Genomic DNA, 57,671 nt, shown 5'->3' with positions numbered 1-57,671 from the left:
GAGACAGGCCGGTGATGACTTCCGGCATGACCAGCGGCGCAAAAACCATGCCTGAGAACAGCACCCTGCCCTTGAAGCGCGTGTAACGGGTCAAGGCGAGTGCCGCCAGCGTGCCGAGCACCGTCGCCACAGTGGCCGAGATCAGGCCGACGCGCGCCGTCACCCAGGTCGCGTCCATGAGGCCCTGGTTGTGGAACAGCGAGACGTACCATTTGGTCGAGAAGCCGCCCCAGACGGTGACCAGCTTGGACTCGTTGAAGGAGAAGACGATGAGCAGGACGATCGGCAAATAGAGGAAGGCAAAGCCGAGCACGACCGAGGTGATGTTGAAGCGGCTCCAGGTGGTGTTCATGATGTCACCGGTCCATTTCCTGAGCGCGCGCCTGCGCTCGCTGGAAGAGCATGATCGGCACAATCAGCAGCAGCAGCAGGATGACGGCCACAGCCGACGACAGCGGCCAGTCGCGGTTGCCGAAAAATTCATTCCACAAGGTCTTGCCGATCATCAGTGTCTGCGAGCCGCCGAGCAGGTCGGGAATGACGAACTCGCCGACGGCTGGAATGAACACCAGCAAGCAGCCGGCGATGACGCCCGGCAGCGACAGCGGAAAGGTGATCTTCCAGAACGCGCTGGTCGGCGGACAGCCGAGATCCTTTGCCGCCTCGATCAGCGAATAATCCATCTTTTCCAGAGCGGAATAGAGCGGCAGCACCATGAACGGCAGGTAGGAATAGACGATGCCGATGAAGATCGCCGTATATGTGTTGAGGATGATCAGCGGCTGATGGATGACGCCGGTGGCGAGCAGCAGCTGATTGAGCAGTCCCTCGGGCTTGAGAATGCCGATCCAGGCGTAGACGCGGATCAGGAACGATGTCCAGAACGGCAGGATCACCAGCATCAGCAAGGTTGGACGGATCGTCGCTGGCGCGCGCGCCATGCCGTACGCGATCGGATAGCCGACGAGCAATGTCAGAACCGTCGAGATCGCGGCGATGATGACGCTGGTCACATAGGCATTGAAGTAGAGCGCGTCCTGCGTCAGCCAGGTGTAATTGTCGAGGTTGAGTTGTTTCAGCTGAGCAAGAAATCCGGAAAAGCCGCCGCTGATATCGAGCGCCGGCGTATAGGGCGGAATGGCGATCGCCGTCTGCGATAGCGAAATCTTGAAAACGATGACGAACGGAATGAGGAAGAAAAACAGCAGCCAGACATAGGGGATAATGATGACCAGGCGGCCAGAGAATGCAGCGCCCAACCTGGCGTGGACGGATTTGCCGGTACTGGTTGCCGGAGAGGCTGATGCGGTGGTGACGGCGGCGCTCGACATGGTCGCTCCTACCGTGTCAGCACGACGCCGGCGTCAGGCCGGAAGGAGACCCAGGCTCGGTCGTTCCAGCTCAACGGATCCTCGGTGATGCGGGCCGCGTTCATGGTGCTCGCGCGCACGACCTGTCCGTCGTCCAGCCTGACGTGAAAGACGGTCATGTCGCCGAGATAGGCGATGTCGTAGACCTCGCCCTCGATGGCGTTGATTGCCTCGGCCGGCTTCTTGGACGACACCTTGATCTTTTCCGGCCTGATGGCGAAGGTGACAGCCGTTCCGGCGCTGGCGGTGCCGGCATTGTCGGTGCGGATGGTGATGCCATTACCGGCATCGATGCTGGCAGCGCCAGCCTCGCCACGCGCGATCTTGCCCTCGAACATGTTCACATTGCCGACGAAACCGGCGACGAAGCGCGACCCCGGCGCCTCGTAGACTTCGGCCGGTGTTGCCACCTGCATCACCTCGCCCTTGTCGATGATGGCGATGCGATCGGCCATCGTCATCGCCTCTTCCTGGTCGTGGGTGACGACGACGAAGGTCAGACCGAGGTTCTGCTGCAGGTCCATCAGTTCGAACTGCGTTTCCTCGCGCAGCTTCTTGTCCAATGCGCCGAGCGGCTCGTCGAGCAAAAGCACCTTCGGCCGCTTGGCGACAGAGCGGGCGAGCGCAACGCGCTGGCGCTGGCCACCGGACAACTGGTGCGGCTTGCGCTTGGCGAACTGTTCGAGCTTGACCAGCCTGAGCATTTCGGCGACGCGGGCCGCGATTTCGGGCTTCGGCATGCCATCCTGCTTGAGGCCGAACGCGATGTTGTTCTCGACAGTCATATGCGGGAACAGCGCATAGGACTGGAACATCATGTTGACCGGCCGGCGATAGGGCGGGATGCCGCGCAAATCCTGGCCATCGAGCAGGATACGACCGGCCGTCGGCTCCTCGAAACCGGCGAGCATCCTGAGCAGCGTCGACTTTCCGCAGCCCGAGGCGCCGAGCAGAGCGAAGAACTCGCGCTCGAAGATGGTCAGCGACAGATTGTTGACGGCGGTGAAGTCGCCGAACTTCTTGGTGACGTTATCGAACTGGATGTATGGCTTGGCGTTCGGGTCGTTCCACGGCGTAAAATCCCTGCGGATGCTGCCAAGCGATTTCATGTCCCACTCCGTCCTGATTCTTGCTTCTTGCCCCAGAAAAGAATGGTCCCGGCAGGTGGCTGCCGGGACCATCTCAGATTGCTTACTGGCCAGTGACGATCTTGGTCCAGGTACGCGTGATGACGCGCTGGGTCTTGGGATCGTAAGGCGAGACGGTGTAAAGCTTCTTTATCGTCTCGGCATCCGGATAAACCGAAGGATCATCCAACAGCGCCTTGTCGACGAATTGCTGCGAAGCCTTGTTGCCATTCGCGTAGAGCACATAGTTGGACGACTTGGCGATAACTTCCGGCTTCATCATGTAGTTGATGAACTCGAGTGCTTCCGCGACATGCGGCGCATCGGCGGGGATAGCCATCTGGTCGAACCACATCTGAGCACCCTCCTTCGGCACGGAATAGCCGATCTCGACGCCTTGCTTGGCCTCGACCGCGCGGTTGCGGGCCTGGAACACGTCGCCCGACCAGCCGACCGCCAGGCAGATATCACCGTTGGCGAGCGCGTTGATGTATTCGGAGGAGTGGAACTTCCTGATATAGGGCCGGACCTTGAGCAAAGCCTCCTCGGCCTTGGCGATATCATCTGATGACGTGCTGTTCGGGTCGAGGCCGAGATATTTCAACGCCGCCGGAATGATGTCGGCCGGGGAGTCCAATACGTAGACGCCGCAGTCCTTCAATTTGGCCAGGCTGTCCGGATTGAAGAAAACATCCCAGCTGTCGATCTTGTCGGTGCCGAGTGCTGCTTGCACCTTCTTGATGTTGTAACCGATGCCAACCGTGCCCCACATGTAGTTGACCGAGTATTCGTTGCCGGGGTCATATTTGGCGGTGCGCTCTGAAACTGTGTCCCACATGTTGGAAATGTTCGGCAGCTTCGACTTGTCGAGCTTCTGGAACACACCGGCCTGGATTTGGCGCGCAAGAAAATTGCCGCTGGGTACGACGACGTCATAGCCGCTGCCGCCGGCAAGCAGCTTGGTTTCCAGGATTTCGTTGGAATCGAACGTGTCGTAGACGACCTTGATGCCCGTCTCCTTGGTGAAATCGTCGATAATCGAACTGTCGATATAATCCGACCAGTTGAAGACATTGAGGACGCGATCCTCGGCATGACCGCCGACGGTGAAAAGCGTCAGAAATACCGAAGTTGCCGAAAGCCAGAGCGCTTTGCGGATCATGCTATTCTCCTTTGATGAGTGTTCCTTCGCCGGCTCGTCGCGGTTCCAGCGCGGCCGGGCATTTGTTTCAGGCTATTGAGCTTTCCAAAAGGCGACAAGCGTGAACTGCCAGCGCTATGCAGGCAGTTCGATGAGAGGCAGGCGTTGCGTCGTCGCTGGGACTCGTGTGGCGTGCAAATGCCGTCATAGGCTTTCGCCGTGGCGCAGGCAGAGATACGACGATGTGGTCCGGTCTCGATCTGACCGGCAGGGAGACTTGGCAAGATAAGCCTGTCTTGTTGTTGCCGTAATCTCAGCCTGCCCGCGCGGCAGCGGCATTGTCAATGGCAAAGCTGCGCGCCACGTCAATTAGGCGATGGAACTCCGGTGACCCCTGCACGTTCGGGCCGCGTCTGGCGCTTGAATTCGAGCCCGATATGGACGAGCAGCGCCGTGACAACCACCGCGCCACCGACAATGGTGCGCCCCGACGGCACCTCGGAATGGACAAGCCAGACCCATATGGGCCCCAGGATCGGCTCGAACGTGCCGAGCAGTGCTGCTATTGCCGCGGGTATCAGCCGAGCGCCGGTGGCGAAGAAGGCGAGACCGAGGCCCAGATTGACCACGCCGAAGACAAAGAGAAAGCCCATGTCACTGGTCGATACAATGAATGTCGAGGTCTGAGATGCGGCAAAGCTTGCCGCAAGCATGGTGCCAAGGCAGGTTGCCGGCGTCATGCGGACACCGGCAAACCGCCGGGTAATGACGGTGGCGATCGAGAACATCACCGCGATCAACAGCGCCAGCCCGTCACCTATCGGCGAGACGGCGCCATCAAGCGATTCCGACACCATGATGGCGACGCCGGCGATGACGGCAGCGATCGCCAGCCAGGTCGCGACACCAACCCTTTCACGAAACAACGCCCAGGCGAACAGCGCCGCCAGCAACGGCACGCCGGCCTGCATCAACAGGATATTGGCCACGGTGGTGTAGGCAAGTGCCACGACAAAGGCGGTCGATGCCGTGGCGAAGCAGACGCCGACGGCAAGGCCGGGCAGACCCATGTCGCGGAACATTTTCGACATGCCGCGCCAGCCGTCGCGCCAGATCATGAAGCAGATCAGGAAAGCCGCTGCCCAGACAGAGCGCCAGAAAACAACCGTCCAGCTATCGCCGACAGTGATGAAGCGGGCGATGGTGCCGCCGAAACTCCACATCAGTGCCGACAGGAACACCAAAAGCATGCCGACGCGTTCGTCGCGCCGCGAGACGGTCGATGAAGCAAGGATCGGCGATGATGCAGTGTCGGTCATGGGCGCGACTGTCGGGCTTTTGTGGACGGGACGATGCGCAAGGGACGACGAAAAGATGGCCTGTTCGCGTAACGCAAAGATGCGCGCTGAGGCTGAGCCAGTTCGATTTGCCGTTTGGGGCACTGAGAAGCCGTCTTGGTCTCAGCCGGACGGCGAACCAGACCGTCGCAACAGAGTCTATGAGGTACTCTTGTTGCCGCGGATGAAGCGCCAGAGCCCGGCCAAAGGAACCAGCAGGATCAGACCGAACTTCTTCAACGCAACCAGAGCCACGATCAAAAAGCCTGCCTTCGCCGCCAACTTGCCGGCAATCAGCCCACCAACGCCTACCGCTGCAACCGTATCGACGCCTGGCACGAAATCGGCGTATGTCTTGCCGGCGCCGAAGTCCGCCAAATCTAGAACCTCATCCAGGCTCTGTTTTATTTCCGGCAATTGCTTCACGGTGGCGATGTAGCTCATCACAAAAACGCCTTCCCTGCCGAGAAAGCGGACGTCATAGTTGAGCGTGTGGACCGCGTCGCTGCCAAATTCCAATTCCTTGGCCCAGTGAAGCCGCTTGTTGACCGCATCATAGACAGGCGGTGAGGCCCAACCGACCAGCGTAACGGGCTGAAAGCCGTCCTTTACTCGCTGGTCATTGGCCGACGAGGTGTCCGCCTGCATGCTGCGCAGCAATTCGTCGTAGTCGATGGAGTTGGCGTCGCTATCGTCGACATATCCTATCTTCTCCCAGCGCAACTCTATCCCCCAATTGTTGTCGGCAATGGGATCGTTTGCCGCGGGAAAGATCATGCCGAGCGCATCGGCACCGGAGCCGGGCGGATTGCCCCAAGCTTCGGTCAGGACGGCTGCCGTGTCCTTCTTGTTCAGGAAGTAGAACTTGTCCTTGAGGTCAAGATGCACGCCCTCGGCGAGGTCTATCGCGCCGGTTTTCGGATCGATCTTGTCCAGGAATGCCTTGCCGGCGTCGTTGTACTGTTGGTAAGACTTGAAGAAGGCCGACGACTTTTCCGCTGCGGCAGGGCCAACCGAAAAGGCGAACGCCAAACTCAACCAGAAAACTGTCTTGCCCATCAATGATCCCCCGACCCATATGCAGCTTGCGTTTTGATATCCTGCCGGCAATGTTCGAGCAATATTGTAACTGTTACATCACGATCGACAGCTAGCATCTTTCACAAATACACACATTTCGTTGTATTGTTCTGCGACCAACAGTCATGACTTACTGGAAATCGAAAGCGCTCAGGCCCGTTACCATCTCGTCGAGGCCGAGCGGACGCGTCACCGGCGGCTCGGCGCGCGCCAGGCAGCCGACGCGCTCGCAAAGCCGGCAGGCGGGTCCGACCGGTGTCGCCGCGACGCGGCCGGCCTTTGCGGCGATTGCCGCACCGGGCAGCGCCGCGCCATAGACGATGTCGTCGCGAAAGCCGATGTCGCAACCGAGCAGCAGCGCGGTGCGGCGCGGGCGCTCCGAGAAGGCGCCTTGCGGTCCTTCAAGCGTGCGAGCAATGCACAGGAACTCGGCGCCGTCGGGCATTTCCACCGCCTCCACGAAGATCTGGCCGGGCTGGGTGAAAGCGACATGCACGGGCAGTTTGGGGCAGGCGCCGCCGAAGCGGCTTTGCGGAAAGCCCTGGCTCCCGGCCTTGCGGAAGCGGTTGCCGGCATTGTCGACCTCCAGCATAAAAAACGGCACACCCGAGGCACCCTGCCGCTGCAGCGTGGTCAACCGGTTCGCCGCCTGTTCGAAGGAGACACCGAAGCGCGAACGCAGGACATCGATATCATAACGGGCACGCACGGCAGCCGTGTGAAAGGCCTGGTAGGGCATCATCAAGGCATGCGCCGAATAACGGCCAAGTTCGAAGCGGGCGAGCCGGCGGGCCTCGTCGGTGGCCAGCTTGAGCGCCTGGATCTCGCCGGCGACCGCGACCGTCATGCGGATCAGACAGGCCTCCATCGCGACTTCGCGTAATTGGTCGAACGGCGACAGCCGCTCGGACAGGAACAGGCGCTGCGAGTGGCGGTCATAACGGCGACGCCAGTTCGGCATGGTGGCGACTGGCAGCACCTTGACCACGATGCCGTATTCGCGCTTCAGCCAAGCCTTCAGCGCGCCGAACAGATCGTCGCCGGGATCAAGCACCGAGGTGAACGCCGCGGCCTCCTCCTCGAGGGCTGCGAAATGGTTCGGCCGGCGCTCGAAAATCTCGTGCACCTCGTCGATCGGCAGGCGGGCACCGGAAACTGCGGTCGTCCGGCCCTCGCGCGCCAAAAGCTCGTTGAGGTCGGACAGGCGCTCGGCCTGTTCGCGATAGGCGCGAAACAGCTTTATCACCGCCGCGGACGCGTTGGGCGCCGCCTCGGCAAGTTCTATCAGCTCCTGATCGCCCGGCAGCTCGCCGACCAGCAGAGGATCGGTGAACACCTCCTTCAAAGCGGCGACTGACCCCCTTGCCTCGCCCTGCAACTCATGCGGATCGATCTTGTAGACGGACGCCAGCTTGAGGATCAGCTGCACGGTTAGCGGCCGCTGGTTGCGCTCAATCAGGTTGAGATAGGACGGGGAAATGCCAAGCCCCTCGGCCATCGCCGTCTGGGTCAGGCCCTTGGCGTTGCGGATGCGGCGGATGCGCGGCCCGGCAAATATCTTCTGGTCAGCCATCGACTGTCCTTGACAGGAATTTACACAAGGTTCGCGACAATCTCGATGCGCCGCTCTTTACAATCATGACAAATTTACAGCGTGCGCCTGTCAAACGCAACACAGGTTTTCCCTTATATTTCGCCGATTTTCTTGATTCTGCTGGCTCATCTCGCGCCGCAATGTAAATTCAGTCACACCCCGCGCTCGATGATCGATGCCCGGACACGGATGCAGTAATCCTTCGGAGTGACCAATGACTGATTTTTACAACCTCGTCCCATCGGCGCCGGAAGGTCGCTTCGACGGTATCGAACGGCCTTACTCCGCGGAAGACGTGAAGCGGCTGCGCGGCTCGGTGCAGATCCGCCAGAGCCTTGCCGAAATGGGCGCCAACCGGCTGTGGAAGCTCATCCACGAGGAGAACTTCGTCAATGCGCTCGGCGCCATGTCCGGCAACCAGGCGATGCAGCAGGTGCGCGCCGGGCTGAAGGCGATCTATCTGTCGGGCTGGCAGGTCGCCGCCGACGCCAACACCGCATCTGCGATGTATCCGGACCAGTCGCTCTATCCGGCCAATGCGGCGCCCGAGCTGGTCAAGCGCATCAACCGCACGCTGCAGCGCGCCGACCAGATCGAGACGTCCGAGGGCAACGGGCTTTCGGTCGAGACCTGGTTCGCGCCGATCGTCGCCGACGCGGAAGCCGGATTCGGCGGACCGCTCAACGCCTTCGAGATCATGAAGGCATTCATCGAGGCGGGCGCCGCTGGCGTCCACTATGAGGACCAGCTGGCGTCGGAAAAGAAGTGCGGCCATCTCGGTGGCAAGGTGCTGATCCCGACTGCGGCGCATATCCGCAATCTCAACGCAGCGCGCCTGGCAGCGGACGTGATGGGCACGCCGACCCTGGTCGTCGCGCGCACCGACGCGGAAGCCGCCAAGCTGCTCACCTCCGACATCGACGAGCGCGACCAGCCTTTCGTCGACTACGGCGCTGGGCGCACGGTGGAAGGCTTCTATCACGTCAGCAACGGCATCGAGCCCTGCATTGCGCGGGCCATCGCCTATGCGCCTTACGCGGATCTGATCTGGTGCGAGACCTCGAAGCCTGACCTGGCGCAGGCCAGGAAATTCGCCGAGGGCGTGCGCAAGCACCACCCCGACAAGCTGCTCGCCTACAATTGCTCGCCATCGTTCAACTGGAAGAAGAACCTCGACGACGCGACGATCGCCAGGTTCCAGAAGGAACTCGGCGCCATGGGCTACAAGTTCCAGTTCATCACGCTCGCCGGCTTTCACCAGCTCAACTACGGCATGTTCGAACTGGCTCGCGGCTACAAGGCACGGCAAATGGCGGCCTATTCCGAGTTGCAGGAAGCGGAGTTCGCGGCCGAGGCCAATGGCTACACCGCGACCAAGCACCAGCGCGAGGTCGGCACCGGCTATTTCGATGCCGTGTCGATGGCGATCACCGGCGGCCGGTCGTCGACCACCGCCATGCACGAGTCCACCGAGCACGCGCAGTTCAAACCGGCAGCGGAATAGCGAGCTGCAAAGTACAGAGGAAACGCCCAGCAGGGCTTGGGACACAAGGAGAAGACCAATGGCATCGATAAGCCGTGTCAAGGAACGCGCCGAGGAACAGTCCACGACGATGAGCGTCGACCAGCAAGCGACGATCCGCATGCTGGCCAACGATCTGCACCGCCTCAACCAATCGGTGATGAAGGCGGTCGAGGCGGGCGTCTCGGTGGAGCTCGTGCGCTCGGCACGCCATCACGGCGGCGACGGCAACTGGGGCGACCTGCTGATCCCGGTGATCGTCACGCAACAAAGCCACGGCTGATCGCAATCCGTGCAACCGCCCTTTCACCTGCGCGGTCGCCGTGCAGGTGAATTTTCTTTCATGACATCCCGGTGGACAGTCCAGTACAGTAGAGTTGCTTGAAATTCACTGCTCCCAGGCATGATCTCGGGGTCTTTTATTTCAACTTGACATAAGCCACGATCTCACGCCAATTGCACCCCAGATTCAACTCTGCATTGAAATAGGGGCGAGCTTCTTGGCCGACTTGTGTGCCCATTGAATCACGAAGGCGAGACTCCAAGACATCTGAATCGGGCGCCGCGCGACGCTAGCTCCGAGGCGATCCGCGATCCGTCGCAGGTGCTTGTCGTCGGCAAATCGCCCATCAATCGCGTGGTGATCTCGAAGATCGTCGAGCGATCCGGGCTCAAGCCAATCTCGGAATCTCCCGACACGGCAGCGAGGATCTTACGGTCCCTCATTCCCGGCGCAGTCGTTCTAGACGGCGGTGCCGACAACAAGGACTGCGACGACCTGATGTCCAGCATCGGCGCGTTGCGGCGGGCCTCGGGCAAATCGCTGCCACCGGTGATCCTGCTTTCGACAAAGAATGGCTCTCCGGAGAGCCTGAGCCTGTCTGATATCATCGATGTCGTGGTCGCCAAGCCGATCACGCCCGAACGGCTGCAGCCGGTGATCGACCGCCTGGTTGGCCGCTAGATTGCAGAAAGAGTTTGTAGGCGGTTTCCCCGCCCGTAAACGGAAAACAATGGCCGACTACTGCGATCAGCCCGCGTTCACGATGCTTTCAACCAGCCCGGGCAGTTGGCCGAGATCGGATATCTGGCGGAATCTCGATTCGGCCACCGGAGCCTCGACATGCTCCAGCACCCAGGTCAGTTCATGCGGCACATGGACACCCCAACCGCCGGCCTCGATGGCCGGCACCACGTCCGACTTCAGCGAATTGCCGACCATCATGCTTTTTGCCGGACCATCGCCATGCCGGCTGAAGATCCTGTCATAGGTGGCGGCATTCTTGTCGCTGACGATCTCGATCGCGTCGAACAATTCGCCCAGACCTGACCCGGCCAGCTTGCGCTCCTGATCGAAAAGGTCGCCCTTGGTGATCAGCACAAGGCGGAACGCGCCGGCAAGCTTTTCGACAGTCTCGCGCGCATGGGGCAAGACCTCGATCGGATGGCTCAGCATCTCGCGGCCGGTATCGAGAATCTCCGATATGACCGCCGCCGGCACGTGGCCCTGTGTAACCTCGATCGCTGTTTCGATCATCGACAGGGTAAATCCCTTGATACCGAAGCCATAGACGGCAAGGTTGCGCCTTTCGGCTTCCAGCAATCGCGCGGAGATGTGCCCCGCTTCGCCATGGTCGGCCAACATGGCGGCAAAGCGCTTCTCCGTCAGGCGGAAGAACTGCTCGTTCTGCCAGAGTGTGTCGTCGGCGTCGAAGCCGATCGTCGTCAGTTTGTCGTCGTGCCGCATGCAATTTCTCGATTAAGATTGGGGTCTCGATTGGGATCGGGATTGCGGAAACTAAGCCGATTGGCGCGATTTTCAACAGCGTCAGCCAATGCCCGGCGCGGCTCCCCTTCCCTTCCATTGGAGGGCACGGCTATACTCCACAATCCGCAACCCAATCTGGTGAATGATGCCGCCTGCAAAAAAGGAAGTCCGTCCGTCGAGCCGCGGAGGACGTGCCCGCACGCCTGCCTTCGTGAAAAACCAACGGGGCGTGAAGAACTGGAAGGAAGTCAGCGCCTGGCTGGAATGGCGCGGCATCGAAGACATCGAGTGCATCACGCCTGATCAGGCAGGCGTCGCCCGCGGCAAGATGATGCCATCGAAGAAATTCACCTCCAACACATCGCTGGCCCTGCCATCGGCGGTCTTCATGACGACGATTTCCGGCGGCTATCCCGAGGACGGCAACGGCTTCCATTACCCGGAAGACGACGGCGACCTCAAACTGATGCCGGACCTGTCGACGCTGACGGTGGTGCCCTGGGAAGAAGACCCGACGGCCGCGGTCATCTGCGATCTGGTCCATCAAGATGGCCGCTCGGTCGAGTTCACGCCACGCAATGTGTTGAAGCGCGTGGTTGCCGCCTATGACAAGCTCGGCCTGAGGCCGGTAGTGGCGCCTGAGATCGAATTCTATCTGGTGCGCAAGAATCCCGATCCGGATTATCCGCTGACACCGCCGGTCGGCCGTTCGGGACGTGCGATCGGCGGCGGCGCCGGCTATTCGATCGCCGGCGTCAACGAATTCGACGAACTGATCGACGACATCTACCATTTCTCCGAAAGCCAGGGCCTGGAGATCGATACGCTGATCCATGAAGAAGGTGCCGGCCAGCTTGAGATCAATTTGCGCCACGGAGACCCGATCGAACTGGCCGACCAGGTGTTCATGTTCAAGCGCACCATTCGCGAGGCGGCGCTGAAGCACGAGATCTATGCCACCTTCATGGCCAAGCCCATCCAAGGGCAGCCTGGCTCCGCCATGCATATCCATCAATCGATCATCGACAAGAAGACCGGACAGAACATCTTCTCGGCTGCCGACGGTTCGGAAACCGACGCCTTCTTCCATTTCATCGGTGGTATGCAGAAGCATGTGCCGAACGCGCTGGTGATGTTCGCGCCCTATGTTAATTCCTACCGGCGATTGACACAGGCGGCGTCGGCGCCGGTCAATAACAAATGGGGCTATGACAATCGCACCACGGCGTTTCGTGTGCCACGCTCGGATCCGGCGGCGCGGCGCGTCGAAAACCGCATCCCGTCCTCCGACGCCAACCCCTATCTGGCTTTGGCGGCATCGCTTGCCTGCGGGCTGATCGGCATCACCAGGAAGATCAAGGCCGAACCTCCCGTCCTGACGACCGCCAATGCCGACGAGATCGACCTGCCACGTGGCCTGCTCGAAGCCGTCGACCTGTTCGAGGGCGATAAGGAGCTCTGCGCTCATCTGGGCAAGTCCTTCGCCGCGACCTATGCGGCGATCAAGCGCGCGGAATTCGAGACGTTCATGGAAGTGATCAGCCCGTGGGAACGGGAGTATTTGTTGCTCAATGTTTAGCGAATAGCGAATAGCGAATAGCGAATAGCGAATAGCGAATAGAAATGATGAGACGGGCGATACAGTCTCGATTAACCCTCACTTTTCAATTCTTCCCTATTTGCTACTCGCTATTCGCTATTCGCTTCCCCTTCCAAATCTCCGAGTCTTCACCGCATCATGCCTTACCAATCCCCGATCTCCCCCGGCCGCTCCTGGTACGAAGACACAGCCGGACCGCGGCCTGAATACCCCGTGCTCGATGGCGACCGTACCTGCGATGTCGTCATCATCGGCGGCGGCTTTACCGGCCTGTCGGCGGCGGTGCATCTGGCCAAGGGAGGGACGAATGTCGTTTTGATCGAGGCGTACCGTTTCGGCGATGGCGCTTCCGGGCGCAATGGCGGGCAGCTCGGCACCGGCCAGCGTTCCTGGGCAGAGGAACTGGAGGCCGAGTATGGTTTTTCGCGCGCCAAGGCCCTGTTCGATCTCGCCGAAGAGGCGAAGAAGCATCTCCTCGAATTCGCTGCTGCCAACCGGATCGACATCGACTATCTGCCGGGCCAGCTCTCGGTGGCGCACAAGCCGCGCTACGTCGACGACTACAAGGCACATGCCGAGATCATGGCGAGCCGTTTTTCCTACCCGCATATCTCGTTCATGGATGCCAGGGAGACGGCGGAGCGGCTGGGATCGACAGCCTACTTTGGCGGGACGCGCGACACCGGCACTGGACACATCCACCCGATGAAACTGGTGATCGGGACGGCGCGGGTGGCAGCGCTTGCCGGCGCGCAGCTGTTCGAGGGGACGCCATCGACCCGCATCATTTCCAGTGGCGGCAAGGTCAAGGTTTCGACGCCGAGAGGCACGGTGACGGCGCAGAAATGCCTGATCGCGGTCAACGCCCACGGCGGCACGCTCGAGCCGGTGAGTGCAGCGCACATCATGCCGATCGGTTCATTCATCGGCGCAACCGTGCCTTTGGGAGCAGACTCGAACGTGTTGCCGGGCGGCGAGTCCGTCGATGATTCCCGCTTCGTCGTGCGCTATTTCCGCAGATCGAAAGACGGGCGGCTGCTGTTTGGCGGACGCGAGATTTACGGCGTCAACGATCCGAAGGATATTCACATCCACATCCGTCGCCAGATCGCGGAACTCTATCCGGCGCTCAGGGACGTCGAGATCACACATGGCTGGGGCGGCTATGTCGGCATCACAGTGCCGAGAATGCCTTTCGTGCGCGAAGTGATGCCCAATGTGATTTCGGCCGGCGGCTATTCCGGCCACGGCGTCATGCTGTCGAACTTCTTCGGCAAGCTCTATGCCGAATCCGTTGCCGGCAACCGCGACCGGCTGAAGCTGATCGAGGATCTGAAAATCCCGCCCTTCCCCGGCGGACGGCGCTTCCGTACGCCGCTGCTGTTCCTGGCGCTCAACTGGTTTGCTCTGCGGGACAGGATTTAGGGTTGTTCCCACTTTTCGGGATTGCGTTTCGGGCTGGACAGGATCGCGCTGAATTCATGTAATATTACTGTAATATTTGTTGCCGTAGCCGCACATTGCGGAATCCCCGTCAAAGGTGCAGAATCAGGTGGGAAGGCGTAGTGATGCCACAATCGCCGGCAAAAGATGCCGGTTGTGGGTGACTGATGGGGAATTTTGCGGGCTTGCCCGCTTTGGTTTCTTGGGACCGATGCAGATCTTTCGCCAGGTTCTTGGCATTCGATCGAAAGAACATTGGCCCACTTATGGAGGTGGCAAGAGTGAAAGAGCCCTTCAGTTTCGGTACGCCGGAACGTCGGCGCTTTGCCATGCAGTTCGGATACGATATGCGGCCGTCGTTCTGGCAGGAAGTCCGTTCGAACTCGCATCTGGTGATCGCCGCGATCGGCACCGCCGCACTGCTTGGCGTCGCCGCCGTGGCGCTATGGCTGGCATTGCCGGCCAGCGACAGGCAAGCGTCAGCAAGCCCTGAGCAGACAATTCCAGCCATTCCGGTGAAGACGACGAAAATAGCCCCGGTGGGGGCTGCAGTCGCCGCGACAGCCGTACCGCAGGCGCGCAAGCCCGACGCGGTTTCACCGACCGTGGCAGCAGCGGAAGCCATCCCCGCACTCAAGGCCAATGATCCGCGCTGGACTGGTCCGCAGCCGAAGGTCGCCTCCGATTCGACTGCTCCCAGCCAGATGGCGAACCAGGCTGAACAGGCGCCGGACAAACTGGCGGCGGCGTTCGCGCAGCCGGGAGCCGATACCGATGCCACCGCAGAACTTGCCAAGGTTGCCGCGCCTCCAGCGGCGGCGAGCAGCCATCCCGATGGCGCACAAACCGCCGCTATCCCCGCGGTGCAGCCGCAGGTGCCGCCACAGCAGCCAACGGCCGCTGACGACGGCAGCCAGACCAAGGCGAAGCCCGGGAAGGTCGCAGCCGCCGGAACAGGGCGTATCCTGAGACCCGTGACCATGCGGAGCGGCCCGAAGAAAAATGCCGCCGCCATCGCCACGGTGCCGGCCAGAACCTCGGTTCAGGTCATGAGCTGCAAGCAATGGTGCCAGATCATCTATAACGGCAAGACCGGCTGGGTCTACAAGACCTACATCAAGACCGGCGCCTGACTCCCACTGCTCGGCGTGGGCATGTTGGCGACAGACGCCAGGCTATCAGATGCAGCGGCCGCCATCGACCTCCAGCGCCACACCGGTGATGAAGGCGGCTTCGTCGGAGGCCAGCCAGAGTGCGGCATTGGCGATGTCGAGCGGCGTCGAAAGCCGGCCGAGCGGGATCGATGCGCGGAACTTCTCGCGGATTTCGGGTGTGTCGGCGCCCATGAATTTCTCCAGCATGCCGGTCTCGCCAGCAACCGGGCAGAGGCAGTTGACGCGGATGTTCTTCGGCGCCAGTTCCACCGCCATCGACTTGGTGGCGGAGATCGCCCAGCCTTTCGACGCATTGTACCAGGTGAGGCCGGGCCTCGGCCGCAGACCCGCGGTGGAGGCCGTGGTCAAAATGACGCCGCCGCCTTGCCGCTCCATGATCGGCACCACGGCAAGCGCTGCGTGATAGATCGCCTTCATGTTGACTGATGTGATCAGATCGAAGGTTTCCTCGTCGACATTGAGCATGTCGCCGTTGCGATGGGTGTAGCCGGCATTGTTGACCATAATGTCGATGCGGCCGAAGGCGCTCTTCGTGGCATACACCATCTCGTCGAATTCGGAGCGCAGCGAAACATCGGTCTGGGTCCAGATCGCCGCGTCACCGATCTCGCCGGCGACACGCTCCGCACCCTTGGCATTGAGATCGGCGACAACCACCCTGGCGCCCTCCTCGGCAAAGCGCCTGGCGATGCCCTCGCCAAAGCCCGATGCAGCACCGGTGATGACGGCAACCTTGTTTTCCAGACGCATGTTTTTCCCGCTCATGTTTGGTGACGATCGACCTTCACGCCGATCATACACATCCACGCAGTGCCGCGGCTGCCGAACTGGTTAGCTAAAAGATGTGCGGCCATCGCCGATTTCTCCTTTGGCTTTCGCCTCGATCCCGCTCTATGCTGCAACTGCGAAGGGCTTCCGGAGCCGCGCCTGTCGACAAGCCTCCAGGTCATTGGACTGTCAAGGGGCAGGCGCATACACCCAGATGTGACACCATGGCACTGGAAAATTTAAATCGATTAGATTATATCAGCCGCGTACTTGCGACCGGCGTCAGAGCGGATAGACCATGACCAGCCAGATCATCCCCGTCGACCCTTTCGACTTCATCATTTTCGGCGGCACCGGCGATCTGTCGGAGCGCAAGCTTTTGCCGTCGCTCTACTATCGCCAGCGCGACCATCAGTTCTCGGAGCCGACGCGCATCATCGGCACATCACGATCGAAAATGAGCGATGAGGAATTCCAGGCCTTCGCCAAGCAGGCGATCTCCGAGCACGTCAAACCGGCCGATATCGACGCCACGGAATTGAAGACCTTTCTGGCGCGGCTATCCTATGTCTCGGCCGATGCAACGACCGGCGCCGGCTTCGACAAATTGACAAAGGCGATCGGCGACAGCGACCGCATCCGTGCCTTCTACCTGGCGGTGGCGCCGGCGTTGTTCGGCGATATTTCGCACAAGCTGAAGGAGCACAATCTGATCACGCCGAACTCCCGCATCGTGCTGGAGAAGCCGATCGGCCGCGACCTTGCGTCGGCGCGAGCGCTCAACGATCTGGTCGGCGACAATTTCCACGAAAACCAGATCTTCCGCATCGACCACTATCTCGGCAAGGAGACGGTGCAGAACCTGATGGCGCTGCGCTTTGCCAACGCGCTCTATGAGCCGCTGTGGAATTCCGCCCATATCGACCATGTGCAGATCACGGTCGCCGAGACAGTGGGGTTGGAAGACCGCGTCACCTATTACGACAAGGCCGGCGCACTGCGCGACATGGTGCAGAACCATATGCTGCAGCTGCTGTGCCTGGTCGCCATGGAAGCGCCGTCTTCGATGGACGCCGACGCGGTGCGTGACGAGAAGCTGAAGGTGCTGCGGGCGCTGAAGCGCATCAACGGCAACGAGGCGCCGAAGCACACCGTGCGTGGCCAATACCGCGCCGGCGCCTCGGCCAGCGGAGCTGTAAAAGGCTATGTCGAGGAGCTTTCCCACGACAGCAACACCGAAACCTTCGTCGCCATCAAGGCCGAGATCGGCACCTGGCGCTGGGCGGGCGTTCCGTTCTACTTCAGGACCGGCAAGCGGCTGGCGACCCGGGTTTCGGAAATCGTCATCGAATTCAAGCCGATCCCGCATTCGATCTTCGGTGACAGCGCCGGTCCGATCTTCGCCAACCAACTGGTCATCCGGTTGCAGCCGGACGAAGGCGTCAAGCAGTTCATCATGATCAAGGATCCGGGTCCGGGCGGCATGCGGCTGCGCCAGATCTCGCTCGATATGAGCTTCGCGCAATCCTTCGATGGCCGCGCGCCGGATGCCTATGAGCGGCTGATCATGGACGTCATCCGTGGCAACCAGACCCTGTTCATGCGCCGCGACGAAGTCGAGGCTGCGTGGAAGTGGATCGACCCGATCCAGAACGCCTGGGAAAGCGCCAGACAAGAGGCGCAGGGCTATACGGCAGGCACCTGGGGACCCTCGGCCTCCATCGCACTGATCGAACGTGACGGGCGGACATGGCACGAGAGCAATTGAACAGCGCCGCCTACAGCTGGAACGGCTTCGCCGGGCGTCAGGAATTGGCGGCCGCCCTTGCCGGTCATGTCGCCGGCCGCCTGACCAAGGCAATCGCCGAGCGCGGCACGGGGCTGCTCGCCGTCTCCGGAGGCACCACGCCGGCAAAGTTCTTCGCCGCTCTTTCGGCGATACCGATCGCCTGGGACAAGGTGATCGTGACGCTGGTCGACGAGCGCTTCGTGCCGGCCTCCTCGCCACGTTCCAACGCCGGGCTGGTGGCCGCAAATCTCTTGCAGAACGCAGCCAAGGCGGCACGTTTCGTGCCTCTCTATCACGATGTCACCGACATCGAGGACGCGGCGGTGTCCGACAACGCAGCACTGCAGTCGCTGCCCTGGCCGCTCGATGTCGTCGTGCTCGGCATGGGGCCGGACGGCCACACCGCCTCGTTCTTTCCCGATGCTGACGACCTGGAAAAATTGCTCGATCCGTCCTGCGACAGGATCGTGCTGCCGGTTCATGCGTTGAGTGCGGGAGAGCCGCGGCTGACGTTGTCGCTGGCGCGCATTGTCGATGCCGGCTTCATTGCGCTGCACATCGAAGGCGAGGACAAGCGCACCGCCTTCGACAGCGCGGTGGCATCTGGACCGCGAAAGCCAATCCGCGCCGTACTCGACACTGCACAGAAGCCCGTAGAGGTTTTCTGGGCTCCCTGATTTGAACTTGCTGAGGGTCCCGGCGGATAGCCGGTTTGTGTTCCGGGACCTCGCCTGAAAGGACCGACACCATGACCGTCAGACGCGACATCGAAGCCATCACCGAACGCATCCGCGAGCGTTCAAAGCCAGGCCGCGAGCGCTATCTCAGCCGCATCGCCGAGGCGTCGAGCCACACCGCCAACCGGGCCGTGCTGTCGTGCGGCAATCTCGCCCACGGCTTTGCGGTGTGCAGCCCCTCGGAAAAGCAGGCGCTGGGCGCCGACAAGGTGCCGAATCTTGGCATCATCACCTCCTACAACGACATGCTGTCGGCGCATCAGCCGTTCGAGACCTTTCCGGCGCTGATCAAGGATGCGGCGCGCGAGGCCGGCGGCATCGCCCAGGTCGCCGGCGGCGTGCCGGCGATGTGCGATGGCGTCACCCAAGGCCAGCCCGGCATGGAGCTATCGCTGTTTTCGCGTGACGTGATCGCCATGGCCGCAGCGATCGGCCTGTCGCACAACATGTTCGACGCCGCCGTCTATCTCGGCGTCTGCGACAAGATCGTGCCTGGCCTGGTGATCGCCGCACTGACCTTCGGCCATCTGCCGGCGGTGTTCATTCCCGCAGGACCGATGACCACTGGCCTGCCGAACGATGAAAAGGCCAAGGTCCGCCAGCTCTATGCCGAGGGCAAGGCCGGACGCGCCGAACTGCTGGAGGCCGAGTCCAAGTCCTACCATGGGCCGGGCACCTGCACCTTCTACGGCACGGCAAATTCCAACCAAATGCTGATGGAGATCATGGGCCTGCACACGCCGGGCGCTTCCTTCGTCAATCCCGGCACGCCGTTGCGTGACGCCCTGACCCGCGAGGCGACGAAGCGGGCGCTGGCGATCACCGCGCTCGGAAATGCCTATACGCCGGCCGGCCGGATGATCGACGAGCGGTCGATCGTCAACGGCGTGGTCGGCCTGCACGCCACTGGCGGCTCGACCAATCACACCATCCACCTGATCGCCATGGCGGCGGCGGCCGGCATTGCCATCACCTGGCAGGATATTTCCGACCTTTCGGAAGCGGTGCCCCTGCTGGCGCGGGTCTATCCCAACGGTCTCGCCGACGTGAACCATTTCCACGCCGCCGGCGGGCTCGGCTTCCTGATCCGCGAACTGCTCGACGAAGGCATCCTGCACGAGGATGTGCAGACGGTGTGGGGCGAAGGCTTGCGGCCCTACGCGGTCGAGGCAAAGCTCGGCGCCGACGGCAGCGTGGTGCGCGAAGCCTCGCCGCGCAAAAGCGGCGACGAGAAAGTGCTGGCGCCGTTCAGCAAGGCTTTCCAAGCGACCGGCGGCCTCAAGGTGCTCTCGGGCAATCTCGGCCACGCCGTCATCAAGACTTCCGCGGTGAAGCCGGAACGGCGCATCATCGAGGCCCCAGCCAAGGTTTTCGACAGCCAGCAAGGGTTGAACGAGGCGTTCAAGGCGGGCACGCTGACCGGCGATTTCATCGCCGTCGTCCGCTTCCAGGGACCGAAGGCCAACGGAATGCCGGAACTGCACAAGCTGACCACCGTGCTCGGTATCCTGCAGGATCGCGGCCAGCGCGTGGCGCTGGTCACCGACGGGCGCATGTCGGGCGCCTCCGGCAAGGTGCCGGCCGCGATCCATGTGACGCCGGAAGCAGTCGAGGACGGGCCGATCGCCAGGATCCACGAAGGCGACATCATCCGGCTCGACGCCGAGGCCGGGACGCTTGAGGTGCTGGTGCCGGCCGGCGACTTCGCCTTGCGCCGGACGGCCGATGCCGACCTCATCGGCAACGAGTTCGGGTTCGGCCGGGAGCTGTTTGCTGGCTTCCGCCAATTGGTCGGCCGCGCCGACCATGGCGCCAGCGCCTTCGGCACGGCGTGATGGAATCACCGTTCTGTCCATGAAAAGGGCGGCTCTTTGCCGCCCTTTTTGCTACCGGTCAAAAGGCGGTCACGGCGTAACGGTAATTTCGCTCCGTTCGCCGGCCTTCACCGTCACCGGCATTTCCTTGTCGTGGCCTGCATCGGACATGTGGCGGACGACCACATAGTCGCCGGCCGGAACGGTCTGCTGCCAGGTATCGCCATAGTTCAGGCCAAGCGCCTTGCGCTTACCCTCTATGTCCTTTTTCGGTGACAGTATCTCGATCGAATAGGCACCCGAGGCCGCTATCGCCAGGACGCCGGCATCGAGCGGCACCTTGATGTCCATGATATCACCGACCTTGACGCTGAACGGCTGCTCGACGACCGCCAGGTCAAGCGTGGTGACCGCCACATAGTCGTCCGGCGGCAGCCAGAACTTGCTGTCGGGTCCATACGAATGCTCGACACTGTCGCGCGTGCCGTCGATTTTCTTCTTCGCCTTGACGATCTCGAAGCCGAGGCCGGAACTGTCGGCCTTGTCACCGCCGGCGACATAGAAAGCGTTGAGCACGATATGGCCGACGCCGACGATGACGTCCTTCTCGATCTTCTGCCCGGCGGCGAGCTGGATGGTTTCGGTGACGCTGCCGGAGCCTATCTGGACCGTGACCTTCTGTTCGCCCGCCGGCACGATGATTTTGGTGTCGCCATAGTGGGTGGTGCTGCCGCCCGGATAGGCGAAATTGAGGCTGGCCGCGTCACTGATGTCGGCGCCCTGGCTCGGTCGCGGATGAATGAGCATGGTGCCCGCGTTCAAGGTGAACAGCGGCTTGTAGACCTGGCCCGCCTCGATCTTGAATTTCTGCTCCACCTTGGCTTCGTCGTCGCGCGCCACGACGATGTAGTCGCCCGGCTCGAGATTGCCGTTGTAGGTGCCATATTCGGTGGTGACGGAATCGCCCCGCGAGCCGTCGGCGCTTGCCTTGTAGATCTCCCAGGCGTTGCCGTCGGTGATCGGCTCGCCACCTTCGGCCATCACCACTGTCGGCTGAAAATTGAACTCCGGTTTCGCCGGCTCCGGTGCGGGCGCAGGCGCCGGAGCGGGAGCCGGTTCTTGAGCGGGTGCCGCCACGGTCTCGACAAGGGCTTCCTGGAGCGCCTTCTCGTCGGAGGCCTGGATGTATTTGCCGCCGGTGTTGTCGGCGAGGCAGGCGATCTGCTTGCCTTCGTCGGCGGTGAGGCCGAAGCCAACGACATCGGCTGTGAAGTCGACGCCGGATGCCTCAAGCTCCTTGCCGAGCGCGCAGGGGTCGCCACCGCATGTTTCGAGACCGTCGGTGATGAGCACGACGGTCGCCTTGTCCTCGGTATATTTCAACGCCTCGGCTGCTTGCTTGACCGCAGAGGTCAGGGGCGTCTTGCCGAGGAATTTCAAGCTGTCGGCGGCCGCCGAAATGGCACTGGCCGAACCTGCCTGTGGCGGCACGATCAACTGGATGTCGTCGCAGCTGCCCTTTTCGCGATGGCCATAGGCCATGAAGCCGATTTCGTCGTCGACGGGGACCGATTGAAGCACCGTTCGTAGCGACTCGCGGGCGATTTCGAGCTTGGGCTTGCCGTCGATCTGCGCCCACATCGAGCCGGAGGCGTCGAGGATAACGATGACCTTGTTTGCGGCGAAGCCGAACGTCGTCATCGACAAAAGGAGGATCGCCGCAGCGACGCCCCGTGCAAGTCCCGCCATCGAAATCTCCTCAATCCGCCCCTGATCCGGGCGGCAAGCTATTTGACGCGGCGCCGGGACACAAGTCGGTGCCGGTGCGTAGGGCTCCGAACTCAGCTTAACAAAGACCTGACGACATCCAGTTCGGCGGTGTCGGCAGTGCCGGTAGTTTTTCACGATAGGAATTTTTTCTTGACTCAGTGCCCTCAGCTATGGTACATATTCGCCCATGGTGCTGATTTGCGCCGGTGACCCGCCGCTCAGGCGGGTTTTTCGTTTGATGCTCCGCCGGCCCGGTGCCGGGGCCGAATACCGAACTTTTCAACGGAAGCGAAAAACCGCTCAGTAGGTCGTGCGGCGCTCTTCCGAGGGCGGCCTGCCGAATTGCAGCCGGTAGCTCTGGGCGAAATAGGAATGCGAGGTGAAGCCGGTCGCGATCGCCACGTCGAGGATCGGCATGTTGGTCTGACGCAGCAGTTCGCGCGCCCGCTCCAGTCGCAACCGCATGTAGTAGCGGCCGGGCGTGACGCTGAGATGGCGTAGGAACAGGCGCTCGACCTGGCGCACCGACAGGCCGGCGGACTTGGCCAGTTGCACGGCCGACAGCGGTTCGTCGAGGTGGTCTGCCATCAGTTCGACGATGCGCCTGAGCTTCTCCGACTTGCCGGTCAGGTCGCGTTCCGGACCGACGCGCTGGCGGTCGCCGGCCGAGCGGATGCGTTCGTGCTGGAACTGGTTGGCGACGCCATTGGCCAAGTTCGAACCGAAATCGCCGCGCACGATCTCCAGCATCAGGTCGATCGAGGTGGTGCCGCCGGCGCAGGTGTAGCGCTTGCGATCGATCTCGAAGACATTGCCCGTGCAGTTGATGTCGGGGAAGCGTTCGACGAAGCCGGCGCGGTTCTCCCAATGGATGGTGCAGCGATAGCCTTCGAGCTGGCCGGCTTCGGCCAGCAGATAGGAGCCGACCGACAAGGCACCAAGTGCATTGCCGCGCCGACCCCAGCTGCGCAGTGCCGCCAGCACCTTGCTCTTGCCGGGAAATTCCGTCGTCAGGCCGACCGAGACGAAGAGGATGTCTACCGGCGGCAGGTCGGCGACGGCATAGTCGATCTTGAGCGGCAGGCCATTGGAGGCCATCACCGGATCGCCATCGGCCGACACCGTGGTCCAGCCGTAGAAGTCGCGGCCGAGCAACCGGTTCGCCGACCGGAACGTATCGATCGCCGCGGCCAGCGAGAACATGGAGAACTTGTCGACCAGCAGGAAAGCGAACTGCCGACCGCCCTGAACGGGATCAGTCATGACCGGCCGTTCCGGGGGAATGGTGGAGTTCGGCAAAGCTGCGGCTTTCTGGCGGTCAGAAGGACGGCCGTTTCAATCCGGCCGCAAGGTAGGCCGAGGCTAACGTATTGGCCATCAGCATGGCAATGGTCATCGGCCCGACGCCACCGGGAACCGGCGTGATGGCTCCGGCGGCCTTTGCCGCTTCGGCATAGGCGACGTCGCCGACGAGGCGCGACTTGCCCTCGCCCTTCTCTGGTGCGGGAATGCGGTTGATGCCGACATCGACGACGGTGGCGCCAAGCTTCACCCAATCGCCCTTGATCATCTCCGGCCGGCCGACGGCCGCGACCAGAATGTCGGCGGTGCGGGCAAGTGCCGGCAGGTCTTTGGTGCGGCTGTGGGCGATGGTGACGGTGCAATTGGCGGCAAGCAGGAGGTTGGCCATCGGCTTGCCGACGATGTTGGAGCGGCCGACGACGACTGCATTGAGGCCGGACAGGTCCTTGCCGCGCACCCGCTCGATCAGCAGCATCGAGCCGGCCGGCGTGCAGGGCACGAAGGCAGTCTCGAGTTCACCGGTGCCGAGCTTGCCGACATTGATGAAATGGAAGCCGTCGACATCCTTTTCCGGCGCGATGGTCTGGATGATCTTGCCGGCATCGATATGGGCCGGCAGCGGAAGCTGCACCAGGATGCCGTTGATGGCCGGATCGGCGTTGAGGTCGCCGATGATCTCCAGCAGTGCCGGTTCCGAGGTTTCGGCCGACAGCGTGTGCTGTACTGAATGAAAGCCGCATTCCTTGGCGGTGCGCGACTTGGAAGCGACATAGACCTGGCTCGCCGGATCCTCGCCGACAATGACCACTGCAAGACCGGGCTTGGCCTTGCCTTTGGCGACAAGCTCGGCCGTCAGGGTCTTGACCGTCCCCACCACGTTTTCGGCAACGCTCTTACCATCAATCACTTCGGCCATGGACCACCCTCAACACCAAAATGCCCAAGCGCGTCGCTTCGGGAAGCGACGCGCTTTCTGATCTTTAACAGCGTGGCATCTTCACGAAAATTCCAACACGCAATCCCGCCAAAGCGCCGTCCCATGCCGTTTACGCGAAACCGGCGTGCTTTTGTACGACACGGCGAAGAATTTTGTGGCTCAGAAGTACCGGCGACGCGCGCGGCTCTCGGTGAGTTCGCGGACCGCTTCACGGAATTCGCGCAGGCTGGCGCGGATCTCCTCGATCGGCGCTTGCGCTTCGACATCCTCCGCGGCCTGCCGCGCCTCTACCAATGGCTGGCGAGGCTGGGATGCCTGCTGCGGCGGGAAGGGCGGCTGCGGAGGCGCAGGGGCAGGCTGAGGCGGATAGGAGGGCTGGCCGGCATTGGGGGCCGACGTAGATTGCGGACGTGGATAGTCTGGCTGCTGTATGTAGGCCAAAGGCTGCGCGTAGGGATAGCGTTGCGGGCCCGAATACGCTCGCGGCGGCACCATGTGCGGAGGCTGAGGCGGCTGCGCCATCTGCGGCGGAAAGGGAGAATGGCCGCCGGGCTGGAAAGGCGGCGGGTAAGCAGCGGGAACTGGCTGCCGAGGCGCAATGGCCGGCGCCGACTGCGAATAGGGAGAGTACGTCGGATCTTGCGTTGATATCGCGTTTTCAGCGGATACCCAACCGTGGGTATCGAAGGGCTCCTCCGGGACCGGCTTGCGGGACACGGCCTTGTGCAACCACGACAGCAACGCTCGGACCCGGCCGGGCTGTGTCTGTGGCTGTGGCGTGGTTTGCGCATGGTTCATCGACGAGGCCGACTCATGGCCAGCCTGATACCCGCCTGTTGCAGGCGACAGCTTCGGGTTCGTTGGCGTTTCGCGTTGTGAACGGGCGAGACGATGACGCGTGGCGGCATCCTCGCGCCATGACGGGTCCGCCCGGTCTCCGATCGAGACCAGGGATGCGTCGGGTTCGTCGCCACGCACAGCCTGGCCAAGCGCCAGCAACGAGCGCTCGCGCTTCCAGTCTTCGCGGTTTTCCCTGTCGACCATCGTCTGGAACTCTACTCCTTGGCGACCTGCGAACGCGATTGGCCATTCGTTAAGCCACGCTAAACAGGCATGGAAAACAAAAAGTTAATTTTTCGCGCCGACAGAGCGGTCTCCCTCTGTAATTGCATCTATTTGCAAAACACGCTGCGGCCGATGGCATTGCATGATCCCAATCGCAGCACGCGATCTCCCGTTCGTCCTGACGGGGGCTTCCCCAGGGAACAGCCAGCGTCTATGTGAAGGCCTTGCTTCGGAGGCTTTCCATGACGATCAGGCTTGTTCTCGCCGGCTGCGGCAATATGGGCTACGCCATGCTCTCGGGCTGGCTGAAATCCGGCAAGCTTGCGCCGTCGGCGGTTTTCGTGGTCGAGCCCAATGCCGATCTGCGCAATCGTGCGGCAACGCTAGGCTGCGCCACATCAGCCGATCCGGGCAGCATTCCAGCCGATGCCGTGCCCGATCTGGTCGTCATTGCGGTGAAGCCGCAGGTGATCCGCGATGTTACCGCCGCCTACAAGCGGTTCGCCGATGGCCGCACCACCTACGTCAGCATCGCCGCCGGCACGCCTACCGCCACCTTCGAGGACATCCTGGGCACTCTTGCGCCGGTTGTGCGCTGCATGCCCAACACGCCCGCGGCGATCGGCAAGGGCATGATGGTGGTGTTTTCCAATCCCCTGGTTTCCGACGACACCAAGCGTTTCGTCGCCGACCTTTTGTCGGCGAGCGGCGAAGTGACCACCATCGACGACGAGGGCCTGATGGACGCGGTGACCGCCGTGTCGGGATCGGGCCCGGCCTATATCTTCCATTTCATCGAGGCGCTGACCGTGGCGGCCGAGAAGGCCGGCCTGCCGACAGCGACCGCCAAGCTGCTCGCCATGCAGACCGTCTACGGCGCCGCCTCGCTCGCCGCCGAAAGCGGTGAGGAGCCGGGCGTGCTGCGCCAGCAGGTCACCAGCCCCAAGGGGACGACGGCCGCGGCGCTGGAGGTGCTGATGGGTGAGGACCGGCTGACGCGCCTTCTCACAGAGGCGGTGGAGGCTGCGCGGCTGCGGTCGATCGAGCTCGGCAAATAGAGCTCAGTTCGCCCCATACAGCATCTCGTCCTGCAGCCGGCGCAAGGCGAACAGCCTCGTCGTCTGGTCGGGTACGGCATTATCCGCAGTCAGCAATTCGCCTTTCCTGACCGGCTTCAGCACCCTGCCGCCTTCGAGCAGGCCGACCGGCACGGCGCGCTGGGCACGGGCTTCGCCGACGGTCATGGTCCAGGAGCGGTAGCAAGTCTCGCCGATCGCATCGAACGTCTCGCCGGCGGCGAGGTCACGCTTGGCGACGGCGCACACTTCGGCTACGGGCCTTGGCAGCGGCACCATGTCGGGCTCGCCGAAAAGCACGATGCGGGCAGCGGTCAGCGGCACCTCCAGCGAAGTCAGGTGATAGGGCCGGAACAGGCTGTAATAGGGGCCGTGGCCGATATGCAGATCGTCCATGCGCTCGATGATGCGCGGATGCGTCGCCTCGACGATGACGAAGACGCCGGGCGCGACGCCCTTGCCGACCGTGTAGTCGACAACGCCTTTCTTCAGCAACAGACCGCCATCCTCGCGCGGAATGAGCACTTTGGCGAGATCGTCGCGGTCGGCCCTAGGGCCGTGCATGCCGGGCACATCGGGCACTAGCCCGGTAGCGTTGGCGATGGCGCACATCTCGACCATGGTTTTCGAGCCGTCGACGAACTCGACCAGCATGCGCGGGTTCATGTTGCGGCGGATCGCTTCCTCGCGGTAGTCGTCCGGCACGGCATCGTGGTTGAGCGGGTTGTTCTTGCCCTTGCCGGCCGAGACGATGGTTAGGCCGAGCGCCGACGCAAACTCGATCAGCTCCATGCAGCTCGACGGCTCGTCGCCTGCGCCGACCGAATAGACGACGCCAAGCCGGTCGGCTTGCTGTTTGAGATAGCAGCCGATGGTGACGTCGGCCTCGACGTTCATCATCACCAGATGCTTGCCGTGCTCCATCGCCATCAGGTCGAAATCGGCGGCAACACCCGGCTTGCCGGTGGCGTCGATGACGACATCGATCAACGGATTGGTGACCAGCATCTCGTTGGAGGTGATGGCGATCTTGCCGTTCTCGATGGCGCCGGTGACTTTCGACGCGGTGCCGGCTTCGACCGCCATGGCTTCATCGCCATAGGCGATACGGATGGCATCGCGCGCGGTGTGCGGGCGGCGTGTAGAAACGGCGCAGACCGAAATGCCCGGCATCAGCATGCCTTGCGTGACCAGATCGGTGCCCATCTCGCCCGAACCGATGACGCCGATGCGCACAGGGCGGCCCTCGGCGGCACGCCTGGCGAGATCCCGGGCAAGGCCGGTCAGGGCGACATTGGTCATGCAGGAATGTCCCATGGTTCTTGAGTTGGAGGCGGCAATATCAGGGAACCGCCCTCCTTTGCCAACGAAACCCTCGGCCGCGACTTCAGACCACCCTGACGTAGCTCGTCATTCCCGACTTCTGGTGCTCGATGATGTGGCAGTGCAGCAGCCAGTCGCCGGGATTGTCGGCGACGAAGCCGAGCTGAACCTTCTCGTTGGGCTGGATGAGATACGTATCGGAAATCACGGGCTGAACCTGGCGCGTCGAGGACGACAGCACTTTGAAGCTCATGCCGTGCAGATGCATCGGATGGGATTGCGGCGTCAAATTTTCCATGTCGATGACATAGCTCCCGCCGAGCTTCAATTCTGCCAGCGGCGCGGTCGGATCCGGCGCATCGCCGGGCCACGGCACCTTGTTGATGGCCCAAAAGCTGTAGCCAAGCGAACCGCAGATGCCATCGCTCGGGACGTTTTCCGCAGTGGCGCTCAGAGCCAGGGAAATATGCTTGGCGCTGGTGAGATCCACTTCCGCCACCGGATTGAGTTCCAGGGGTGCAACATCGCTGATATCACGCTTGAGCGAGCTTCCGGTCGTGCGCAGGGTCGCAAGCACCTTGGGCTTGGTGCCCCTGACGTCTCTCAAGCTGACACTCGCACCCTCGCCATCGGGCATACGGATGGCCAGTTCCAAGCGTTGGCCGGGGCCAAGCAGCAAGGCATCGGGGGAAAAACGCTGCTGCACCGGATTGCCGTCCAATGCGATGACTGTCGCCTCGGCGCCATCGACACGAAAGGCATAGATGCGCGTGACGTCGGTGATGGCGATCCTGAGCCGCACCAGCCCTCCGGCCGGCGCGTCATATTGCGGCTGGTCGAGCCAGTTGGCGGTGCGCACCGTGCCATAGGTGCCGGTTCTCGCAGCATCGCGCGGGCGGAACTGGTCTATGAACTGGCCGTCGTCACCGAGGCGCCAGTCGCGCAGATTGAGGACGACCTCGGCATCGAATTTCGGATCGTTCGGATTCTCGACCACGATGACGCCTGTCAGGCCGTGGCCCATCTGCTCCAACGTGTTGCAATGCGGGTGATACCAGAAAGTGCCGGCGTCGGGCGGCGTGAAGGCGTAGTCGAAATGATCGCCGGTGTAGACATAAGGCTGAACCAGAAACGGGACGCCGTCCATCTTATTGGGCACGCGAATGCCATGCCAATGAATCGTCGTCGGATCGTCGATCGCGTTGACAAGACGGGCGGCGAAGGGCTCGCCCTTTTTCATTCTGAGCACGGGCGGCATTCCGGCATTGCCGTAGGTCAGCACATCCCTGGTCTGGCCGACATCCATCAGCTTCGCCTGGGTCTTTGCCGTCTGCAAGACCACCGGCTCAGGCGTGGCAGCCGCCCAGCCGCCAAGCCGACCCATGGCCGAAAGCCCGATCCCGCCCGCGCCGGCAACCGCAGCCGTTTTCAAAAGTCTGCGGCGTGTGATTAGGGTCATTCGGCGCTCCAACTGCAAAGGCGACTGCACGCGAAGGTGTAACCGTCACGCCATGGATCACGAGCCGGCAACCAGTGCAAATTCTATTGAAGGCATGCCGCCGCTATTCAGCCGCCTCGGCATAGTGTGCCGGCACGTAGTTGAGGATGGGGCCGAGCCAGCGCTCGACCTCCGCCAATGGCATCGCCTTGCGGCGCGCATAATCCTCGACCTGGTCGCGCTCGACCTTGGCGACGCCGAAATAGTAGCTTTCGGGGTGCGACAGATAGATGCCTGACACGGACGAGCCCGGCCACATCGCATAGCTTTCGGTCAGGCTCACGCCCGCATTGCCTTCGCCGTCAAGCAGCCGGAACAGCGTGGCCTTTTCGGTGTGGTCGGGTTGCGCCGGATAGCCGGGCGCCGGGCGGATGCCGCGATAGGGTTCGCCGATCAGCTCGTCGGGCGCCAACGATTCCTCTGGCGCGTAGCCCCAGAACTCCTTGCGCACTTTCTCATGCATGCGCTCTGCAAAGGCCTCGGCGAAACGGTCGGCCAGCGCCTTGACCATGATCGACGAATAATCGTCATTCGCCCGCTCGAAACGCTCCGCGATCGCCACCTCCTCGATGCCGGCGGTGACGATGAAGCCCCCGATATAGTCGGGCTTGCCGCTGTCCACTGGCGCGACGAAATCCGACAGCGCGACATTGGCCTTGCCGTCGCGCTTGGTCAGTTGCTGGCGCAGCGTGAAGAAGGTCGCCAGTTCCTGCGAGCGTGCCTCGTTCGTGAACAACTTGATGTCGTCGCCGACGGCATTGGCCGGCCAGAAACCGATGACGCCGCGCGGCGCAAACCATTTTTCGGCGATGATCTTCTTCAGCATCGCCTGCGCATCCTCGAACAACTGGCGGGCGGCGGGTCCTTGCGTCTCGTCTTCGAGGATTTTTGGATAACGGCCCTTCAGCTCCCAGGTCTGGAAGAACGGCGTCCAGTCGATGTAGCGCGCGAGCTCGGTCAGGTCCCAATTCTCGAAGACCTTCACGCCTGTGAAGGACGGCTTCGGCGGCTCATATTCAGACCAATCGATCCGATGCGCATTGGCCCTCGCCTTGGCCAGCGGCAGCCGCTGCTTGTCGGCTTCGGAGCGGGCATGCGCGTCGGCGACCTTCTTGTATTCGGCGCGCACCGTGTCGACGTACTTCGCCTTGCTGTCATTCGACAGCAAGGACGAGACCACGCCGACCGCCCGGCTGGCGTCGGTGACATAGACCGCTTGTCCCTTGGTGTAGCGCGGGTGGATCTTCACCGCCGTGTGCACGCGGCTGGTCGTCGCGCCGCCGATCAGCAGCGGAATATCGAAGCCTTCGCGCTCCATCTCGGCGGCCATATGCGCCATCTCATCGAGCGACGGCGTGATCAGGCCTGACAGTCCGATGATGTCGACTTGTCTCTCGCGCGCCGTCTGCAGGATCTTTGCCGCCGGCACCATGACGCCGAGATCGATGATCTCGTAATTGTTGCAGGCGAGAACCACGCCGACGATGTTCTTGCCGATGTCGTGGACATCGCCCTTCACCGTCGCCATCAGGATCTTGCCCGCCGTCTGGCGCTCGCCATTGTCGATGCCATTGGCGGCGTTGGCCAGCTTCTCGGCCTCCATATGCGGCAGTAGTCCGGCCACCGCCTGCTTCATCACCCGCGCGGACTTCACCACTTGCGGCAGGAACATCTTTCCCGCGCCGAAAAGGTCGCCGACAACGTTCATGCCGGCCATCAGCGGGCCCTCGATGACATGCAGCGGGCGTTCCGCGGCCAGACGCGCTTCCTCGGTGTCGGCGTCGATGAACTCTGTGATGCCGTTGACCAGCGCATGGCCGATCCGCTGTTCGACCGGCAGTTCGCGCCAGGCAAGATCGCGCTCCTTGGCTTCTTGGCCCGCCGCGCCCTTGAACCGTTCGGCGATCTCCAGCATGCGTTCGGTGGCGGTGCCGCCGGCCTTGGGCACCCGGTTGAGCACGACATCCTCGCAGGCCTCGCGCAGCGCCGGCTCGATCGTGTCGTAGACTGCGAGCTGGCCGGCATTGACGATGCCCATATCCATGCCGCGCTGGATGGCATGGTAGAGGAACACGGCATGCATGGCCTCGCGCACCGGCTCGTTGCCGCGGAACGAGAACGACAGGTTCGAAACGCCGCCGGAAATGTGGACATGCGGCAGCGCCCCGGTGATCTCGCCCGCCGCCTCAATGAAGTCGACGCCGTAATTGTCGTGCTCCTCGATGCCGGTGGCAATGGCGAAGACATTGGGGTCGAAGACGATATCCTCGGGCGGGAAGCCGGCCTGTTCGGTCAAAAGCTTGTAGGCGCGGGTGCAGATTTCGACCTTTCGCACTTTGGTGTCGGCCTGGCCGTCCTCGTCGAAGGCCATGACGACCACCGCGGCGCCATAGGCGCGCACGAGCCTGGCATGATGCAGGAAAGCCGCCTCGCCTTCCTTCATCGAGATGGAGTTGACCAGCGGCTTGCCCTGCACGCATTTCAGGCCGGCTTCGATGATCTCCCATTTCGAACTGTCGACCATCACCGGGACGCGGGCGATGTCTGGTTCGGCGGCGATCAGGTTGAGATACTCCACCATCGCCTTCTTCGAATCGATCAGGCCTTCGTCCATGTTGATGTCGATGATCTGCGCGCCGTTGGCGACCTGGTCGCGCGCCACGTCGAGCGCGGCGACATAGTCACCCGCCGTGATCAGCTTGCGGAACCTGGCTGAGCCGGTGACATTGGTGCGCTCGCCGACATTGACGAAGGGAATCTCATCCGTCAGCGTGAACGGTTCCAACCCGGACAGGCGCATCTTGCGCTCGATGTCGGGAATGGCGCGCGGCGGATATTTCCGCACCGCCTCGGCGATGGCGCGGATGTGCTCGGGCGTCGAACCGCAGCAGCCGCCGACGACATTGACCAGCCCCTCGCGAGCGAAATCCTCGATCTGCGCCGCCATGAATTCCGGGCTCTCGTCATAACGGCCGAATTCATTGGGCAGGCCGGCATTTGGATAGGCGCAGACAAAAGTGTTGGCGACGCCTGATATCTCGGCCAGATGCTCGCGCATGGCATTGGCGCCGAGCGCGCAGTTGAGGCCGATGGTGAAGGGGCTCGCATGCCGCACCGAATGCCAGAAGGCGGTCGGCGTCTGGCCCGACAGTGTGCGGCCGGAGAGGTCTGTGATGGTGCCGGAAATCATCACCGGCAGGCGCACGCCCTTCTCGTTGAAGATCTCCTCTGCCGCGAAAATCGCCGCCTTCGCGTTCAGCGTGTCGAAGATGGTCTCGATCAGGATGATGTCGGCGCCGCCATCGATCAGGCCGCGCAGCTGCTCGCCATAGGCGAGGCGCAATTCGTCGAAGGTCACGGCGCGATAGCCCGGATTGTTGACATCAGGCGACATCGAAGCGGTGCGGTTGGTTGGCCCGAGCGCACCGGCGACGAAGCGGCGCTTGCCATCCCGCTGCTGTGCTCTCAACGCGGCGCGCCGCACCAGCCGCGCTCCGTCGCGATTCAGCGCGTAGACGGCATCCTCCATGCCGTAATCGGCCTGGGCGATCGACGTCGAGGAGAAGGTGTTGGTCTCCAGGATATCCGCGCCTGCGATGGCATATTGATAGTGGATTTCCTCGATCGCCTGCGGCTGCGTCAGGATCAAAAGATCATTGTTGCCTTGCTGGTGGCAGGCGCAGCCGGCGAAGGCTTCGCCGCGAAACTGGTCTTCATCGAAACCCAGGCCCTGGATCTGCGTGCCCATGGCACCGTCAAGGATGAGGATGCGTTCGCTAGCCGCCGCCGTGAGCGCCGCAAGCACCTCCGACCCATCGGGCTTTGCCGCGACAGAGCCGAACAATGCGTCCAGCGATGCAGAATTCTGCGACATTTTTTATCCCCCTGGCGACAAGCCTGTTCGTGTCACATAAGGATATCTTTATGTCAATATACGGCAGACGCTCATCATTGTCACGCGCTGTTGCAAGCGTTGGCTTCCCAGCGCGATCGTTCCGTCGGCGCAAGGCGGCTGGACGAGGAGAAGGCGGCACGAACGAGCGTGGTTTCACGGACCCCGCTTCGGGCCGGTCGTTGCGGAGCTGAAGTGGCGCCGCGCTGCACGCTGACGGATCTGGGAGCGATGGTCGAGGATCATAACCCAATTCAAAGCCTGCTCAAAGCTTACTGGTGATCTGGTGCCGAACACGGATGGTGACGAAGCCTGAACAAGCATTCGAACTTTTTCGCCGGTTGGTGCATCTTTCAGTCGATGAGCTACGAAACTCGTATCGTGCCGAATGATGCCGAACTGGCCGTTGCCGCTCGGGGCGGTGATTGTGGTTGCCTCGGCCTGTTGCTGGAACGTCATCGCGCGCGGCTCTATGCGACAGCGCTGAATATGCTCGGCTATGGATCTGACGCCGAAGATGCAGTGCATGAGACGTTCCTGATCGCGCTGAGGCGCATCGGTGAACTCAAGGATCCGCAAGCCGTCGGTGGCTGGCTTCGCGCTGTGCTGTACCGATGCTGCCTGCAACAATTGCGTCGAAGACGACGCGAGATATTGACCGCCGACATTCCCGACCGCCCTGACGAACGCGCTGGCATTGAGGAGCGGCTGGAGAAAATCGCGCTTCGCGAATGGGTTTGGGATGCCCTCCGCAAGCTTCCCGAGCCGCTGCAGGCCACCGCAATCTTGCGCTATTTTGGAAGCTATCAGTCTTACCAGGAACTGGCCGCCATTCTGGATGTGCCGATTGGGACGGTTCGCAGTCGTTTGTCGGAAGCCAAACGCAAGCTGGCGGAGATGCTGCTCGAAACGGCAGGCCTTGGCGACGCAGGGGCTCGCACACAGTCTTGCGAACGCCAGCGATTTTACTCCGAAATCTTCAATGGACTCAACCGGCACGGCGAACGCGACCGCTTCCTCGGGCACTTTGCGGAAGATCTTCACCTGATCCGTGGGGCGAGCGAACCGGTGTTGGGGCGTTCATTCCTTGCCGAGGAAGTCGACTCCGACACGGAAGCCGGCGTCCGCCTCGAGCCGCAGCGCATTCTCAGCGGCAGCCATGTCACAGTCATCGAAGGACGATTCATCAATCCGCCCGAAGACCCGTTCCACTGCCCGCCGGGTGTCGTACTGGTGATCTTTCAACGAGACGGCAAGGCCCGACGCCTGCACCTTCATCTTTCGCCGCGCCCGCCCAGAATCGAGGATGATTGATCGAACTTTTTCTCTCGTCGGTGACTCCTTGGAGCAAGGGGCCATCACAGAACGCCGCCTCGAATGGTTCCACAGAGGAGAGAGATCATGTCCGCCTTCGCAGTTTCCCATATTGCTTCCAACGCATACCACGGCAAGCTCGGACCCCGCCGGTCGCGCCGCTTCCTTCAAACGGCGTTCGCATCGACTGTCGTCTGCGCCACATTTTTGTCACCGGGCTTAGGCTGGGCCGGCCAGGCTGAGGTCGACGCCACCTATAAGGACGTCGAGCGGACGCTCGGCTCGGTGCCAAGCTTTGTCCATCAGGTTTCAAAAGCGGCGCTGCCGGGCGCCTGGGCCGAGGTGAAGGCTCTGCAATTCTCGAACGACACCGCCCTGCCGCCGAAAGTCAAGGCTTTGATCTCGCTCGCCGTCTCCGCTCAAGTTCCCTGCCAGTATTGCATCTGGGAAGACACCGAGAGCGCAAAACAGGCGGGCGCAACGGAGGACGAGATTGAAGAGGCCGTCGCTATCGCCGCTCTGTCACGCCACTGGAGCACCATCTTCAACGGCATGCAGGTCGATTTCGAAACCTTCAAGAAAGATCTCGGCGGCGATACCCAAGCGGCCGCGCCTGCTAAGTAGGGTGAGCCTTATCGGCGCATTATCGGATCAAGGCCGGACCGCGGCAACAGTCGTCGGCAACCGAGGAAGTGAGTGGAATTGTAACTTTATAGGGAGGTAAAGATGCCAATAGTCTTCGGAGAATCCGTCAACACGGTCAAAGACATCGTGTCCGTGCTGAAGAAACACGGTGACGCGGTGCGTGGCACCTACCGTGCCCGCTACCGCTTCGACCGGCAGTCAAGCGATCCTTATACAATGCCGCTGCTGGAGCGACCGGCGAGCCTCAAGGACAATTCGCCGGCCGCAGTCTTTCCCTGGGAGCAGATATTTGCCGCGGCGGCTGTGTGTGCCGGCTCGGACTATCCGATGCTGGCAGCGCATGCGGGGGTCGATCTGCGTTCAGTCGATTTTGTCGCGGAAGGCGTGTTCGACCCGCGTGGCGAGTTCGACGGACTTGATGGGCTAACGGCGCCCAGGGACGCCCGGCATTGCTATGTGTCCCTGCACCTGCGCGCGACCGTGTGTTCTTCGGCGCCGCGCGCCGACCTGGAGAAAATTCATGATCGCGCGATCTCCCACAACATGGTGCTTGGGGCCCTCAGAGGAATTCCCATGACCAGCGAATTGGTGATTCAGCAGGCGTGATCCTGTCGCAGAACTCGCCCGGTCTGATGGGTCGCACAGACTTTTGTCCCAAACATTCCTGACCTGTTGGGGCAGTTCGGCTGTCGAACTGTTCTCCATTCAGTGCATGTTTCAGTGCATGTTCCCACGACGACACTGCCCACTGCCGGGAGGTGGCAGGCATTTAGCGCAGGCTAACGGAACAAGTTGCCGCTTCTGAAGTTTTGGGAAGCATGGCAAGACTGTGGGAATGTTAAGATGTTAGCCTCCGACCTAACGAAAGTTATCGAGCAGGATCATCTGGCTCTGGATGCCTTCGTAAAGGGCGATCCTGAACCCTTGAAAGGCCTCTACTCGCGACAGGACGACGTCATAATTGCCAATCCCTTTGGCCCGCCGGCGAAGGGATGGAGAAAGGCCGCTGAGACCATGGAACGGGCCGCCACCAATTACCGGCACGGCAAGGCCATCGGCTTTGAGCGCATCTCGGAATATGCGACGGCCGACTTGGGATACATCATCGAGGTCGAGCGGTTCCAATCCAAGGTCGGGGGGGGCGACAAACTGGTGCCGATTGCGCTTCGAGTCACCACCATATTCCGCCGGGAGGAAGGCGCGTGGAGGATCGTTCTTCGTCATGCCGATCCAATAACCTCGGTACGCTCACCGACGTCCGTTGTCGGGGAGTAGAAGGACCAGTGCTTGCTGGCCGCCGGCAAAAGAAAGTCGGGCCTAATCTACACGCCCGACACCAGCCCGAACGCCTATCCCTCAAATCGGAGGGCGCGCGTTGCCAAAGATAATAGACGCCGACCTTCGGATGTCGCCGAGGTCCAGGCATTCTCAAGCTTATGTGTACCACCCCCTGTGTACCAGACAGGCGGCAAAAAGACCAATAAAGTCAGATAGTTGTTTCCAAACAACGGCTTGGAATGGTGCTGCGAGAGAGGATTGAACTCTCGACCTCTCCCTTACCAAGGGAGTGCTCTACCACTGAGCTACCGCAGCCGCTGATGGCGGGGCTTCTGCCATATCGAACCGGCAAGCGCAAGGCCAAGTGCAACGCTTCTGTGAAAGGCTTTGCTGGATGGCTTTATTGACATGGCGGCGCCACAATGTTGGCTATCCCTGATTGGCAGGCTGGCTGGTCGCCGGCCCGGACGGGACCATGAACGACAAGACAATCCCAGCAAAAAAGGGCGGCATCAACCGCAAGGACCGGCTGGCCGAGCAATTGCGTGCCAATTTGCAGAAGCGCAAGGCGCAGTCGCGCTCGCGGCGCGCCGGCGATGCGGATCAGCGGCCGGACGGGCTCGGCGCTGCGAAGGAAATACAAAAAGATTAACTCAAATCTGCCACTCTTGGCCCGGGGCGGGGCGAAATCCTATTTCTTGAACCAGCCAATTCCTTGAACCAGATTGGCCAATGGTCTAGACGGGCCGCTACTCAAACGATTGAACCGGCTTTTTTGAGCCGAGAGGGACGTTCTTCCATGGATCGCATCAGAATTGTCGGGGGCAACAAGCTCTCCGGAAGCATTCCGATCTCAGGCGCGAAAAACGCGGCGCTGCCTCTGATGATCGCCTCGCTTTTGACCGATGACACGCTGACGCTGGAGAACGTGCCGCATCTGGCCGATGTCGAGCAGTTGATCCGCATCCTGGGCAATCACGGCGTCGACTATTCGGTCAATGGCCGCCGCGAGAAGCAGAATGAAGGCTATTCGCGCACCATCACTTTCTCCGCCCGCAACATCGTCGACACGACGGCGCCCTACGAGCTGGTATCGAAGATGCGGGCGTCGTTCTGGGTGATCGGGCCGCTGCTGGCCCGCATGGGCGAGGCCAAGGTGTCGCTGCCCGGCGGTTGCGCCATCGGCACGCGCCCGGTCGATCTGTTCCTCGAAGGCTTGCAGGCGCTGGGAGCCGACATCGATGTCGACACCGGCTATGTCATCGCCAAAACCCGGAATGGCCGTCTTGTCGGCAACCGCTACGTGTTCCCGAAAGTCTCTGTCGGCGCCACCCATGTGCTGATGATGGCCGCGGCGCTCGCCAAGGGCGAGACGGTGCTGGAAAATGCCGCCTGCGAACCCGAAATCGTCAACCTCGCCGAGTGCCTCAATGCCATGGGCGCGAAGATTTCCGGCGCCGGCACGCCTGTTATCACCATCGATGGCGTCGAATCGCTGTCGGGTGCCCGCGTGCGCGTCATTCCCGACCGCATCGAGACCGGCACCTACGCAATGGCGGTGGCAATGACTGGCGGCGACGTCGTGCTCGAGGGCGCACGCCCCGAACTGCTGCAGACAGCGCTCGACGTGATCTCCCAGACGGGTGCGGAGATCACGCAAACCAATTCCGGCATTCGTGTGAAGCGCAACGGCGCCGGCATTTCCCCAGTCGACGTAACGACGGCGCCCTTCCCGGCCTTCCCGACCGATTTGCAGGCGCAGTTCATGGGCCTGATGACGATGGCAAAGGGCAAGTCGCGCATCACCGAGACGATCTTCGAAAACCGTTTCATGCATGTGCAGGAACTGGCCCGGCTCGGCGCCCACATCACGCTTTCGGGCCAGACGGCAATCGTCGACGGCGTGCCGAAATTGAAGGGTGCGCCGGTCATGGCGACCGATCTTCGCGCCTCGGTCTCGCTGGTCATCGCCGGCCTGGCAGCCGAAGGCGAGACGACGGTCAACCGCGTCTATCATCTCGACCGCGGCTTCGAGCGGCTGGAAGAAAAGCTGTCCAACTGCGGCGCGGTGATCGAGCGGATTTCCGCATAGGCCAATCGCAAGGCCGTGCGGTGCGGTTGCGCGGACGGGAAAGACCGCCTAACAGAAGGTTCGGTTATCAACCTTCAGGTGCGAAATCCGCATGACTGCCCTTAAGCTTATCGCGCTCGACGACCAGGATCTGAGCATCGTTTCGGCCCATGTCCAGGATGCCGTGATGAAGGTCAGCGACCTCGAATTCCTGCCCGCGGCCAAGCGTTTCCTGATGACCATGAACCGTTTCGTGTGGGAGGCCAAATCCGGCCTGTTTCGCCAGCACAATGAGCGGCGGCAGGCGGTGCTGCATTTCGACCGGGTGCTCGGTGCCAAGACCAACGGCATCGCCCGCGACAAGCCGACTGAGGTCCTCTCCCTGCTGGCGATCAGCTTCATCGAGATCAGCAAGCCGGCCGGTATCGTCGAGCTGATCTTTGCGGGCGGCGGCACGATCATGCTCGATGTCGAGTGCATCGAGGCCCGCCTTGTCGACATCGGCGGCGCGTGGGAAGCCAGCTCGCGCCCGATCCATAAGGCCTGAACATCCGATGGCCATCAAGCTTCGTCAGTCCGACGCCGATTTCGAGCAGCGTTTCGCGGCCTTCCTCCTGACCAAGCGGGAAGTGTCGGCCGATGTCGACGCCGCGGTGCGCGACATCATCGCGCGCGTGCGCGCCGAGGGGGACGCGGCGTTGATCGACTATTCGCAGAAATTCGATCGCGCCGATCTGGCTGGATTAGGCATCGCCGTCTCGAAGGACGACATCGCCCAGGCTTACAAGGCCGCTGACCCAAAAACGATCGAGGCCCTGGAATTCGCGCGCGACCGCATCCGCTCGCATCACGAACGGCAGCGGCCGAAGGACGATCGCTATAGCGATGCCGCCGGCGTCGAACTCGGCTGGCGCTGGACGGCAATCGAGGCGGTCGGGCTCTATGTGCCGGGCGGCACGGCGAGCTATCCGAGCTCGGTGCTGATGAACGCCGTACCTGCCAGGGTAGCCGGCGTCGAGCGCATCGTCATGGTCGTGCCGGCGCCCGGCGGCATCATCAACCCGCTGGTGCTGGTGGCCGCCGATATATCGGGCGTGTCGGAAATCTACCGCGTCGGCGGCGCCCAGGCGATCGCAGCCCTTGCCTATGGAACCGAAACGATCCGGTCGGTCGCGAAGATCGTCGGGCCGGGCAACGCCTATGTCGCCGCGGCCAAGCGCCAGGTGTTCGGCACCGTCGGCATCGACATGATCGCCGGGCCGTCGGAAGTGCTCGTCGTGGCAGACGGCAGCAACGACCCTGACTGGATTGCCGCCGATTTGCTGGCCCAGGCCGAGCACGATGCGTCGGCGCAGTCGATCCTAGTCACCGACGACCCGGGCTTCGGCATCGCCGTCGAACAGGCGGTCGAGCGCCAGTTGCAGAACCTGCCGCGCGCCGAAACGGCGGCGGCAAGCTGGCGCGATTTCGGCGCCGTGATCGAGGTCGCCACAATCGACGCGGCGCTGCCGCTGGTCGACCGTATCGCCGCCGAACACGTCGAATTGGCAATCGACGATGCCGAGGGTTTTCTGGCCCGGATGCGCAATGCGGGTGCCGTCTTCCTCGGCCGCCATACGCCGGAAGCTATCGGCGACTATGTCGGCGGATCCAACCATGTGCTGCCAACGGCACGCTCGGCACGCTTCTCGTCCGGCCTGTCCGTGCTCGACTTCGTCAAGCGCACCTCGATCCTCAAGCTTGGGCCGGAGCAGTTGCGGATCTTGGCGCCGGCGGCGATTGCGCTGGCCAAGGCGGAAGGCCTTGAAGCACATGGCCGCTCCGTCGCCATACGGTTGAATATGTAGGCCGGCATGTCGGACTCCGATCAAACCCGAGGCAGGCTGATCGATGTCGAACTCGATGAATCGATTGGCCGTTCGACACCCGATGTCGAGCATGAACGCGCGGTGGCGATCTTCGATCTGATCGAGGAAAACAGTTTTCGACCCGTCAATGACAGCGGCGCCGGCCCCTATCGGCTGAAACTGTCGCTGGCCGAGCAGCGCCTGGTCTTTGCCGTGGCGCGAGAGGATGGCGCCGCCGTCGTCACCCACATCCTGTCGCTGACGCCGCTCAGGCGCATCGTCAAGGACTATTACATGATCTGCGAAAGCTATTACGATGCCATCCGCTCCTCGACGCCTAGCCACATCGAGGCGATCGACATGGGCCGCCGCGGCCTGCACAATGAGGGTTCGCGGACGCTGATGGACCGGCTCTCCGGCAAGATCGACATCGACTTCGATACGGCGCGCCGGCTGTTCACGCTGGTCTGCGTGCTGCACTGGCGGGGCTAGCCCTGGCACCCGGCGGCGGCCTTCCCCGTTCGATCCTGTTCCTGTGCGGGATGAATGCCGTGCGCTCGCCGATGGCGGAGCAACTGGCGAGGCGCATGCTGCCTGCCACCATCTTCGTCGCCTCGGCCGGCGTTCGCGCGGGCGAGCGCGATCCGTTCGTCGATGCGGTGCTGGCCGAGGAGGGTCTCACGCTGGGCGAGCGTCACCCAAGGACGATGGACGATCTCGAGGACGACTATTTCGACCTCATCGTCACGCTGGCTCCGGAAGCGCACCATGCGGCGCTTGAACTCACCCGCTCGCTCGCCGTCGAAGTCGAATACTGGCCGATGCCGGATCCCACCGATGCCGGCGGCACGCGCGATCAGATCATGGCAGCCTACAGGGACGTACGCGAGCGGCTGAAGTTGCGCATAGGTCGACGTTTCTTGCTTCCAGAAGCAAAAAACGCGACGGATTAAGCGTGTTCACAAGCGAACGATTATCATATAGGTTCCGCCGAAATTCCGGCTAGAGTCGGATGATTTCAGGTCTGTTCGAGCTGAAATCCGAATCCGCCTCTAAACCAAGAAGTAGAGCATGATGTCGTCCGAAAACCGCTTCACACTTTTCGGCATCATGGTCTAAGCGCCGGAACTACCATCCAAGCAAAGGTATCGAATGCCGAAGGAAGAAGTCCTCGAGTTTCCGGGTGTCGTGACGGAATTGTTGCCCAACGCGATGTTCCGGGTAAAGCTCGAAAACGAACACGAAATCATCGCCCATACGGCCGGCCGCATGCGCAAGAACCGCATCCGCGTGCTGACCGGCGACAAGGTTCTGGTCGAAATGACACCATACGACCTGACCAAGGGCCGCATCACCTATCGTTTCAAGTAAGCAAAGCCCGACTGGTCCGCGATGAGCATTTTGCATAAGCTGGTGCTTGCCTCGGGTTCGCCGCGCCGAATCGAGCTCTTGCAGCAAGCCGGTATCGAGCCGGACCGCGTGCTGCCTGCCGATGTCGACGAAACGCCGCTGCGTGCCGAGCATCCGCGCTCGCTGGCCAAGCGGCTGGCGAAGGAAAAGGCCGAGAAGGCATTCGCTTCGCTGACAATCGAAGCCGACTATGCGCCGGGCTTCGTGCTGGCCGCGGACACGGTGGTGGCCGTCGGGCGGCGCATCCTGCCCAAGGCCGAGACGCTCGACGACGCCGCCAACTGCCTCGGACTGTTGTCCGGCCGTTCGCACCGGGTCTATTCCGGCATCTGCCTGATCACGCCGGGCGGCAAACTCCGCCAACGGCTGGTCGAGACGCGGGTGCGCTTCAAGCGACTGCCGCGCGAAGAGATCGACGCCTATGTCGCCTCGGGCGAATGGCGCGGCAAAGCCGGCGGCTACGCTGTCCAGGGTCTCGCCGGCGCCTTCGTCGTCAAGCTGGTCGGCTCCTACACCAACGTCGTCGGGCTGCCGCTCTATGAGACGGTGGCGCTGCTATCCGGCGAAGGCTTCAAGATCCATCGAAGCTGGTCATCGCCGCGGCCATGAGCATCGACGACAAGGTGACGCCGCTACGGCCCAAACGCCCCTGCCCCGAATGCGGCAAGCCGTCGGCGCGCGAGACCTATCCATTCTGCTCGACGCGCTGCAAGGACATCGACCTCAATCGCTGGCTGAAGGGCGCCTATGTCATCTCGGCCCGCGACGACGAGGGCGAGACGGACCCCGACGCTCCGAAATAGGTCGTCAGGCGGCTTCGGTCTTGCGCCTCACGCGCGCCCAGGCCGGCAGCCAGTCGCCGTGAGCGGCGAGTAGGTCATCGACCAGTGACCAGATCTGGTCGAGATCAAGCTCGGCGGCGGTATGCGGGTCCATCATCGCTGCATGGTAGATGTGCTCTCGGTTCTCCGTCATCAGCGCCCGCACCGTCAGTTCCTGCACGTTGATGTTGGTGCGGATCAAGGCGGTCAATTGCGGCGGCAGTTCGCCGATATAAGTCGGCTGGATGCCGGAGGCGTCGACCAGGCACGGCACTTCGGCGGCGCAGTCGAAAGGCAGCGAGGTGATGCAGCCATTGTTGCGGACATTGCCGTAGATCACCGACGGTTCGCCGGTCCAGACCGAATTCATGATCGAGGAGGCATACTCTTTCGACTGCTCGACTTCGATGCGGTCGGCCGAGCGATAGGCTTCCGCCTGCCCCTTCCAGCGCTCGATCTGCTCGATGCAGCGCTTGGGATACTCATCCAGCGGGATGCCGTACTTCTCGATCAGGTCCGGGCGTCCGTCCTTGATGAAATAGGGCGTGTATTCGGCGAAATGCTCCGAGCTTTCGGTGACGAAATAGCCGAGCCTCGTCAGCATCTCGTAGCGCACCTTGTTGGGGCAGCGCGGGTTCCAGCCGGGCTTGGGCGCGCGGCCTTCGCGATAGGCGCGCACGAGATCTGGATAGAGATTGCGGTAGGAACCGTCCGGCTGGCGATGCTCGAAGCTGAGATAAAAGGCCATGTGGTTGATGCCGGCCGAGCGATAGCGGATTTCCTCATAGGGAAGGTCGAGATCGTGCGCCAGCTCCATTGCCGTGCCCTGCACCGAATGGCAGAGGCCGACCTGCCTGATCTCAGGATATTTCTCTGATATCGCCCAGGTGTTGATCGCCATCGGGTTGACATATTGCAGCATGATCGCCCGCGGGCAGACGGCGAGCATGTCCTCGCAGACCTTCCACAGATGCGGCACGGTCCGGAGCCCCCGCATAATGCCGCCGACGCCGAGCGTGTCGGCGATCGTCTGGCGCAGGCCGTATTTCTTCGGCACTTCGAAATCGGTGACCGTGCAGGGCTCGTAGCCGCCGATCTGGAACGCGACGACGACAAAATCGGCACCGGCCAGCGCCTTGCGCTGGTCCGAATGGGTCTCGGTCTTCGCCTTGACGCCAAGCGTCGCGATCAGCTTGTTGACGACGATGGCGCTCTCTTCCAGCCGTTGCGGATTGACGTCCATCAACGCGATCGTCGCGCCGGCAAGCGACGGGCGTTGCAGCACGTCGCCGACAATGTTCTTCATGAACACCGTCGAGCCGGCGCCGATGAACGTGATCTTGGGATTTCTTGCCATGCTAATCTCCGGCATATGTTCAGGCCACTTCGAAAGCGGCCCTGACGAGCCGTTCGGTGTAGGCGGTCTTGGGATTGGAAAGGACATCGTCGACGGGGCCCTGCTCGACGATCTTGCCGTTCTGCATGACGATGACGCGGTGGCACAGTGCGCGCACCACCTTAAGGTCATGCGAGATGAAAAGGTAGCTCAGGCCGCGCTCGTCCTGCAGTTTGCGCAAGAGGTCGATGATCTGCGCCTGGACGGAGAGGTCCAGCGCCGATGTCGGCTCGTCGAGCAGGATGAATTCGGGTTCGAGCGCTATGGCGCGGGCGATCGCGATGCGTTGCCGCTGGCCGCCGGAGAATTCGTGCGGAAACCGCGACAGTATATCGCCTGGCATGCCGGCGCTGACCAGCGCGTCGCGCACTCGCTCTACCCGCTCGCGCCGCGTCGCTCCTATGCTGTTGACGATCAGCCCTTCCTCGATGATCTGCCCGATCGTCATGCGCGGGTTGAGAGAAGAGAACGGATCCTGGAAGACGATCTGCATCCGTGATCGCAAAGGCCGCATCTCGGCTCGCGACAGGCCGTGGATCGGCTTGCCGTCGAAGCGAATCTCGCCGCGCTTGGTGTCTATCAACCGGAGCAGGGCCTGGCCGAAAGTGGTCTTGCCGGAACCGGACTCGCCTACCAGCCCCAGCGTCTCATGGCGGCACAGGCTGAGGCTGAGACCGTCGACGGCGACCAGTTCGCGCCAGTCCGGTTTCAGGAAGGTGCCGTGGCGCAGCATGAAGGAGACGCGCACGCCGCTGGCCTCGAGGATGGTGCCGCAGCCGGCGGGAAGCGGCTTCGGCTGCCCGCGCGGCTCGGAAGCCAGAAGCCGCCTCGTATAGGGATGCTGCGGATCGGCAAACAGCCGTTCGGTGACGTTGTGCTCGCACATTTCGCCATGCTGCATGACATAGACGTAGTCGGAGAACTGGCGCACGACGGTCAGGTCGTGGGTAATCAGGATTACCGCCATGCGCAGCTCTTTCTGCAGGCTGCGGATCAGGTTCAGGATCTGCGCCTGGACGGTGACATCGAGCGCCGTGGTCGGCTCATCGGCGATCAAGACATCGGGATTGTTGGCAAGCGCCATGGCGATCATCACCCGCTGGCGCTGCCCGCCCGACAGCTGGTGCGGGTATTGCCTGAGCCGCGCGGCGGGATCGGGAATCTGCACGTGCTGCAGAAGTTCCAGCGCTCGCGCCCAGGCCTGCTTGCGGCTGACCTTGCGATGCACCCTGATCGCCTCGACGATCTGGCTGCCGACCGTATAAATCGGGTTGAGCGAGCTCATCGGCTCCTGGAAGATCATCGAAATGCGGTTGCCGCGCAGCTTGCGCCTAGCGCTCTCGGGGAACTTCAGGATGTTTTGTCCATCATAGCAGACGCTCGATCCGGGCGACACCGTGGCGCGCCGCGACAGCAACCCCATGACGGTGCGCGCCGTCACCGACTTGCCGGAACCGGATTCGCCGACGATGGCGATCGTCTCGCCGCGATAGAGCTGGAACGAGATGTCCTTGACCGCCTCGACGACGCCATGCTCGACCTTGAAGGCCACGGCGACGTTGCGGGCGTCGATGACGGGCTGATCCTGGCGTCCGTCGTGATCGTGGCGGACGGTCGGTGCGAAGGATACGGCGAGCGCGACTGACATCTGTGCCACCTCAGTAGGGATCGACGGCGTCGCGCAGGCCGTCGCCAAGCGCGTTGAAGGCAAAGACGGTGACGAGCACGAAGCCGACCGGCGACAAGATCCAGGGATAAGTGCCGATGACCGAATAGGTCGCGGTGTCCTGCAGCATCAGGCCCCACGAGATCAGCGGCGGCTTGACGGCGAAGCCGAGGAAACCGAGGAAGGATTCAAGCAGCACCACCGTCGGGATCGCCAACGTCACGGCCACGATCACATGGCTCATCACATTGGGGAAGATGTGCTGCATGATGATGCGCCTGTCGGTGGCGCCGACCGCCATGGCGGCGCGGACATACTCGATCCGCGCCAGCGCCAAGGTCTTGCCGCGCACCTCGCGCGACATCTGCGCCCAACCCAATGCCGACATGACGATGATGACGAAGGCGAGAAAGACGTTGGTGGGAGCAGTAACCGGGATCAATGTCGTCAGCGCCAGGTAAAGCGGCAGTTGCGGGAAAGCGAGCACCAGTTCGACGAAACGCTGCATCCAGACATCGAACCTGCCGCCGAAATAGCCGGAGACCATGCCGACGGTGGTGCCTATGACAGTGATAATGAAGACGACCGTCAGCGCGATCATCAGCGAGACGCGCGAGCCATGGATGGCACGCGACAGCACGTCACGGCCGAATTTGTCCGTGCCGAGGAAATGTACCGGCTGGCCATCCAGCGAGCCGAACAAATGCCGGTCCGCCGGGATGAGCCCGAACAGCTTGTAGGGTGCGCCGTGTGCAAAGAAGCCAAGCAGCCTCGGATGGTCATAGTCAGGACCAACGACAGGCTGGAAGGTGACCGGATCGAGATCCGCCGAATCGGCGAGTGCATAGACCCTTGGCCGAGCGGTGAAACCGCCGTCCTTGTCATGGAAAACAGGCACCTGCGGCGGAGCGAAGCCGACGTCCGTGACCTTCGGGTCCATCGGCGCGATGAACTCGGCGAACACGGCCATCACCAACAGGAGCACGACAAGCCAAAGCCCGGCCATGCCGGTCCAGGAGCGCTTCAACCGGCGCCAGACAAGCGCGATATAGCTCTCATTGCCGCGCTGCGGCTTCTCGATTGTGCCTTCGGCAGGCAGCGGTGGTGGCAGATTGTCGAAAGCCAGCATCTCAGCTTTCCCCGAACTGGCGCACGCGCGGATCAAGCAGCACAAGCAGCATGTCGGCGATGATGTTGCCGACGATCAGCGTTGCCGACAAAACCATCATGAACGTGGCGGTGACATAGACGTCGCCGACAGCCATGGAGCCGACGATCGCCGGGCCGACGGTTGGCAGCGCAAAGATGATCGCGGTCTCGATCTCGCCGGTGAGCATGTAAGGCAACACCACGCCCTGATACATGACGAGAGGGTGCAGCGCGTTGGGCACGGCGTGACGCATGACGACGGCAGTGCCGGTCAGCCCCTTGGCCCTGGCAGTCTCGACATATTGCGCGTTCAGCGTGTCGAGCAGATTGCCGCGCATGACGCGCATATTGTAGGCGAGCCCGCCGAAGGTGGCGATCGCCACGACCGGCCAGACATGCTTGACCAGGTCGACGAATTTGGCCCACGACCACGGAGCGCCGCCATATTGCGGCGAGAAGAAGCTGCCGATCTCCGATACGTTGAACTGAAAGACCAGGAGATAGACGATGATCAGCGCCATCAGGAAGCGCGGCACCGTCATGCCGAGGAAGGAGATGGCCGAAAGCGTGCTGTCTATCCAGGTATATTGCCGGGTCGCCGCCCAAATGCCGAAGCCGATGCCCAGCACCGAGGCGAGCAGATGGCAGACCAAAGCCAGAAGGAGCGTGCGCGGCAGCCGCTCGCCGACCACATCGGCGACCGGCTTGTTGTAATAGAGGCTGTAGCCGAAGTCGCCGCGGGTGATGATGCCACCGATCCAGTTGAGATACTGGACGGGCAGCGGCTTATCGAGACCATGCTCGATGCGATAGGCCTTTGCCTGCGCGTCGGCCTCGGCGAAGGAAGCTCCACCTTGGTTGATCGCCTGCGAGCGGATGTAGTCGGCATAATCGCCCGGCGGCGCCTGGATGATGGCAAAGGTGACCAGGCTCAAAATGGCGAGGACCGGTATTGCCGACGCAATGCGCGTGAGCAGGAATCGCAACATGGACGGTCCGTTTCCTTGTCTCGCCGATCGCGCCCTTTGGATGCGTCCGGAGGTTGACTTTGTCGGGCCGCGCCGGCGGCGCGGCCCGAATTCTCTCAGTCAGGGGAGGTAAACCTAATCCATCGGGCCTTTTTCTCCGGGCTTGCCGGGCAGCTCCTCAGGGAACAACTCGTATTTCGCCTGCTTGTCGGCGGCGACAAAGACCCGTTCGCGAATGATCGAATCCTCGGCCCAGTTGAACATGAAGATCGGTGTGCCCTGCGGAATGTTCGAAAAACGCTTGTTGACGATCAGCGCGCCAGGATATTCCGTCAGACCGACATTGTAGACGTGTTCCGTCGATATCTTCTGAAACTGTTTCATCAGGCTGGCACGTTGGTCATTGTCCTGCGTCGAGACGAACTTGTTGACGATGTCGACGAGGTCCTTTTCGAAAGGCATCAAATCGACCTCACCGTTTTCCGGCGCTCGATGGTCCCAGCTGGTGCGCGGACCGACCGGGGCGAGCTGCGCGGTGTTCTGCACCACCGAGGTCAGTTCCTGGTCGTTGCGCCGGACCAGCCAGTCGAAGCGGCCGGAATATTGCGAAGCGTCGCGCTGAGTACCGTTGAGCCCGTTGAGCACGACCCGAATTCCAAGCTTTTCCATCTGGGCGACGACGCCTTCGGCAAGGCTCTTGTCGGTGGTGTAGTCGTTGTTGACCAACATCACGACCTCGACGTTCTTGCCTCCGGCGGTGCCGGAAGGGAAGTTCACGAAACCGTCGCCGTCCGTGTCCTTGAGGCCTGCCTTGGCCAGTTCGGCCTTGGCGCCATCGAGATCGAAGGGATAGTAGACCGTCGAATTGCGGTCATAGAAGCTGGTGCCCGACGACAGTCCGCCGGGATAGATGGCGGTGAACGGCCCCTTGACCAGCGAGTCGCCGAGCGCCTTGCGGTCGAGCGCCATGGTGATGGCCTTGCGGAAGTCCTCGTTGCGGTTCAGCTCGCGCACGGCTTGCCCGCGCGCGTCCGGGTTGCCCCAGCCATTGGCGGAAAAGTTCATGCGCAAATTGTAGCCGATGAGCCGCGGGCCGAAGGCCAGGCGTGCGGGCGCATTGGCCTCTGCCGCGCGCTTCAGCGAGGCGACGAAGTTTTCCGGCTGTTCCAGATTGGAAAAATCAGCCGAGCCGGCGACCGCCTGGACGTCGCGGTCGGCCCAGGTCGACAGCTTGTACTGCAGCTCGTTGAGGTAAGGCAGCTGGTTGCCCTTCTCGTCGACTTTCCAATAATAGGGGTTGCGACGCAGGACGATGATATCGTCAGGCCGGTATTCGACCGGCACCCAGGCGCCCATTACCGGCAGGTTCATATATTCCGGCGGGAAGGCGTTCTTGAACTGATCGTAGGTGTTCTTCGAATATTTCGGATGCTGCGGCTTCAGGATGTGCGAAGGACCCGGGCAGAAGGTGCCGTATGCCATCGCGTAGAGATATTGTTTCGGAAACGCCTCCTTGAAGGTCCACTCGACGGTGTAGTCGTCGATCTTCTTCAGCGTCGTGCCGACACCGAAAGTTTCCGGCGTCGCTCCGTTCAGCGGCGAGACGTTCGGGTCGACGACCTCGTCGTCCCAGTAGAACATGACATCGTCGGCATTGAAGGCAACGCCATCCGACCATTTGGCGCCTTCGACCAGGTGCATGGTCAGCTTGTGGCCGTCCTTCGACCAGTCCCAGCTCCTGGCCAGGTTCGGCAACGGCTCGGTGTCCTTCGCCTCGACCTGGAACAGCGGTGCGGTGCGCGTCAGGCATTCGGAAAGACCGATATCGATGCCGCCCCAGCCTTGGGTCTGGCCGGCGCCGTAGTTCCAGCCCTCCGGCCGCCCGCCGATGACATGGCGCATCGTATCGCCGTAGACGCCGATGCCGTCCTGCATGTTGCCCGTCTTGAAGACCAGCGGTTCTTTCGGCAGCCGGTCCTTGAGCGGCGGCAGCTTGCCGGTCTTGACGTATTTATCGGTGACCCAGTCCGGCTCGTGATATTCGGGGAGCGCCTTGAACTCCAGAATGGAGTCACGCGCCACATAGTGGATCTTGCCCTCGGCGGGGAACGGTGTCGGCGCCGGCGGAACCGTCGGTTCGCTAGCGTATGCATTGAGTGCCGAGACCGAGACGCTCAGCGCCAGTCCGGCAGCAAGACCGATATTGCGTAAATTCCTCACTGTCTCTCTCCCTCTTGTTTGTTCCGGAGCGTTTGCATCCGCTCCGCTTCTCCTCGAACTCAAACGGCTTCCTGGCAGTGGATCCGCCTCCCGTAGATCCACCATCACAGCATGTGGTTTCAGCCGACTTGCGCCAGCGCAGTTTTTTCGGCTCGCAATTCCTCGATCGAGCGAACGCTGCGCCGTGCAGCGCCCGCCCACTCGCGGGTCTTTACCTGAGATGTCGACAGCCGCTCCCTGGCGGCCGGAACCGCATGGGCATATTGCGGCAACCAGGCCGCCTGGGCGACGACCATTTCGTCGACCATCTGCCAGACCTCCTCCGGCGTCGAAACCGCGCCGACCAGCGGGTCGTGCAGCACGGCGAGCTTCAACAGATCGATGTCGCCTGATATCGCGGCATGAACAGACATGCGCTGGACGTTGATCGAGGAAATGCAAGTGGCGGCGCAGGCTTCCGGCAGCGTGATGCCGGCCGCCATGTTGATGCCGAAGCGGTCGACGAAGCCGGGCGATTCGACGATGGCATCCTGCGGCAGGTTGGTGATCACCCCATCGTTCTTGACGTTGAAGTGGCCGCGATAGACGCGGTTGGTCTCCAGCGCCTCCAGTATGTGGCTGGCATGCTCGTTGGAGCGCTTCTCCGGGTCGATCGGCTTTGACGCCGCTTCGAGGAACTGCGGATATTCCGTTTCGAACCAGTTGCGGGTTTCGGTGGAGTAGCGAAGATAGCCGCCCGTTTCACCGTGGATCCAGTCGGACATATCGATCCAGCGCGTAATCTCGTCGGGACGTTTGCGATACCAAGGCAGATATTCGGATAGATGGCCGTTGCTTTCGGTCGAATAGACGCCGAAGCGCTTCAGGACATCGATGCGCAGCTTCTCCTGTTGCGAATAGACCGGATGCGCCTCGAAAGCGGCTACCAATTCGTCCTTGCCGATGGGGCGGCCGTTCAGGCGCAGGTCGATGAACCAGGTCTGGTGGTTGATGCCTGAACAGACATAGTCGAGTTCCTGCCTGGACTTCGCGCCGAGTACCTCGGCGATCTGCTCGGCTCCGTGCTGGACCCCGTGGCAGAGCCCGACGGTGTCGACCTTGCCGTATTCGATCGCTGCCCAGGTGTTCATCGCCATCGGGTTGGCGTAGTTCAGGAATTTGACGTTCGTCTCGGCGACCTCGCGGATGTCCTTGCAGAAATCCAGGATCACTGGGATGTTGCGCTGGCCGTAGAGGATGCCGCCGGCGCAAATCGTATCGCCGACGCACTGGTCGATGCCATATTTCAGGGGAATGCGGATTCGTCGGCGTAGGCTTCGAGGCCTCCGACCCGCACGCAGCTGATGACGTAGCGCGCGCCTTCGAGCGCCTTGCGGCGGTCGGTGGTCGCCGTCACCTTGGTCGGCAATCTGTTTGCCTCGACGATCCTGTCGAGGATCGCCTTGATCATCTGAAGATTGTGCTCGCTGACGTCGGTCAACGCGAATTCGATGTCCTTGAATTCGGGCACGCACAGGATGTCGGTGAACAATTTCTTGGTGAAGCCGACGCTGCCCGCACCGATGATAGCGATTTTGAAACTCATCAGCCGCACCTCATTCCATTCGATATGCAGGCAAGGAATGACAATGGGAAGTTGTAGCCACATGCCGTGACATGTATGCGCGACAAGCCGGAATCCGGCTCACCAACCTCCCTGTCCGCTCCTCGACTGCGGATCCCTCTCGCTTTTCGACGGGGATTATGCGCTTATTCGCGAGCGCGACCAGAGAAGGATTATGCTTTCGAGGGTAATTTTGTGCTGCATGATTTGATAGCCAACGGACAATCCATGCGCACGATCTCGCTGCCGCGCGGTCGCCAGCGCCTGCACGCCATGCCGACGAGCACAGGCTACGAGGTGCGCGAGGACGAGATCTATGATTGGGACGGCCGCAAGCGCGGCCAGACACCGTTCACGGTGCTCCAGCACACGATCAGCGGAGCCGGCCGGTTGCGCTACGAAAACCGCAACTACCGCCTGCAGAAGAACGACACATTGCTGGTGCTGGTGCCGCACAACCACCGCTACTGGCTGGCTGGGGATGAGCGCTGGGAGTTTTTCTGGATCTCGATGAACGGCGAGGAGGCGCTGCGCATCCACAAGTCGATCCTCAGCGTCTCGGGTCCTGTATTTCGGCTGCAGCCGGCGACGATCGATCATCTTGCCGATTGCAGCCTGCGCCTAATCAAAGGGGCTGCTTCGCCGGGTGCTGCTTCGGCGATAGCCTACGAGGCTGCGATGGCGCTCTATGACGATGTCTTCGGCTCCCACGCCTTTGCCGAAAAACAGAGCGTCATGCAGCCGGTGATCGATCACATCGGTGCCAATCTCGATAAACCGCTGCCGGTGGCGGACCTGGTCCAGATCAGCGGCCTCAGCCGGGCTCATTTTTCGCGCTGTTTCGCCGAAAGCGAAGGCGTGCCGCCCGCCGAGTTCGTGCTGCAGCAGCGCCTGCAACGCGCGGCGAAGCTGCTGACCAAGGTGGATTTTCTGCCGGTGAAGGAAGTCGCCATCCTCTGCGGCTTCGAGGACGCGAACTATTTTTCGAAGGTCTTCCGCCGCTGTTACGGCATCACGCCAAGCCAATTCCGCACCACCGGCATGTACGCCAGCATGAGAACCCCGGCCAGGCGCGGCGTCAGGGCGTCCGATGACGGGACCTGACGCCGCCGCCGTTAGACAGGCAGCTAGGCTGCGCGCAGACTGCCGCCATCCAGCCACTCGAGATCGGCCTGCGAAAGCGTGATGTCGAGGGCGCGAAGGCTGTCGTCCAACTCGTCCAGCGTGCGCGGCCCGATCAGCGGAATGGATGGGAAAGGCTGAGCAAGCACGTAGGCGAGCGCAACATGGATCGGGCTCTTGCCAAGTCTCGCGGCAAGGTCGATCGCCCGGTCGCGGCGGCCGAAATTCCGTTCCGAGTACCAGACACGTACCAGTTCCTCGTTGTCGAGCCTGTCGCGCCCGGCGCGGTCGGTGAAGAAGCCGCGTCCCTGGCTCGACCAGGCGAAGTTCGGCATCTGCCGAGATGTCAGCCAGGCCTTCCACGCATCCGTGGAGGACGTGACGCAGCCAGCCCAGATCGGCTCCAGCATTTCGGCCAGCGAGAAATTGTTGGATAGCGCGCCGGGCTTTTGCTTGCCGGTGCGTTCGGCATAGGCAATGGCCTCATCCATGCGTTCCATCGTCCAGTTCGAGCCGCCGAACGGGCCGCGGATGCGGCCAGCCTTTACCTCGCGATCCATCGCATCGACGAATTCGCCGACCGGCACGTCCGGATTGTCGCGGTGCATGAAATAGACATCGACATGGTCGGTCTGCAGGCGGTCGAGCGACTGGTCGAGCTGCTTGCCGATCACATCGGGATAGCAGAGCGGCGAGTGGGCGCCCTTGGCGATGACCACCGATTGCGCGCGCACGCCGCGGTTCTTCAGCCACTCGCCAAGCAGCTTCTCGGTATAACCGGCGCCGTAGACATAACCGGTGTCGAAGAGATTGCCGCCGGCCTCGAAAAAGGCGTCGAGCAGGATCGAGCCCGAGGAAAACGTGCGGAAATCCTCGAAGCCGAGCGCCACCACCGACGCGGGCTTCGACAGGCCCGGTATCTTGCGCTTGGCGATCGCCGTGCCGCCTGATCGCAAAGGCCGGCCGGAGATGGTGTTGATGCGTTGTTGGGGCTTCTCGATCCCGTATTCGAGGCCGGCCGCCGCCCGCCATCTGTCCAGCACACGCAACGTGCCGAGGCTTTCCGCCCAGGCCATGCCCGGCCAGGCGAATTCCTGCCTCCCGGCGCGAATGGCCTCGCCGGCCGCGTCGACCTCGAAGGAATAGACATGGCGCTTCTCGTTGACGCTGATGGTCTCGCGCGAGCCATCCGATGCAATGACGTCGATCTGGCCCAGGCCGACGCTGCGGTTACCGCCAGCGAACCAGAAGTCCGGCACCTCGATGCGGCCTTTGGTGCCCAGGATGCGCAGAACATTGTCCTGGTTGAGCGAGATGCTGCAGGAGACTTCGGCGACAATGCCGCCGGGGAAATGCAGCAGCGCCGAGGCCCATTCGTCGACGCCGGACTGGCCAAGATGGGCGGTGCCGACGACCTTGTCAGGCTCGGCGAAGGGTTTTCCAGCTGCGGCGCCGGCAATCAATCGGACCATCGAGACGGGATAGCCGCCGACGTCAAGAATGCCGCCGCCGGCAAGATCGTTGGCGTAGAGCCGGTGCTGCGGCATGAAGCCCGGCATGGCGAAGCCGAAGCTCGACTTGATCATCCTGATCTCGCCGATGACACCGGACCTGATCAACTCGACCAGCTTCAGCGTCTGCGGGTGCAGCCGATACATGAAGGCTTCGCCGAGAAACGTGCCGGCCTTGCGCGCGGCATGCATCATGGCGTCGGCCTCGAAGGCGGTCAGTGCAAGCGGCTTTTCGCACAGCACATGCTTTCCTGCCTCGGCCGCCTTGACCGCCCATTGCGCATGGCCGGGATGCGGTATCGAAATGTAGACGGCGTCGACTTCGGGATCGGCAAGCAGCGCATCGTAGCCATCGAGGATGCGGGCGCTGGGGAAACTCTCGGCGAGGCCAGGCTTGGCGGGATTGCGGGCACCGATGGCGACCAGCTTTCCGGTGCGCGAATCGGCCACGCCACCGGCAAAGGACTGGGCGATGCTGCCCGGGCCGAGGATGCCCCAGCGAATGGGCGTGGTTGCAGTCATTGTCATTCTCCTTGAAGGCTGGAAAGGGCGGCGGTCACCGCAGCCGCAGTCCTTTTTCGTCGAACAGGTAGGATTTGCGGATGGAAACGGTGATTTCGGACGCATCGGGAACCTTTGCCGCGTCGCGCTGGATCACCACGTCTTCACCATTGGCCGTTCTGGTGTAGAGGAAGCTCGTGCCGCCGAGGTGCTCAATCACGTCGATGCCGACGACGAGGTCGGCGCCACCTTCTCCCGCGTTGCCGAAATGTTCGGGCCGCACGCCGACGATGACCTTGCTACCCACTTCGGGCGTAGCGCCCGTCAGCGGCTGGGTGAAACGGGTCTTCTCCTGACCCGCCAGTTCGACGATCACGCCACGCGCATCGTGCCCGACAATATGAGCCTTGATGAAGTTCATCTTCGGCGAGCCGACAAAGCCCGCCACGAACTGGTTGTCGGGATTGTCGTAGAGATCGAGCGGCCGGCCGATCTGCTCGATATGGCCGGCGCGCATTACGACGATCCTGTCGGCGAGCGTCATCGCCTCGGTCTGGTCATGCGTGACATAGATCATGGTGGCGCCGAGTTCCTTATGCAGCCGAGAGATCTCGACCCGCATCTGGACGCGTAGTTCGGCGTCGAGATTGGAGAGCGGCTCATCGAACAGGAAGACCTGCGGCTCGCGCACGATGGCGCGACCTATGGCGACGCGCTGGCGCTGGCCGCCGGAGAGCTTTTTCGGCCGCCTGTCCATCAATTCGCTGATGCGCAGGATCTCGGCCGCGCGCTTTATCCGCCGATCGGTATCGGCTTTCGGGTTGCCGGTCATGCGCAGGCCGAAAGAGAGGTTCTGTTCGACGCTCATGTGCGGATAGAGTGCGTAGGACTGGAACACCATGGCGATGCCGCGGTCGGCCGGTTCGACATCGTTCACCACCTTGCCGCCGATGGCGATCTCGCCGCCGCTGATGTCCTCGAGCCCGGCGATCATTCTGAGCAGCGTAGACTTGCCGCAGCCGGACGGGCCGACAAAGACGACGAATTCGCCGTCCTCGATATCGATGCTGGCGCCATGGACAACCTCGAAGAGGCCGAAGCGCTTGACGACATTGTTGAGCGTGACCGTTGCCATTCTGCCCCTTACTTGACCGCGCCGGCGGCGATGCCGGCGATGAAATGGCGCTGCAGCAGCACGAAGACGACGAGCATCGGCACCGTCAGCATCACCGCGCCCGCCATGATGCCGCCCCATGACACCTTGGTGAGGCCGATCAGCGTGCCGAGCGCCACCGGCGCCGTCATTGAACCGGGCTGGCTGTTGATCAAAAGCGGCCACAGATAATTATTCCAGGAGGCGAGGAACAGGATGATGGCGAGCGCCGCCAGCATCGGCCGCGCCAAGGGCAGCGCAACGAACAGGAAGATGCGCCATTCCTTCACGCCTTCGACGCGCGCCGCATCGAAGAGGTCGTCCGGCATCATCGAAAAACTCTGCCGCATGAACAGCACGCCGAGCGAATTGAATAGCGGCGGCACGATCAGCGCAATCCAGGTGTTGGCGAGCTTGAAATCGCGCGCCACCATGATGAATTGCGGGATCAGCACGACCGCATAGGGAAGCGTGATAGTGCCGAGGATAATGGCGACAATCGCGCCTTTGCCGAAGAACTGGTAACGAGCCAGTGCCCAGCCGGCCATCGACGTCAGCAGCACCGACAGGATGGTGTAGGTAATCGCCACCGAGACCGAAATGCCGATGGCGCCGACGAAGTTGGTGTCCCGCTGCAGATTGTTGAAATTGCCAATGAAATTGCCGTGCGGCAACAGCTCGATGCCGGGGCTGAAGATGCCGTTGTCCGGCATGGTCGAAAATACCACCATCATCCACAGCGGAAACAGCCAGATCAGCGCCAGCGGCGTCAGGAACAGGTGCAGCGCAATGCTGCGTCCCAGCCTGGTGGAGGAGCGCGAGCTCATTTCGGCTCCCTCGTCAGCCACAGCTGCACCAGCGTGATGGCGATCGCCAAGCCGGCCATGGTGTAGGCAACGGCCGAGGCGTAGCCGAAGTTGAGCGACCGGAAACCCTGGCGATAGAGCAGCAGGCCAAGCGTCTCCGTGCCGCCCCCCGGGCCGCCCCGCTCGGTGATCAGGAACGGCTCGGTGAACAGCTGCATGGTGCCGATGATCGACAGCACCAGGCAAAACACGATGACCGGCTTGAGGAGCGGCAGGGTGATGTAGAAGAACTGCTTGAGCTTGCTGACACGATCGAGCGTCGCCGCCTCGTACACATCTTCGGGAATGGACTGCATGCCGGCGAGCAGGATGATGGCGTTGTAGCCAGCCCAGCGCCAGGTCACCGCGATCATGATCAGCGCCATCGCCGGCGTGACGTTGGAGAACCAGTCGATCTTGGGCAGGCCGACGCTGTTCAAGAGCTTGTTGATGATGCCGAAATCGAGGTTGAACATCAGCCGGAACACCGCCGAATAGGCGACCTCGCCAACCACGACCGGGGCGAAGAAGGCGAAGCGGTAAAGGCCGCGCGCCTTCAAAAGCGGCGAATTCAACAGCACCGCCATGACGAGCGCCAGCGAAATCATCACCGGCACCTGGATCACCAGGATCAGCAGCGTGTTCTCAAGCGCGTTGAAGAAGGCCGGATCGCCAATCAATCGGCCCCAGTTGAAGCCGGGCGCAAACCGCCACGGCACGGTGCGCGTCGCCTGGAAGGAGATCATGAAGGAGCTGATGATCGGCCACACCCAGAACACCGCAAAGATCAGCAGATAGGGCGCGAGGAAGCGATACGCCGTGGCATTCTGATGGCGCATTGCTGTCTCCTTTCCGCGTTCAAGGGTGGCGCGCCCTGCTGAAACGCGCGGCGCGTTCGGTAATGGTCGCGGGGGGGGGGGGGGGGGGGGCGGGGGGGACACGGCCAGGATGAATTTAAGTTGAGAAGAGAGGGGGCGGCGGGGTGCGGGGCGAGGGGGGGGGGGGGGAGGCGGGGGGGGGGGG

Annotated in this window: 48 protein-coding genes, 1 tRNA gene and 2 pseudogenes (1 of these 51 running past the window's edge); 24 read left to right on the top strand and 27 right to left on the bottom strand. The window is 62.2% G+C overall.

The genetic code is table 11. The features are described from left to right. The 7 genes from NKJ01_RS24405 to NKJ01_RS24375 form a co-directional block, all read right to left on the bottom strand. Positions 1-352, bottom strand: partial view of an ABC transporter permease gene (locus NKJ01_RS24405; RefSeq protein WP_023758360.1) — the beginning only. Its footprint begins 467 nt before the window's first position; the window shows 352 of its 819 coding nt (coding positions 1-352); the start codon lies at positions 350-352; its stop codon lies off the left edge, out of view. 4 nt (positions 353-356) lie between these two features. Continuing rightward, complete coding sequence (locus NKJ01_RS24400) at positions 357-1,331, bottom strand: ABC transporter permease subunit (RefSeq protein ID WP_023758361.1); 975 nt, start codon at positions 1,329-1,331, stop codon at positions 357-359. An 8-nt stretch (positions 1,332-1,339) separates the two neighbouring features. Further along, positions 1,340-2,479, bottom strand: coding sequence for an ABC transporter ATP-binding protein (locus tag NKJ01_RS24395; protein WP_023758362.1), 1,140 nt, complete (start codon positions 2,477-2,479; stop codon positions 1,340-1,342). Positions 2,480-2,561: 82 nt separating this feature from the next. Next, on the bottom strand, positions 2,562-3,659 hold the full coding sequence (locus tag NKJ01_RS24390) for a polyamine ABC transporter substrate-binding protein (RefSeq protein WP_023758363.1): 1,098 nt from the start codon (positions 3,657-3,659) through the stop codon (positions 2,562-2,564). 344 nt (positions 3,660-4,003) lie between these two features. Continuing rightward, positions 4,004-4,957, bottom strand: a complete 954-nt coding sequence (locus NKJ01_RS24385) for a DMT family transporter (protein ID WP_352731681.1) — start codon at positions 4,955-4,957, stop codon at positions 4,004-4,006. Positions 4,958-5,134: 177 nt separating this feature from the next. After that, entirely contained in the window at positions 5,135-6,034 is a 900-nt protein-coding gene (locus tag NKJ01_RS24380) for a DUF2167 domain-containing protein (protein WP_023758365.1), read from the bottom strand. A gap of 151 nt (positions 6,035-6,185) precedes the next feature. Continuing rightward, positions 6,186-7,628 (bottom strand): helix-turn-helix domain-containing protein, encoded by a 1,443-nt coding sequence (locus NKJ01_RS24375; RefSeq protein WP_352602376.1) that lies wholly within the window; start codon positions 7,626-7,628, stop codon positions 6,186-6,188. A gap of 235 nt (positions 7,629-7,863) precedes the next feature. Between NKJ01_RS24375 and aceA the strand changes: the two genes are divergently transcribed. The 3 genes from aceA (at position 7,864) to NKJ01_RS24360 (ending at position 10,135) form a co-directional block, all read left to right on the top strand. Next, positions 7,864-9,153 carry an isocitrate lyase gene (gene aceA / locus NKJ01_RS24370; RefSeq protein WP_352731678.1) on the top strand — a complete coding sequence of 430 codons (1,290 nt, stop codon included), beginning with the start codon at positions 7,864-7,866 and terminating at the stop codon, positions 9,151-9,153. 58 nt (positions 9,154-9,211) lie between these two features. After that, positions 9,212-9,454, top strand: a complete 243-nt coding sequence (locus NKJ01_RS24365; protein WP_006202762.1) for an SMc00767 family acetate metabolism repressor — start codon at positions 9,212-9,214, stop codon at positions 9,452-9,454. A gap of 228 nt (positions 9,455-9,682) precedes the next feature. Further along, positions 9,683-10,135, top strand: coding sequence for an ANTAR domain-containing protein (locus NKJ01_RS24360; RefSeq protein WP_023758368.1), 453 nt, complete (start codon positions 9,683-9,685; stop codon positions 10,133-10,135). 66 nt (positions 10,136-10,201) lie between these two features. On the opposite strand, the gene NKJ01_RS24355 is transcribed toward NKJ01_RS24360, so the two are convergent. Further along, positions 10,202-10,918, bottom strand: a complete 717-nt coding sequence (locus NKJ01_RS24355) for an HAD family hydrolase (RefSeq protein ID WP_023758369.1) — start codon at positions 10,916-10,918, stop codon at positions 10,202-10,204. A 163-nt stretch (positions 10,919-11,081) separates the two neighbouring features. Here NKJ01_RS24355 and NKJ01_RS24350 point away from each other — a divergent pair, with 163 nt between their 5' ends. From NKJ01_RS24350 to NKJ01_RS24340, 3 genes are all read left to right on the top strand, one after another. Continuing rightward, on the top strand, positions 11,082-12,518 hold the full coding sequence (locus NKJ01_RS24350) for a glutamine synthetase family protein (protein WP_023758370.1): 1,437 nt from the start codon (positions 11,082-11,084) through the stop codon (positions 12,516-12,518). 159 nt (positions 12,519-12,677) lie between these two features. Further along, a complete protein-coding gene (locus NKJ01_RS24345; RefSeq protein WP_352731675.1) occupies positions 12,678-13,964 on the top strand; it encodes an NAD(P)/FAD-dependent oxidoreductase in 1,287 nt (428 codons plus the stop codon). 299 nt (positions 13,965-14,263) lie between these two features. Beyond that, entirely contained in the window at positions 14,264-15,115 is an 852-nt protein-coding gene (locus tag NKJ01_RS24340; RefSeq protein ID WP_352731672.1) for an SH3 domain-containing protein, read from the top strand. A gap of 45 nt (positions 15,116-15,160) precedes the next feature. On the opposite strand, the gene NKJ01_RS24335 is transcribed toward NKJ01_RS24340, so the two are convergent. Next, complete coding sequence (locus tag NKJ01_RS24335) at positions 15,161-15,907, bottom strand: SDR family oxidoreductase (RefSeq protein WP_352731670.1); 747 nt, start codon at positions 15,905-15,907, stop codon at positions 15,161-15,163. Positions 15,908-16,223: 316 nt separating this feature from the next. Between NKJ01_RS24335 and zwf the strand changes: the two genes are divergently transcribed. The 3 genes from zwf to edd all read left to right on the top strand — a co-directional run bounded on the left by zwf (position 16,224) and on the right by edd (position 20,286). Continuing rightward, entirely contained in the window at positions 16,224-17,693 is a 1,470-nt protein-coding gene (gene zwf, locus NKJ01_RS24330; RefSeq protein ID WP_352731668.1) for a glucose-6-phosphate dehydrogenase, read from the top strand. After that, complete coding sequence (gene pgl, locus NKJ01_RS24325; RefSeq protein WP_352731665.1) at positions 17,675-18,391, top strand: 6-phosphogluconolactonase; 717 nt, start codon at positions 17,675-17,677, stop codon at positions 18,389-18,391. The genes zwf and pgl overlap by 19 nt, the downstream gene beginning before the upstream one ends. A gap of 71 nt (positions 18,392-18,462) precedes the next feature. Next, a complete protein-coding gene (gene edd, locus NKJ01_RS24320) occupies positions 18,463-20,286 on the top strand; it encodes a phosphogluconate dehydratase (RefSeq protein WP_352731663.1) in 1,824 nt (607 codons plus the stop codon). A 69-nt stretch (positions 20,287-20,355) separates the two neighbouring features. On the opposite strand, the gene NKJ01_RS24315 is transcribed toward edd, so the two are convergent. From NKJ01_RS24315 to NKJ01_RS36485, 4 genes and pseudogenes are all read right to left on the bottom strand, one after another. Further along, positions 20,356-22,014 (bottom strand): vWA domain-containing protein, encoded by a 1,659-nt coding sequence (locus NKJ01_RS24315; protein ID WP_352731660.1) that lies wholly within the window; start codon positions 22,012-22,014, stop codon positions 20,356-20,358. A 321-nt stretch (positions 22,015-22,335) separates the two neighbouring features. Beyond that, positions 22,336-23,298, bottom strand: a complete 963-nt coding sequence (locus NKJ01_RS24310; RefSeq protein ID WP_013530232.1) for a GlxA family transcriptional regulator — start codon at positions 23,296-23,298, stop codon at positions 22,336-22,338. Between the two features lie 55 nt (positions 23,299-23,353). Continuing rightward, the gene (locus NKJ01_RS24305) at positions 23,354-24,253 is read right to left on the bottom strand and encodes a bifunctional methylenetetrahydrofolate dehydrogenase/methenyltetrahydrofolate cyclohydrolase (RefSeq protein ID WP_352731657.1); all 900 of its coding nucleotides are present in this window, start codon (positions 24,251-24,253) and stop codon (positions 23,354-23,356) included. A gap of 852 nt (positions 24,254-25,105) precedes the next feature. Further along, positions 25,106-25,318: pseudogene (locus tag NKJ01_RS36485) on the bottom strand (hypothetical protein); the annotation flags it as partial. A 263-nt stretch (positions 25,319-25,581) separates the two neighbouring features. On the opposite strand from NKJ01_RS36485, the gene proC reads away from it, so the two are divergent. Beyond that, a complete protein-coding gene (proC, locus tag NKJ01_RS24295) occupies positions 25,582-26,397 on the top strand; it encodes a pyrroline-5-carboxylate reductase (RefSeq protein ID WP_352602358.1) in 816 nt (271 codons plus the stop codon). Positions 26,398-26,400: 3 nt separating this feature from the next. Here the strand turns inward: proC and NKJ01_RS24290 are convergent, their stop codons facing one another. The 3 genes from NKJ01_RS24290 to metH all read right to left on the bottom strand — a co-directional run bounded on the left by NKJ01_RS24290 (position 26,401) and on the right by metH (position 33,110). Beyond that, on the bottom strand, positions 26,401-27,717 hold the full coding sequence (locus NKJ01_RS24290; protein WP_352731653.1) for an NAD(P)H-dependent oxidoreductase: 1,317 nt from the start codon (positions 27,715-27,717) through the stop codon (positions 26,401-26,403). 85 nt (positions 27,718-27,802) lie between these two features. Further along, positions 27,803-29,197: a multicopper oxidase family protein gene (locus NKJ01_RS24285; protein WP_352602354.1), complete on the bottom strand. Its 1,395-nt coding sequence runs from the start codon at positions 29,195-29,197 to the stop codon at positions 27,803-27,805. 103 nt (positions 29,198-29,300) lie between these two features. After that, complete coding sequence (metH, locus tag NKJ01_RS24280; RefSeq protein WP_352731651.1) at positions 29,301-33,110, bottom strand: methionine synthase; 3,810 nt, start codon at positions 33,108-33,110, stop codon at positions 29,301-29,303. Positions 33,111-33,488: 378 nt separating this feature from the next. On the opposite strand from metH, the gene NKJ01_RS24275 reads away from it, so the two are divergent. The 4 genes from NKJ01_RS24275 to NKJ01_RS24260 all read left to right on the top strand — a co-directional run bounded on the left by NKJ01_RS24275 (position 33,489) and on the right by NKJ01_RS24260 (position 36,362). Continuing rightward, positions 33,489-34,442 (top strand): RNA polymerase sigma factor, encoded by a 954-nt coding sequence (locus NKJ01_RS24275; RefSeq protein WP_352731649.1) that lies wholly within the window; start codon positions 33,489-33,491, stop codon positions 34,440-34,442. A gap of 87 nt (positions 34,443-34,529) precedes the next feature. Next, positions 34,530-35,066, top strand: a complete 537-nt coding sequence (locus NKJ01_RS24270; protein WP_352487182.1) for a carboxymuconolactone decarboxylase family protein — start codon at positions 34,530-34,532, stop codon at positions 35,064-35,066. Positions 35,067-35,168: 102 nt separating this feature from the next. Beyond that, positions 35,169-35,693, top strand: a complete 525-nt coding sequence (locus tag NKJ01_RS24265; protein ID WP_352731646.1) for an OsmC family protein — start codon at positions 35,169-35,171, stop codon at positions 35,691-35,693. Between the two features lie 237 nt (positions 35,694-35,930). Further along, a complete protein-coding gene (locus NKJ01_RS24260) occupies positions 35,931-36,362 on the top strand; it encodes a YybH family protein (RefSeq protein ID WP_352731644.1) in 432 nt (143 codons plus the stop codon). A 243-nt stretch (positions 36,363-36,605) separates the two neighbouring features. Here the strand turns inward: NKJ01_RS24260 and NKJ01_RS24255 are convergent. After that, positions 36,606-36,680: transfer RNA gene (locus NKJ01_RS24255), tRNA-Thr, on the bottom strand. Positions 36,681-36,840: 160 nt separating this feature from the next. Here NKJ01_RS24255 and NKJ01_RS24250 point away from each other — a divergent pair. The 9 genes from NKJ01_RS24250 (at position 36,841) to yacG (ending at position 42,496) form a co-directional block, all read left to right on the top strand. Further along, the gene (locus tag NKJ01_RS24250; RefSeq protein WP_023758392.1) at positions 36,841-37,017 is read left to right on the top strand and encodes a hypothetical protein; all 177 of its coding nucleotides are present in this window, start codon (positions 36,841-36,843) and stop codon (positions 37,015-37,017) included. 147 nt (positions 37,018-37,164) lie between these two features. Further along, the gene (murA, locus tag NKJ01_RS24245; protein WP_023758393.1) at positions 37,165-38,457 is read left to right on the top strand and encodes a UDP-N-acetylglucosamine 1-carboxyvinyltransferase; all 1,293 of its coding nucleotides are present in this window, start codon (positions 37,165-37,167) and stop codon (positions 38,455-38,457) included. A gap of 91 nt (positions 38,458-38,548) precedes the next feature. Beyond that, positions 38,549-38,983, top strand: coding sequence for a DUF2948 family protein (locus NKJ01_RS24240; protein ID WP_352731642.1), 435 nt, complete (start codon positions 38,549-38,551; stop codon positions 38,981-38,983). A gap of 7 nt (positions 38,984-38,990) precedes the next feature. Then, a complete protein-coding gene (gene hisD, locus NKJ01_RS24235; RefSeq protein WP_352731639.1) occupies positions 38,991-40,283 on the top strand; it encodes a histidinol dehydrogenase in 1,293 nt (430 codons plus the stop codon). A 6-nt stretch (positions 40,284-40,289) separates the two neighbouring features. Then, positions 40,290-40,775 carry a UPF0262 family protein gene (locus tag NKJ01_RS24230; protein ID WP_352487184.1) on the top strand — a complete coding sequence of 162 codons (486 nt, stop codon included), beginning with the start codon at positions 40,290-40,292 and terminating at the stop codon, positions 40,773-40,775. Between the two features lie 2 nt (positions 40,776-40,777). Continuing rightward, entirely contained in the window at positions 40,778-41,236 is a 459-nt protein-coding gene (locus NKJ01_RS24225) for an arsenate-mycothiol transferase ArsC (protein ID WP_352602443.1), read from the top strand. Between the two features lie 199 nt (positions 41,237-41,435). Next, the gene (gene infA / locus NKJ01_RS24220; protein WP_006200926.1) at positions 41,436-41,654 is read left to right on the top strand and encodes a translation initiation factor IF-1; all 219 of its coding nucleotides are present in this window, start codon (positions 41,436-41,438) and stop codon (positions 41,652-41,654) included. 21 nt (positions 41,655-41,675) lie between these two features. Then, positions 41,676-42,302 carry a Maf-like protein gene (locus NKJ01_RS24215; RefSeq protein ID WP_352602340.1) on the top strand — a complete coding sequence of 209 codons (627 nt, stop codon included), beginning with the start codon at positions 41,676-41,678 and terminating at the stop codon, positions 42,300-42,302. Next, on the top strand, positions 42,299-42,496 hold the full coding sequence (yacG, locus tag NKJ01_RS24210; protein ID WP_352731636.1) for a DNA gyrase inhibitor YacG: 198 nt from the start codon (positions 42,299-42,301) through the stop codon (positions 42,494-42,496). Before NKJ01_RS24215 ends, yacG begins: the two co-directional genes overlap by 4 nt. Before the next feature lie 4 nt (positions 42,497-42,500). Here yacG and NKJ01_RS24205 read toward each other — a convergent pair whose 3' ends face one another. From NKJ01_RS24205 to NKJ01_RS24180, 6 genes and pseudogenes are all read right to left on the bottom strand, one after another. Then, positions 42,501-43,871: an alpha-glucosidase/alpha-galactosidase gene (locus NKJ01_RS24205; RefSeq protein WP_023758400.1), complete on the bottom strand. Its 1,371-nt coding sequence runs from the start codon at positions 43,869-43,871 to the stop codon at positions 42,501-42,503. Positions 43,872-43,890: 19 nt separating this feature from the next. Further along, a complete protein-coding gene (locus NKJ01_RS24200) occupies positions 43,891-45,558 on the bottom strand; it encodes an ABC transporter ATP-binding protein (RefSeq protein ID WP_352731633.1) in 1,668 nt (555 codons plus the stop codon). A 10-nt stretch (positions 45,559-45,568) separates the two neighbouring features. Further along, complete coding sequence (locus tag NKJ01_RS24195) at positions 45,569-46,705, bottom strand: ABC transporter permease (protein WP_023758402.1); 1,137 nt, start codon at positions 46,703-46,705, stop codon at positions 45,569-45,571. A 1-nt stretch (position 46,706) separates the two neighbouring features. Continuing rightward, a complete protein-coding gene (locus NKJ01_RS24190; RefSeq protein WP_352602332.1) occupies positions 46,707-47,714 on the bottom strand; it encodes an ABC transporter permease in 1,008 nt (335 codons plus the stop codon). 114 nt (positions 47,715-47,828) lie between these two features. Further along, positions 47,829-49,913 (bottom strand): ABC transporter substrate-binding protein, encoded by a 2,085-nt coding sequence (locus NKJ01_RS24185; RefSeq protein WP_352602330.1) that lies wholly within the window; start codon positions 49,911-49,913, stop codon positions 47,829-47,831. Between the two features lie 119 nt (positions 49,914-50,032). Next, a pseudogene (locus tag NKJ01_RS24180) lies at positions 50,033-51,498 on the bottom strand (alpha-glucosidase/alpha-galactosidase). A 75-nt stretch (positions 51,499-51,573) separates the two neighbouring features. Here NKJ01_RS24180 and NKJ01_RS24175 point away from each other — a divergent pair. Beyond that, complete coding sequence (locus tag NKJ01_RS24175) at positions 51,574-52,620, top strand: AraC family ligand binding domain-containing protein (RefSeq protein WP_502905905.1); 1,047 nt, start codon at positions 51,574-51,576, stop codon at positions 52,618-52,620. A 23-nt stretch (positions 52,621-52,643) separates the two neighbouring features. Here NKJ01_RS24175 and NKJ01_RS24170 read toward each other — a convergent pair whose 3' ends face one another. Genes NKJ01_RS24170 through NKJ01_RS24155 form a run of 4 tightly spaced genes read right to left on the bottom strand, consistent with a single transcriptional unit; the run spans position 52,644 to position 57,487 of the window. Next, a complete protein-coding gene (locus NKJ01_RS24170) occupies positions 52,644-54,671 on the bottom strand; it encodes an aldo/keto reductase (protein WP_352731630.1) in 2,028 nt (675 codons plus the stop codon). Between the two features lie 34 nt (positions 54,672-54,705). Next, the gene (locus NKJ01_RS24165) at positions 54,706-55,785 is read right to left on the bottom strand and encodes an ABC transporter ATP-binding protein (RefSeq protein ID WP_352731628.1); all 1,080 of its coding nucleotides are present in this window, start codon (positions 55,783-55,785) and stop codon (positions 54,706-54,708) included. Positions 55,786-55,793: 8 nt separating this feature from the next. After that, positions 55,794-56,630 carry a carbohydrate ABC transporter permease gene (locus NKJ01_RS24160; RefSeq protein ID WP_352731626.1) on the bottom strand — a complete coding sequence of 279 codons (837 nt, stop codon included), beginning with the start codon at positions 56,628-56,630 and terminating at the stop codon, positions 55,794-55,796. Then, the gene (locus tag NKJ01_RS24155; RefSeq protein WP_352731625.1) at positions 56,627-57,487 is read right to left on the bottom strand and encodes a carbohydrate ABC transporter permease; all 861 of its coding nucleotides are present in this window, start codon (positions 57,485-57,487) and stop codon (positions 56,627-56,629) included. Before NKJ01_RS24155 ends, NKJ01_RS24160 begins: the two co-directional genes overlap by 4 nt. Positions 57,488-57,671 lie beyond the last annotated feature (184 nt).

Source organism: Mesorhizobium sp. M0276, assembly GCF_040321755.1.
GTDB lineage: Bacteria > Pseudomonadota > Alphaproteobacteria > Rhizobiales > Rhizobiaceae > Mesorhizobium.
Note: the sequence above shows the minus strand (reverse complement) of the source record. Positions and strands in the feature narration are given on the sequence as shown.

Bases quoted from the DNA above. Each gene is read 5' to 3' on its own strand.
- NKJ01_RS24400 (WP_023758361.1), bottom strand. From the start codon at position 1,331: ATGTCGAGCGCCGCCGTCACCACCGCATCAGCCTCTCCGGCAACCAGT.
- NKJ01_RS24395 (WP_023758362.1), bottom strand. From the start codon at position 2,479: ATGAAATCGCTTGGCAGCATCCGCAGGGATTTTACGCCGTGGAACGAC.
- NKJ01_RS24390 (WP_023758363.1), bottom strand. From the start codon at position 3,659: ATGATCCGCAAAGCGCTCTGGCTTTCGGCAACTTCGGTATTTCTGACG.
- NKJ01_RS24385 (WP_352731681.1), bottom strand. From the start codon at position 4,957: ATGACCGACACTGCATCATCGCCGATCCTTGCTTCATCGACCGTCTCG.
- NKJ01_RS24380 (WP_023758365.1), bottom strand. From the start codon at position 6,034: ATGGGCAAGACAGTTTTCTGGTTGAGTTTGGCGTTCGCCTTTTCGGTT.
- NKJ01_RS24375 (WP_352602376.1), bottom strand. From the start codon at position 7,628: ATGGCTGACCAGAAGATATTTGCCGGGCCGCGCATCCGCCGCATCCGC.
- aceA (WP_352731678.1), top strand. From the start codon at position 7,864: ATGACTGATTTTTACAACCTCGTCCCATCGGCGCCGGAAGGTCGCTTC.
- NKJ01_RS24365 (WP_006202762.1), top strand. From the start codon at position 9,212: ATGGCATCGATAAGCCGTGTCAAGGAACGCGCCGAGGAACAGTCCACG.
- NKJ01_RS24355 (WP_023758369.1), bottom strand. From the start codon at position 10,918: ATGCGGCACGACGACAAACTGACGACGATCGGCTTCGACGCCGACGAC.
- NKJ01_RS24350 (WP_023758370.1), top strand. From the start codon at position 11,082: ATGATGCCGCCTGCAAAAAAGGAAGTCCGTCCGTCGAGCCGCGGAGGA.
- NKJ01_RS24345 (WP_352731675.1), top strand. From the start codon at position 12,678: ATGCCTTACCAATCCCCGATCTCCCCCGGCCGCTCCTGGTACGAAGAC.
- NKJ01_RS24335 (WP_352731670.1), bottom strand. From the start codon at position 15,907: ATGCGTCTGGAAAACAAGGTTGCCGTCATCACCGGTGCTGCATCGGGC.
- zwf (WP_352731668.1), top strand. From the start codon at position 16,224: ATGACCAGCCAGATCATCCCCGTCGACCCTTTCGACTTCATCATTTTC.
- pgl (WP_352731665.1), top strand. From the start codon at position 17,675: ATGGCACGAGAGCAATTGAACAGCGCCGCCTACAGCTGGAACGGCTTC.
- edd (WP_352731663.1), top strand. From the start codon at position 18,463: ATGACCGTCAGACGCGACATCGAAGCCATCACCGAACGCATCCGCGAG.
- NKJ01_RS24315 (WP_352731660.1), bottom strand. From the start codon at position 22,014: ATGGCGGGACTTGCACGGGGCGTCGCTGCGGCGATCCTCCTTTTGTCG.
- NKJ01_RS24310 (WP_013530232.1), bottom strand. From the start codon at position 23,298: ATGACTGATCCCGTTCAGGGCGGTCGGCAGTTCGCTTTCCTGCTGGTC.
- NKJ01_RS24305 (WP_352731657.1), bottom strand. From the start codon at position 24,253: ATGGCCGAAGTGATTGATGGTAAGAGCGTTGCCGAAAACGTGGTGGGG.
- proC (WP_352602358.1), top strand. From the start codon at position 25,582: ATGACGATCAGGCTTGTTCTCGCCGGCTGCGGCAATATGGGCTACGCC.
- NKJ01_RS24290 (WP_352731653.1), bottom strand. From the start codon at position 27,717: ATGACCAATGTCGCCCTGACCGGCCTTGCCCGGGATCTCGCCAGGCGT.
- NKJ01_RS24285 (WP_352602354.1), bottom strand. From the start codon at position 29,197: ATGACCCTAATCACACGCCGCAGACTTTTGAAAACGGCTGCGGTTGCC.
- metH (WP_352731651.1), bottom strand. From the start codon at position 33,110: ATGTCGCAGAATTCTGCATCGCTGGACGCATTGTTCGGCTCTGTCGCG.
- NKJ01_RS24275 (WP_352731649.1), top strand. From the start codon at position 33,489: ATGAGCTACGAAACTCGTATCGTGCCGAATGATGCCGAACTGGCCGTT.
- NKJ01_RS24270 (WP_352487182.1), top strand. From the start codon at position 34,530: ATGTCCGCCTTCGCAGTTTCCCATATTGCTTCCAACGCATACCACGGC.
- NKJ01_RS24265 (WP_352731646.1), top strand. From the start codon at position 35,169: ATGCCAATAGTCTTCGGAGAATCCGTCAACACGGTCAAAGACATCGTG.
- NKJ01_RS24260 (WP_352731644.1), top strand. From the start codon at position 35,931: ATGTTAGCCTCCGACCTAACGAAAGTTATCGAGCAGGATCATCTGGCT.
- NKJ01_RS24250 (WP_023758392.1), top strand. From the start codon at position 36,841: ATGAACGACAAGACAATCCCAGCAAAAAAGGGCGGCATCAACCGCAAG.
- murA (WP_023758393.1), top strand. From the start codon at position 37,165: ATGGATCGCATCAGAATTGTCGGGGGCAACAAGCTCTCCGGAAGCATT.
- NKJ01_RS24240 (WP_352731642.1), top strand. From the start codon at position 38,549: ATGACTGCCCTTAAGCTTATCGCGCTCGACGACCAGGATCTGAGCATC.
- hisD (WP_352731639.1), top strand. From the start codon at position 38,991: ATGGCCATCAAGCTTCGTCAGTCCGACGCCGATTTCGAGCAGCGTTTC.
- NKJ01_RS24230 (WP_352487184.1), top strand. From the start codon at position 40,290: ATGTCGGACTCCGATCAAACCCGAGGCAGGCTGATCGATGTCGAACTC.
- infA (WP_006200926.1), top strand. From the start codon at position 41,436: ATGCCGAAGGAAGAAGTCCTCGAGTTTCCGGGTGTCGTGACGGAATTG.
- NKJ01_RS24215 (WP_352602340.1), top strand. From the start codon at position 41,676: ATGAGCATTTTGCATAAGCTGGTGCTTGCCTCGGGTTCGCCGCGCCGA.
- yacG (WP_352731636.1), top strand. From the start codon at position 42,299: ATGAGCATCGACGACAAGGTGACGCCGCTACGGCCCAAACGCCCCTGC.
- NKJ01_RS24205 (WP_023758400.1), bottom strand. From the start codon at position 43,871: ATGGCAAGAAATCCCAAGATCACGTTCATCGGCGCCGGCTCGACGGTG.
- NKJ01_RS24200 (WP_352731633.1), bottom strand. From the start codon at position 45,558: ATGTCAGTCGCGCTCGCCGTATCCTTCGCACCGACCGTCCGCCACGAT.
- NKJ01_RS24195 (WP_023758402.1), bottom strand. From the start codon at position 46,705: ATGCTGGCTTTCGACAATCTGCCACCACCGCTGCCTGCCGAAGGCACA.
- NKJ01_RS24190 (WP_352602332.1), bottom strand. From the start codon at position 47,714: ATGTTGCGATTCCTGCTCACGCGCATTGCGTCGGCAATACCGGTCCTC.
- NKJ01_RS24175 (WP_502905905.1), top strand. From the start codon at position 51,574: ATGCGCGACAAGCCGGAATCCGGCTCACCAACCTCCCTGTCCGCTCCT.
- NKJ01_RS24170 (WP_352731630.1), bottom strand. From the start codon at position 54,671: ATGACTGCAACCACGCCCATTCGCTGGGGCATCCTCGGCCCGGGCAGC.
- NKJ01_RS24165 (WP_352731628.1), bottom strand. From the start codon at position 55,785: ATGGCAACGGTCACGCTCAACAATGTCGTCAAGCGCTTCGGCCTCTTC.
- NKJ01_RS24160 (WP_352731626.1), bottom strand. From the start codon at position 56,630: ATGAGCTCGCGCTCCTCCACCAGGCTGGGACGCAGCATTGCGCTGCAC.
- NKJ01_RS24155 (WP_352731625.1), bottom strand. From the start codon at position 57,487: ATGCGCCATCAGAATGCCACGGCGTATCGCTTCCTCGCGCCCTATCTG.